The sequence below is a fragment of the Comamonas sp. BIGb0152 genome (genome assembly GCF_024809975.1).
Lineage (GTDB): Bacteria > Pseudomonadota > Gammaproteobacteria > Burkholderiales > Burkholderiaceae_C > Comamonas.
The window spans coordinates 167242-223689 of record NZ_JANUDY010000009.1 but is presented as its reverse complement, the minus strand read 5'-3'; the positions used below and the strand labels follow the sequence as shown (position 1 = coordinate 223689).

Genomic DNA, 56448 nt, shown 5'->3' with positions numbered 1-56448 from the left:
CGATGAGTGCTTACTGTACCTGGCGCCCAAGCTGGTCGGCCAAGGGCTGCCGGCGTTTGGCGGCATGGCACTGCAGCGGCTGGCCCAGGCAGCGGCCTTGGACATCCGCAGCATCCAATCCGTGGGCGCTGATCTGCGCGTTCTCGCACGCATCCAGGGCCACGGCTTGTTCTGAACGGCGCCCCTAGTTGGCATAGCCCAGGCAGGCCCCCGCATTGGGCAGGCCCTTGCATTCACGGCTCAAGCGCCGGTCACGCTGGGCAGGGGTTTCTGCGCTGCTGCTGCGCTGGCGTTTGACCTTGACTTTGGCCGGCTTGCTGGTCGCCTGTGCCGCCTCGGTCTTCTTTTTGCGCGCTGCCCAGGCGCTCTCGGGCGGCACCGCGATGGCCAGCAGCAGCAATAGCAGCGTGTAAAAGCCCAGTGATTTGCGCATGGGATCAGTTCCTTTCACTATCAATAAATCGCTACGGAATTGAATTTTCTATCGTAGCGAAGTACCCCCTGCCATGGCCCGCGCACAAACCCTGGTAGCCCGCGCCAGCAGCCTGGCCATGCGTTGCGGCGCCACGACGCATGCAGGGGTGCGGCTGTACGACAGCGCCGCCAATGCAGTGGCCCGCTCTGCGCAACCGTCCGCGCTCACGCACAATAGCGCCAGCCCACTGATAGAACCCGCCGCCATGCCGACTGCTCCGATGACCTCTGCCCCGTCTCTGTTGACCACACTTGAGACCCCCGTCATGCGCAAGCTGCAGCGCCGCCTGGCAGTGCTGTGCGCGGCCTTGCTGCTGGGCGGCTGCGCCAGCAAGCTCCCCACCCAGGTCGACCGGCCTGTCTCATTGGCCCAGCCGCCAGCGGCCAGCAGCGCCCTGGTGCAGATCAGCCAGCAGCGCCAAAAGGCGGAGAGCAAGGCGGGGTCGGGTGTATCGGGTTTTGAGATACTGGCCGGCGCGCAGGCGGCCTATGGTGCACGCCTGGCCCTGGTGCAAGGCGCTAAACATACGTTGGATGTGCAGTACTACGCCATCCATGCCGATGCCAGCACCGCGCGTTTGCTTGAAGGCGTCGTGAATGCGGCGCGCCGGGGGGTGCGGGTGCGGGTATTGCTCGATGACTTCCATGGCACGGGCCGCAATGCGCAGGTGATGCGCCTGGCCTTTGAGCCCAATATCGAGATGCGCATGTTCAACCCGCTGCCCGGCGACCGCGACTCGCCCATCAGCCGCATGTGGAATGCCGCGACCGATTTCCAGCGCGCCCAGCAGCGCATGCACAACAAGCTGTTCCTGGCCGATAACGTGATGGGCATCATGGGCGGGCGCAACCTGGGCGATGCCTACTTCGACAATGACGAGAGCTCCAACTTCCTGGACACCGATGTGCTCATCATGGGTCCGGCCGTGCAGGACCTGTCCGGCAGCTTTGACAGCTACTGGAACAACGAGCGCGCATATCCGGTGCAGTCGCTGATCAGCAAGCAGGCGCTGGAAGACATGCAAAAGAGCTACCAGGCCCGCGCCCAACAAAGCAATGGCGACGACACGGCAGAAACCTCCGCCGCGCCAGCCGCGCAGACTGCGCAGGCGGCAAGCGGCGGCGCGCGGCCCTCTCCGCCCGATGGGGAGCCGCGCCCAGATGGCGCCATCAGCCCCGAGCAGCGCGAGCGCGCCTGGGACATGCAGCCCGTTGACTTGCGCACCGTGCCGCTGGTCTGGGCCCATTCGGTGGTGCTGGCCGATGCGCCCAGCAAGATACCGGCGGTCGATTCGGATGGGCAAACCAACCCACTCAGCGCAGCGCCCGGCATGCTGGACAACAAGCGCCTGAACCAGCTGCGCGCACTGGCCGAAACCCGCCACCCCGGCCACAGTCCCAGCGCCGATTCGGTGGTGGATGGCCTGGTGCAGTTGCTCGCCTACGCCAAGAAGGATTTGCTCATCGTCTCGCCCTACTTTGTGCCCGGTGAATCGATGCGCCAGGCTTTCAAGGATGCGGTGCAAAGAGGCGTGCGCGTGCGCATTTTGACCAACTCGCTGTCGTCCAACGATGCGCCGATTGCCCACATTGGCTATGCGCGCTACCGCGAGGAATTGCTGCGCGACGGCGTGGAGCTGTATGAGCTGGTCAGTGATGAGAGCGACCTGCGCGCCGCCTTTGGCCTGGGCAGTGGGCAGAACAGTTTTCGCGAAGGCCGCCGCGTGATGCTGCACAGCAAGGTGCTGGTGCTCGATGGCCAGCTGCTGGTGGTCGGGTCCATGAACCTGGACCAGCGCTCCAAACTGCAGAACACCGAAATCGCGGTGCTGGTGCGCAGCCGCAAGCTCTCAGGCCAGGCGGCGGGCATGATTGAAAAAGGGCTGGAGAGTGCCGCCTGGCATGTGGTGCTGAAAGACGGCAAGCTGCTGTGGGAGGCACCGCAAAACACCCGGCTGCAAGACCAGCGCACCGAGCCCGATGCCAGCCTGCCGCTGCGGCTGATGCTCAAGATCATCAGCCCCTTCACCCCCGATTCACTGCTGTGATGCGGTGCTAGCGTTGGCGCCAGCCCTGGTTTGCTGCTGCAGCGCATCAAGCCACAGCGTGATCGCGCCCTGGTCCGTCATCACCCGCACATGCTGGTAGGCGGCCTCCGCCTCAGGGAAGGCCCGGCGCATCAGGTTCAGCCACTGCTTCAAACGCCCCGCGCGCTGGCGGGGCTCCAGGTCGTCGCAGACCAGCTGCCAAAAACGCAGCAGCGCAGGCACCAGGTCCGGCCATTGCACATCGTGCAGGCCATCTGGCATAGGCAGGCCATCGCGCTCGGCCACGGCCTTGCGTATGCGCCAGGCCAGGCCCGGGTCGGCGACAATGCCGCGCCCCAGCATCAGGTCCTGGCAGCCCGATTCGGCCTGGCAGCGCAAGGCATCCTCCACCGTCCAGATTTCGCCATTGGCCACGACGGGGATGGTGACGGCCTCGCGGATGCGCGCAATCTGGTCCCAGTAAGCGGGCGGGCGGTAGCCATCGAGCTTGGTGCGGCCATGCACCACCAGCTCGCAGGCACCGGCCTCCTGCATCGCCAACGCGCAGTCCAGCATCAGCGCCCGGTCGTTGAAGCCCAGGCGCATCTTGGCCGACACCGGCATGGCTGCAGGGACTGCAGCGCGCACAGCACTGACCACCGCATGGATGGCCGCTGGATCCTGCAGCAGCGCGGCGCCGCCGCCATGGCGGTTGACCACCTTGGCGGGGCAGCCAAAGTTCAGATCAATGCCCTCGGGCGACAAGGCCGCCAGCTGCGCGGCATTGGCCGCCATGCTGGCCGCATCGCTGCCCAGCAGCTGGGCGCGCACCGGGGTGCCGGCCGCAGTGCAGCTGCCGTTGCGCAACTCGGGCATGGTGCGCAAGTACACCTTGTCGGGCAGCAGGCTGCCGGTGATGCGGATGAACTCCGACACGCAGCGGTCCGCACCGCCCAGGCTGGTGAGCACATCCCGCAGCACAAAATCAAGCAGGCCCTCCATGGGCGCCAGCAGCAATCGCATCTGTCGCCCCGTTCAGCAGTCAATCATGGATGGCAGCGAAGCGGGCCGCACCGCCTGCTCGCTGACCATTACCAACCCACCTGCAGACGCCACAAAGTCGTCATCTCGGCCGCGCGGGCCTGGTGTAGCGGGTTAGCGGAGTCTTGCGCCTTGGCGTGGCGCGGGCGGATTTGGTTTTTGCCCACCACCTGCAAGCCAGCCTCGGCGATCCAGCTGAGCAGCTCTTCACGGCTGCGCAGCCCCAGGTGCTCGGCAAAGTCGGACAGGATCAACCAGGCTTCGCCACCCGGTGCCAGGTGGGCGGAGACGCCGGCCAGAAAACCGCGCAGCATGCGGCTGCCCTCGTCATACACGGCACGCTCGACCGGCGCACTGGGCTTGGCAGGCACCCAGGGTGGGTTGCAGACCACCAAGGCGGCCTTGCCTTCAGGGAACAGATCAGTCTGCGCCAGCTCCACCTTCTGGTCCACGCCCAAGCGCTCCAGGTTCTCACGCGCACAAATCAGTGCACGCGGATCGGTATCGGTCGCCACAATCTTTTGGATGCCCCGGCGTGCCAGCACGGCGGCGATGACGCCAGTACCGGTGCCAATGTCATAGGCCAGCGACTTCTTGGCCAGTGCGGTAGGCAGCGGCGCCTGTGCGATCAGGTCGACATATTCGCCCCGCACCGGCGAGAACACACCGTAATGCGGATGAATGCGGTCATAGCCCTTGGGCGCCAGCTTGGCCAGCGCAGGGATTTCCACGCCTTTCTTGCGCCACTCATGGGCGCCCACCAGGGCCTGCAGCTCACGCAGGGACACGACCTGCGCCCCATCGCCCTGGGGCGCGCCCCAGGCGTCGGTACAGGGAGCCTGCACCTCCGGTGCGCGGCGCAAGGCAATCTCGTACTGCGCATCCAACTCGATCAGCACCATCGACAGCACGCGGGCGCGCTGGGCTTGCAGGTGGCGCTGCTGGTGAAAGGGCAATGCCACCTGCGGCGTGGGCATGCCGGAAGCAGAAGGGGCGGCCGGCTTTTTCTTGGCCTTGCGCTCGCCCGTCTTGTCCAGGCGGCGGGCCAGCGACTGCAGCAGCATGCGGGCGTTCTGGAAATCTCCGCGCCAGAGCAGCGCCGTGCCTTCACAAGCCAGGCGGTAGGCCACATCTGCCGGCATGGTGTCATCGGCCAGCACGACGCGGGCGGAAGGCGCAGTGCCGCGCTCGCAGCGCCAGCGGGCGCTGCGGGGCTCGCCGCCTTCCTCCCAGTGGATGGTGGCGAAACGCTCTGGTTGGGCAGTGGTCATACAAATGCTTTCTGGGGCAGACCAGCACCGGGCCGCTGCCAAAGGGAAAAAAACAAAGAGGCCGTCCAAGACGGCCTCTTGAGAGCAAGACACTGCTCGCCCTGCCGCAGCAGGTGCCAAGCGCGTCCGGCCTGCAAGAATCAGCGGTTCATCAAGGAGCGCTGCATGCGCACTTCTTCGATCTTGATGGCACCGACGGTCGCCGTCTTAGCGGTCGACATTTCGCGCTTGAAACCGGCGGACTCATGGAAACGCAGTGCACGCTCATTGCGCAGCGGCACCCAGGCCGTCACCGAGGTGCAACCCTCTTCGGACAGGCCGTCGCGGGCGGCATCCCACAGCGCCACGCCCACGCCCTGGTCCCAGTGGGTAGGCGCAGCATAGATGGCCCAGATTTCGCCCGTGGTAGGACGGGTCTTGGCATCGCGCGAACGGTCAAAACCGATGAAACCGACAATCTTGTCGTTCTCGACGGCCACCTGGACTTGGGGCTCGCAGTACTCAATGGCTTCGCGCCAATAGGCCTGGCGCTTCTCGACGGAGGAGATAGATTTCAGCTGGTCATCGGGCAAAACGCCGCGATAGCTTTCAACAGAAGCGGCAGCGTGGATTTGGGCAATGGCTTTGGCATCACGAAGAGTTGCGGGACGAACCTGGATAGTTTCAGACATGGATAACCGAAAACAAAAATCAATGAATTAACCAAAAAGCACGTATATCTCGTCGTACACTGCGACCATCACGCCCGGCCGGGTGTCAAGTGTTTTGATGGAGCACCCTGAGGCTCAACATCCATCCACTTGCAACACACCATGGCTCACGCAGCATCAGCAAGCAACCGTGCATTGCTGATGGCTTTTTTAAGGGCATATGGAAGAGTCAGCGCGTGAACAGCGCGCTGCAGAGATATGGTGCGCGAAAGCCGGCCATTGTCTCACTCTTGACATCATTTGGGTAGCCCCACAATGGCCTTGTAGGTCAATTTGTGCAGGGGTTTGCAAATGCAGACATTTGCGCTAGGCGTTTACCCTAGCGCCTCCCCCCGATAGAAATCAAATAGTTAGCGCTTTATTCGGCGGTAAAGTAGCCGCATCAGCGCATCAAAGCGCCGGCCATAGGGCGGATACAGCCATGCCGCAGCAGACCAGGCACCCTGGCGCAGCACCGGCTTGGCATGCGAAAAGCGCATGAAACCGTGGTGGCCATGCATGGCGCCCCAGCCACTGTGCCCCCAACCGCCAAAGGGCAAATTCGCATGGGCAAACTGCAGCAGGCAGTCATTCATGCACATGCCGGCGGCCCGCACCCGCTGCGCCGTGTCCAGGCCCTGCCGGCGGTCCTGCCCAAACCAGTAAAAGGCCAGCGGCGTCTCGCCCTGGTTGATCGCCGCAATCGCCTCCTCGCGGTCGTCGTACTGCAGCACCGGCAGCACCGGGCCAAATATCTCTTCCTGCATCAGCTGCATCTGCGCCGTCACGCCCAGCACCAAGGCGGGCGCTAACTGGCGGCTGATGCCATCGCCGATACGGCTTTGCGACACCGCGTCCCCACCGCCTGCCAAGCGGATCACCTGCGCCCCCGCTTGCTCAGCCTGCGCCAGCATGCCCAGCACCCGGCTGGCATGGGCGGCGTGGATGAGTGAGGTGTAATCGGGGTTGCCTTGCTGCTGCGGGTACAGGGCCTGCACAGCCTGGGCATAGGCATCAACAAAGGCCGCAGTGCTGCTGCGGGGCAGCAAGACGTAGTCGGGGGCAATGCAGGTCTGGCCCGCATTCAAGAGCTTGGCATGGGCAATCTTGCGTGCGGCATCCTGGATGTCGCAGCTTTGTTCCAGCAGGCAAGGGGATTTGCCACCCAGCTCCAGCGTCGTCGGCACCAGCTGGTTGGCCGCCGCCAGCGCCACCTTGCGGCCCGTCGCCGTGGAGCCGGTGAACAGCAGGTGATCGAGCGGCAACGAGGCCAGCTCGGCAGAGGCGCTGGCATCGCCGGCAAGTACCGCCAGCTCATCATCGCCAAAGTAACTGGGTACCAGCGCGGCCAGCAGGGCCATGGTCTCGGGCGTGTACTCACTGGGTTTGATGAGCACGCGGTTGCCCGCAGCCAGCGCACTGATGGCAGGACCCAAGGCCAGCAGCAAGGGGTAGTTCCAAGGGGCAATCACGCCCACCACGCCCAAAGGCATTGGCTGCAGCCAGGCCCGGGCAGGCCACAGCTGCAAAGGCGTGGCCACCCGCTGGGCGGCCGCCCAGCGCCGCATTTGCCCCAGCGCCTGGCGCAACTGGCTGTGCAGCGGCATCAACTCGGTGAGCGTGGTGACCCGCGCCGAGCGCTGACCAAAATCCGCCTGCACGCTGGCGCACAGGCGCTCTTCGTTGTCCAGCAGCAGCTTTTGCAGGCGCAGCAAACGCTCGCGCCGCAGCAGCAGCGGCGTATCGGCCTGCGCGCGGCTGGCGGCGCGCATGGCCGCAAACCGGCTGTGCAACTCGCTCACATCCATAACTCAAGGCCCCATAAAAAAACCCGGTCTGCATCAGGCACAACCGGGCTTTGCACAACCGCAGGCCGCAGCCTGTGTCAGGTCAGTCAGTGTTGTGAGCGGATTTCACGCGGCTCCACATCCGTCACATCGATTACGGCCGAGCGCATGCCAGAAGGATTGCTCGCCGCCTCAGCGCTGCGAGCGCCCTTGTTGGCCGACCAGCGCGCGGTGCTGCGGTAAACGGTGGTCCAGCCGGTGGCCGGGTTCATCTTGAAGGCGAACGGAACGATAGGTTTGCCGGTCATCTTGGCCCAGAGCAGGCGCAGCGTCCATAGCAAGGCAGCAATGGCAGCCACCACCATGAGACTGACGAAAAACACCAGACCTGCCAAGACCATGACAATTCGCAAAGTCCAGCTCACCACGGTTGCCAACAACTCGTTCAACGCACTTCCTTTCATCGCTGTATTACAGCGCTTGCTACCCATGTTATGCCGATGCCTGAGTTTTTCAAGCCCTGGCAGTGTCAACAAGCATATCGCAGCGTAAAGAGAGCTGGCCATGCATGGTTACTGCATGGCCACTCCCGCCTTACTGGGCTGCTGCGGCACCCCGTCCGAAATGGAACTCGCCGGGCGCCTGCACCGGGTCCACCGTCACCGGAATAAGGCTCTTGGGGGGGTAGTAGCCCTCCAACAGCAGCCGGGACAGCGGGTTTTCGATGCGCTGCTGAATCGCCCGCTTGAGCGGACGGGCACCAAACACCGGATCGAAGCCCACCTTGGCCAGCTCGGCCATGGCCGCATCGGAGACCTGCAGGTGCAGGTCCATCTTGGCCAGACGGGCTTCGAGCTGGTGCAGCTGAATGCGCGCGATCGACTCGATGTGCTTGGCATCCAGCCCGTGGAAGACCACCGTCTCATCGATGCGGTTGAGGAACTCGGGACGGAAATAGTTCTTGAGCTCCCCCCATACCGCGTCTTTGACATCCTCATACGATTCGCCCACCATGGCTTGAATCAGCTGCGAGCCAATGTTGCTGGTCATCACGATCACCGTGTTCTTGAAGTCCACCGTGCGGCCCTGGCCATCGGTCAGGCGACCGTCGTCGAGCACCTGCAGCAGGATGTTGAACACATCGGGGTGGGCCTTTTCCACCTCGTCCAGCAAGATCACACTGTAAGGCTTGCGGCGCACGGCCTCGGTCAGGTAACCACCTTCGTCATAGCCCACATAGCCCGGAGGCGCACCGATGAGGCGCGAGACCGAGTGCTTCTCCATGAACTCGCTCATGTCGATGCGGATCAGGTGGTCTTCGCTGTCAAACAAGAAGCCCGCCAGTGCCTTGCACAGCTCGGTCTTGCCCACGCCCGTGGGGCCCAGGAACAGGAAGGAGCCCGTTGGCCGGTTCGGGTCCGACAGGCCCGAGCGTGAGCGGCGGATGGCATTGGAGACGGCAGAAATCGCCTCGTCCTGGCCCACCACGCGCTCATGGAGTTTGTCCTCCATGCGCAAGAGCTTGTCGCGCTCGCCCTGCATCATCTTGGACACAGGAATACCCGTGGCGCGGCTGACCACCTCGGCAATCTCTTCGGCGCCCACATGGGTGCGCAGCAGCTTGTGGCCCTTGGTCTTGGCGCCTTCGCTGTTCTCATCGGCCTGCACTTCGGCCAGTTGCTTCTCCAGCGCGGGCAGCTTGCCGTACTGCAGCTCGGCCACCTTGTTGAAGTCACCGCTGCGCGTGGCCTCCTGGATCTGGAAGCGCACCTGCTCCAGCTCTTTGCGCAGCTGCTCGGAGCCCATCGCATCGGCCTTTTCGGCCTTCCAGATCTCTTCCATGTCAGCGTATTCGCGCTCGATCTTGGACAGGTCCTCTTCGATCAGCGACAAACGCTTTTGCGAAGCCTCGTCCTTTTCCTTCTTCATCGCCTCGCGCTCAATCTTCAGCTGGATCATGCGGCGCTCCAGCTTGTCCATGACCTCGGGCTTGGAGTCGATCTCGATCTTGATCTTGGCCGCTGCCTCGTCGATCAGGTCGATGGCTTTGTCGGGCAGAAAACGGTCGGTGATGTAGCGCGCCGACAGCTCGGCCGCCGCCACAATGGCCGGGTCGGTGATGTCCACGCCATGGTGGGCCTCGTACTTTTCTTGCAGACCGCGCAGGATGGCGATGGTGTCTTCCACCGAAGGCTCGTTGACCAGCACTTTCTGGAAGCGCCGCTCCAGCGCCGCATCCTTTTCGATGTACTTGCGGTACTCGTCCAAGGTGGTGGCGCCGATGCAGTGCAGCTCGCCGCGCGACAGCGCAGGCTTGAGCATATTGCCCGCATCCATCGCGCCCTCGGCCTTGCCGGCACCCACCATGGTATGGATCTCGTCGATGAAGAGAATCACGCGGCCCTCTTCCTGCGCCACTTCCTTGAGCACGGATTTGAGGCGCTCTTCAAAATCGCCACGGTACTTGGCACCGGCCAGCAGGCCGGCCATGTCCAGCACCAGCACCTTTTTGTCGCGCAGGGTGTCAGGCACCTCGCCAGCCACAATGCGCTGGGCCAGGCCTTCAACGATGGCCGTCTTGCCCACGCCGGGCTCGCCGATCAACACCGGGTTGTTCTTGCTGCGGCGCTGCAGCACCTGGATGGTGCGGCGGATCTCGTCATCGCGGCCGATGACCGGGTCGAGCTTGCCCAGCTTGGCGCGCTCAGTCAGGTCCAAGGTGTATTTCTTCAACGCCTCGCGCTGGCTCTCGCCATCGGCGCTGTCCATCGATTGGCCGCCGCGCACCGCATCGATGGCGGACTCCAGCGCCTTGCGGCTCAAACCACCTTCTTTGACGATGCGTCCTGCTTCACCTTTGTCGTCGGTCAGCGCCAGCAAAAACAGCTCAGCGGCATAGAACTGGTCGCCGCGCTTGATGGCCTCCTTCTCGGTGGCTTGCAGCATGCGCTGCAGATCCGGGCCGACCGTCACCTGGTCCTGGCCTTGCACCTGCGGCAGGCGCTTGATCGCGTTTTCTGCCGCCGTGCTCATCGCCGTGGCATTGGCACCCGCCCGCGCCAGCAGCGATTTAGGGCCCTCGGGTTGGCGCAGCATGGCGGCCAGCACATGGACCGGTTCGATGTAGGCGTTGTCATTGCCCAGGGCCAGCGATTGCGCGTCGGCCAGGGCTTCTTGAAATTTGGTTGTCAGTTTGTCGATTCGCATGAATGTTCCCCACTCAACAATTGTTACTGGGGAATATTTTGCGCTGACTGGCGTATTTTCAAGAACCTCGCTGCACATATAGGCTCTGTCGGCCCGCATCGCCAAATGCTGTGCGCCGTCTCCTACGCCATGCGGACATCGCACAAACGCAGCCACGCTCCCCGCATCCATTGCAGCAGCAACGGGGCTAAAAAAGCTTGCGCCTGGTCAAGACCGCTGCAATGAGGCCCCTAGTTAGCTTTGACGCTTGGGCAGGCCCCAACGCGCCATCGCCGCCTCGTCGCTGACGCGTGCATCGACCCAGCGCGCGCCTTGGGGCGTGTCTTCCTTCTTCCAGAACGGCGCTTCGGTCTTGAGGTAGTCCATCAAAAACTCGCAGGCCTGGAAGCTCTCGCCCCGGTGGGCCGAGGACACGGCAACCAGCACAATCTGGTCACCCGGCGCAAGCAGCCCCACGCGGTGGATGATGCGGGCGCCAAAGATGTCAAAGCGCTGGCTGGCGGCCTCCACCATCTGGGCGATCGATTTTTCCGTCATGCCCGGGTAGTGCTCCAGCTCCATGGTCGCCACCTGGCTGCCTTCATTGCGGTCGCGCACGGTACCCACAAAGCTGCAGACCGCGCCAATGCGACCGTCCGCCGCCCGCAGCAGCCCCAACTCCTGGCTCACATCAAAGTCAGCAGTCTGTACGGCAATATGGGTGTGCATCATGGACGGGCTCTCAGCGAAAAAGCGGAAAAACCCAAGCCTAGCATGCCCACCCGGCCATGCCGACAAACCATGGCAGCCTACGCCCAGGCCGCGATTGCGGCACACTAGAGCCTTTGCAGCATGGCTGCCTCTGGCTCAGCACAAGCCCAGCCACAGACCCGCCGTTTTGCAAGACCCGTTTTCTCTTTGAATGGTTTCCATGCCCAGCCAGACCCTGCAAGCCCACGGCTTCCTGCTCTACCCCAATCCCCGCAACCTGCACCGCATTGTGTTCGAGCACCATGTATTCGTGCCCTACCCTTATGCGATCATCGACATCCCCGCGATGGACCTGGTGGGCAAGACCAGCGTGTATGCCGCCTGCCGTGAAACCGACCGCAAAATGGGCCAGGTGGTGACCTTTGAGCTGCTGGAAGATGTGGCCCGCTTTGAAAAGCGCTTTACGCCCTGAAACGCCGCCAAGCCACAAGCCACACCACACGGAACGCCATGCAAGACGGCAGCCAGATATTCATCCCTGACTCGTTCATCGCCCTGTTCCAGGGCCGCCAGCAGCGCTTGCGCCAGCCGCTGACCGAGATCGCCCAGCGCTACGAACTCTGCGAGGATTTGGCGCAGATGCTGGTGGAGCAGGCGCAAATTCTCTACCACCAAAGTGCGCCCTCCGAGAGCGCCATTTTGCAGACCATGTATGCCGGCCTGCAGGCCGAAGGTGCAGGGGTCAGCCCGGAAGAAGCACGCTGGGTGGTGCTGCGCCTGGCGGAGCTGCTGGAGTGGCGGGCGCCCGAGCTGCTGCTGCCCAGCCCGCCCGAAGACGACGCGGTTTAACCGCCCGTCACCGGCGGGAAAAAGGCCACCTCGCAGCCCGCCTCCAGCGGTGCGCTCTCTTCACTGAGCACCTGGTTGACGGCGGTGCGCACGGCCCGGCCCCGCGCCAGGCAGCTGGCATAGGGCTCGCCCCGCGCCAGCAAGGCATCGCGCAGCTCGGCCACCGTGGCCGCATCGGTGGCAAAGGCCTCGCTGCCACGGCCAATGGCCTCACGGATGCCCGCGAAATAGCGCAGTTGTACGGTTTTCAAAGTCATCGCATCCCCCCGCTCAACCCAGCAGCTGGGCAAAAGGCACAAAGCGCACGGTGTCGCCCTGCGCAATGGTCTGGCCGGCCGGGTTGTCGACCAGGCCATCGGCCCAGACGGCCGAGGTCAGCACGCCCGAGCCCTGGTTGGCAAAGCGGTCCAGCCCGCCTTGCGCATTGACGCGCACCCGCAAAAATTCGCGGCGCTTGTCGGCACGCGGCCAGTCAAAATCGGCGCGCATGTCCACCGCCTGCGGCGCATGCGCCTGCACGCCTTGCAGACACAGCAAGAAGGGCCGCACCAGCAGCGCAAAGGTCACAAAGCTGGAGACCGGGTTGCCTGGCAGGCCGATGAAATGCGCCTGGCCCACGCGCCCATAGGCGAAGGGCTTGCCCGGCTTGATGGCAATGGCCCACAGATCCAGGCTGCCCAAGGCTTGCACTGCAGGCTTGACATGGTCTTCCTCCCCCACCGATACGCCGCCACTCGTCAGCACCAGATCGCTGTTCTCTGCCGCCGCCTGCAACGCGGCCACGGTGGCCTCATAGCTGTCGGGCACGATGCCCAGGTCCTGCACCTCGCAACCCAGGCGCTGCAGCATGGCGCGCAAAAAGAAACGGTTGCTGTTGTAGATGCTGCCCGCCGGCAGATCTTGGGGCGCCACATCGCCGGGAATGACCAGCTCATCGCCGGTGGAGAACAAGGCCACGCGCGGGCGACGGGCCACCGCCAGGCGGGCGCAGCCCATGCTGGCCGCCAGGCCCAGCTCGGCCGGGCCCAGGCGTTTGCCTGCCGTCAGCACGGTGCTGCCCCGTTGCATGTCTTCCCCGCTTTTGCGGATGTTTTGCCCAGGTTTGACGGCGGCGTTGATCTGCACCCGGCCATCTTCCAGCAGCGTGCATTCCTCTTGCATCACCACGGCGTCAGCACCCAGGGGCACTGCAGCGCCGGTAAAGATGCGCGCTGCGGTGCCGGCGGCCAGCGGCTCGCCGATGCTGCCCGCTGCAATGCGCTGGCTCACCGGCAAGGCCAGCTCCGGCCCGCTCAGGTCAGCGGCGCGCAGCGCATAGCCGTCCATCGCGCTGTTGTCAAAAGGCGGCACCTGCAGCGCGGCGACCAAATCCTCGGCCAGCACGCGGCCATCGGCATCAAAGGTATCCAGCAGCTCGCTGCCCGGCAGTGGCTGGCCTTGGGCCAGCAGCTCAGCCAGGGCGGCATCGAGTGATTTCAGAGGGGGACGGGGCGGGGTATTCATCGCAATCATTTCTTCAGTTGTCGGCCGCATCCGTGCTGGCCGAGCATCGGTGCGCCAGCCTCAGCCGGCGCTGTCGATGGCAAACACACAGGGCGGCGTATAGGCAAAGCGGGCGCTGTGGGCCAGCAGCCACTGGGCGACCACCACCGGTTCATCACGCGGCAACAGGGGCAAGCCAGGGGGAGGGTTCAGTACCCTGGCCGCAGAATGCACGACGGCCTGTACGGCCGCATCCTGCGGGTACAGCAGCGGCTTGCCCGCTGGCTCTGGCGTATTGGCCAGCACCTCCAGCTTGGGCAGATCACAGTTCTTGAAGCCCTCCACCAGCACCCAGTCCACCCGGCTGTCGAGCTGGGCAATCAGCGCATGCACATCGGGCTCCTGCGCTTGTGGCAGCTCGCGCATCAGCACCACGCGCTGGTCGGAGGCGGCCAGCACCTCATAGGCCCCGGCCTGGCGGTGGCGCCAGGTGTCCTTGCCAGGCGTGTCGATATCAAAGCGGTGGTGGGCATGCTTGATGACCGACACCCGCTGGCCGTGCGCGATCAGCACGGGGATGAGCTGCTCGATCAGGGTCGTCTTGCCACTGCCGGAATAGCCCGCAAAACACAGCACCTGCATACCCGCCTCCTTGATGATCCACCGGCCCGCACCTGCAACCCAACCAAGGGCTGCAAGCGCAGATGACGCTGCTCAGTGGCAGTGGTCCTTGATGTAGGTCTTGACCTGGTCCACATCGGCGGGCATCACCACCACGCGCTTGGGCAGGTCTTCGATGCCGTCAAACTTGGCAGGGCGCTCGGGCAAGCGGCCCAGGGCCTCTTCGATGGTGGCGGCAAACTTGATTGGCAAGGCCGTCTCCAGCACGATCATCGGTTCGGCCCCCAGGTGCTCACGCGCCACCTTCACGCCATCGGCGGTGTGGGTGTCGATCATCTGGCCAAAGCGCTGGTAGGTGTCCTGGATGGTGGCCAGGCGGTCGGCATGTGTGCTCTTGCCGCTGACAAAGCCGTAGCGGCCGGCAGCATCCTTGAAGGCCGGGTCGGCCTGCAGGTCAAAGCGGCCTTCTTGGGCCACGCCTTGCGCGAACAGCTGCTGCAGGCGGGCGCCGTCGCGGCCGACCAGGTCGAACACAAAGCGCTCGAAGTTGCTGGCCTTGGAGATGTCCATCGAGGGGCTGGAGGTCTCGAAAGTGTGGGCGGCGCCGCGCACTTGGTAGACACCGGTGCGGAAGAATTCATCCAGCACATCGTTCTCGTTGGTGGCCACCACCAGCTTGGCAATCGGCAGGCCCATCTGGCGGGCCACATGGCCGGCGCAGACATTGCCGAAGTTGCCGCTGGGCACCGTGAAGCTCACTTTTTCGCTGTTGCGCGTGGTGGCCTGCAGATAGCCGGCAAAGTAGTACACCACCTGGGCCAGCAAGCGGGCCCAGTTGATGGAGTTGACCGTACCAATCTTGTACTGCGCCTTGAAGGCATGGTCATTACTGACCGCCTTGACGATGTCCTGGCAGTCGTCAAACACGCCTTCGATGGCGATGTTGTGGATGTTCTCATCCTGCAGGCTGAACATCTGCGCTTGCTGGAAGGGGCTCATGCGGCCGTGCGGGCTGGTCATGAACACGCGCACGCCCTTTTTGCCACGCATGGCGTATTCCGCCGCGCTGCCGGTGTCACCGCTGGTGGCACCCAGAATATTGAGCTCTTCGCCACGGCGGGCCAGCTCGTACTCGAACAGGTTGCCCAGCAGCTGCATGGCCATGTCCTTGAAGGCCAGGGTCGGGCCATTGGAGAGGGCCTCGATCATCAGCGAGCCATCGAGCGGGCGCACTGGAACAATGGCCGCCGAGCCGAACACCTCTGCGGTATAGGTCTTGGCGCACAGCGCACGCAGGTCGTCGGCCGGGATGTCATCGATATACAGCGACAGGATCTCGAAGGCCAGGGCCGCATAGCCTTGGCTGTTGAGCGTTTCGCGCAGGTGGCTCAGTTGGGCATCGTCGATCTGCGGGTAGTGCACGGGCATGTACAGGCCGCCATCAGGGGCCAGGCCCTCGAGCAAAATGTCGCAAAAACGTTTTTGTTCGGCATGGCCGCGCGTAGAAAGATACAGCATGGAGGGTGCGAAATAAGTGGACAACGCCCGCGCACGGGCAAGGGGCAACTACCTATTATCCAGCAGCCGCCAGTACCGGCACAGCTTGCGCAGGAATGCCAGGGGTCCCAGCGCCACCCGGCGTAAAAAAACCCCGGACACCGTCCGGGGCTCAGCGATGGAAAGCGAGGATCAGACCTGCTCGCCCATGCGCTGCAGCTCCTGGCGGGCGTGGTAGGCGCGCCAGTGGTCCACCAGCAGCTCGACAAAGGCCTGGTTCTTCATCTTCTTGACGCCCTTGAGCATGACGGCCAGGCGCTGCTTTTTCTTGCGGAACTGGGCCCGCCGCTTGCCCACGCCCATCGCCGGGGGCTGCACACCGTCCTCCAGCACCATGGTCACGGTCAACATATGGTTGCCCTGGCTGAACTGAAAATCATCAATCGCCGACCAGGCCAGCGCCGCTGGCGCCTTGAACAACTGCACACCGCCCGGCTGCAGCCGCATCGCCGGGCTTTGGCTGTCCTGCCAGAACACTTTGGCGAACCAGGCACAGCCCAAGGCAGCCGCCAGCAGGCCTGCGGCCACCGCCATGTGCAGCTGGGCCTGGAATACAAAAAATGCCCCAACCGCGCAGGCCAAGGCCAAGAACACAAACAGCCCCACCATGAAAGCTGAGCGCTCGTAGATCACCACCTCGTCCTTCGCCAGGCCCGCAATGCGGCGCAGCTCCAGCAGCTTGGCACTGCGATTGGCCGCTGCTGCGCTGCTCAGCTCGTTTTGCAAGGCGGCATTCATATCCAGCGCCGCAGCCGGCTGGGCTTGGTGGCTGCTGCTGTGGCCGGCAGAAACGGGCGCGCCCTGCTCCAGCCCAAACTCCTGCAGCAGCTGGCTGCCCTGCGCGTCCATCGCGCGGGCCAACAGCTCGGGGCTGATCGCCACGCCCAGCGCCGCCAGCCGCTCGGCCAGTTCGGGGTGGGTGTCGGTGGGGTGGGCCTGGCGCTGGTCCAGGTGCTCACTGGGGTCGGCCATGCCTTGGGCGGCGACCAGTTGCCGCACATGGCCCAGCACCCCGCCCTCCACCGTCTCGCCCCGGTCCCAATTGGCCTGCAAGGCCTCGTCCACATGCGGCGCCAGCGCACTGATGCGCAGCAGCGATGCAGCGACGGCCTGCGGGCTCACCACCTGCGCGCCCACCGCATCGGCGGCCAGTTCACGCTTGCGGCTCCAGTAGCGCACCGCTTCGTGGAAGCTGTCGAGAAACATCTCGCCAAACAAGGTGGCCGGACGGCGCAGGATGTCCATCCACGACTCCTCATGCCGCTCACCGCCGCTGATGGCCACCAGGTGGTGGATGGCCGCGCTGTAGATGGGCGAGAAGCGCTGGCTGTAGAGCGTGTCTTCGCCAATGAAATGGCCCAGCTCGTGGCCGATGACGGCCGCTACCTCGCCCGCATTCAGAAAGGCCATATAGGGCAAGGGCAGGTAGAGCACCCGGCCTTGCGGCAGCAAGCTGCCATTGGCCAGTTGCACCGGGTGCTCGGTGACAAAAAAGCCTTCGTTCAGGCCGACCACCAAGGTGTCGGGCATGCCGGCACCCGTCTTGGCGGCCACGCTGTCGACAAAAGCCCACAGCCCAGGCGCTTGTGGGCGGCTGACGGTCTGGCCCATGACCTCGATGGGTTCGTTCTCCAGCGGTTTGCGCGAGGCCTTCCAGACATCGATCAGCACCTTGCCGCCCGAGTACAGCAAAAACAGCGCCAGGCCGCCGAGGATGAACATGAGCTTCATGTCCCCCTTGCTGTAGTTGCGGTGGCGCAGGATGGGCATCATCTCGTAGACCAGCAGCGGTATCGCCGCACCAAACAGCAGCAGCACCATGACTACCATGTACATGGGCAGCAGCTTGCGGCCTTTTTGGAAGGTGGCCAGCAGTTGCTCGCGCGACTGCATCGCCTTGGCACCCATGCCCCGCTGGTAGACCAGGCCCAGCGCCGACCACAGCAGCGCCAGCACGCTGAAGGCGATGGTGCTGCCCGCCAGCAGGGGCTGCAGGTTGCGGGTGGTGACGTTCAGGCCCTGGTTCTGCAGGTCCTGGATGGCCAGCAGGTATTCTTTTTTCACCAGCCTGACGGGGTATTCCTTGCCCTCGCTGTCCTTGACAGTCGCGCGCCCCGGCGTTTGCGCCTCAATGGCATCGAGCTCGCGCACCACCTGCTGGTACTCGGCAATCTTGGCGCCCACATCGCTGATCGGCGTATCGGCCCGCGTCCACTGCCAGATGCCGATGGCCAGCATCAGCAGTGGAATACCAAACAACACCCCCCAGCGCTTGGCAAGCGCCAGCCATTTCTTGTCGGTTTCCGACATAGTGCAACTCCCTGACTTTGTTATGGATAGGCTGCGCTCCGAGAACGGAGGTTCGCGGGCGGCCTTTGTCAGCGGCCATTATTGGTAAAAATAATGGGCTAAGCCATTGTGAAAAAGTAACAGAGTGGTGCACCAATGAAAAACCGCCAGGGCCGGGTGGGCCACTGGCGGTAGACGCTAGCGCGGAGTATCAGCAGGTGCTCAGTTCAGCTCTTCCTTGCGGATGCGGGTGATGGGGGCCAGCACGGTGGGCAGGCCCTGGATTTCAGCCAGCGCCTTGTTCATATTGCCTTCGCGCGTGTCGTGCGTGAGGATGATCAAGTCGGTCTGGGTCGAGCCTTCGCCACCGACTTCGTCGGCTTCGCGCTGCAGCACCGCATCAATGCTGATGCTGGCACCTGCCAGAATGCCGGTCACCTTGGCCAGCACGCCGGCCTCATCGGCCACGCGCATGCGCAGGTAGTAGCTGGTGGTGATATCGGCCATCGGCAGCACGGGCAGTTCCTGACCGGCTTCGCGCAAGGTGCTGCTCTGGAAGGCCAGCGGCGGCACGCGGTGGGCTACATCGGCGCCCTCCAGGCGGGCAATGTCCACCAGGTCGGCAATCACAGCCGAGGCCGTGGGCTCCGAGCCGGCGCCCTTGCCGTAGTACAAGGTGGTGCCGACGGCATCACCGTGCACCACCACGGCATTCATCGCGCCTTCCACATTGGCGATCAGGCGCTTGGAGGGCACCAGCGAAGGGTGTACCCGCAGCTCGATACCCTTGTCGGTGCGCTTGGTGATGCCCAGCAGCTTGATGCGGTAGCCCAGTTGCTCGGCGTAGCGGATATCAACCGACGACAGCTTGGTGATGCCCTCGACATAGGCCTTGTCGAACTGCACCGGCACGCCAAAGGCGATGGCGCTCATCAAGGTGGCCTTGTGGGCAGCATCCACACCTTCGATGTCAAAGGTGGGGTCGGCCTCGGCGTAGCCCAGGCGCTGCGCCTCTTTGAGCACCACGTCAAAGTCCAGGCCCTTGTCGCGCATCTCCGAGAGGATGAAATTGGTTGTACCGTTGATGATGCCGGCAATCCACTGAATCTGGTTGGCGGTCAGGCCTTCGCGCAGCGCCTTGATGATGGGGATGCCACCGGCCACAGCCGCTTCGTAGGCCACCATCACGCCCTTGTCGGCGGCGGCCTTGAAAATCTCCGAGCCATGCACGGCCAGCAAGGCCTTGTTGGCCGTTACCACATGCTTGCCGGCGGCAATCGCTTCCAGCACCAGGGCCTTGGCAATGCCGTAGCCACCGATGAGCTCGATGACCACATCGATCTCGGGATTGGCGATCACCTCGCGGGCATCCTTGACCACCTTGACCTGGTCACCCACCACCGCGCGTGCACGGGCTTCGTCCAGATCGGCCACCATGGTCACCGCAATATCGCGGCCAGCGCGGCGGCGAATTTCGTCATGGTTACGTTGCAACACGTTGAAGACACCGCTACCGACGGTGCCGATGCCCAACAAGCCTACTTGGATCGGTTTCATAAATTCTCTTGTGTACGTTTAATAACTAACAAGGCGTCCAGCCGGACGCCTGTCGTTGTCAGATCGGAAAAGTGCCGACTCAGGCAGCAGATTTTTCTGCCTTGCCCTTGACCAGCTTGATATCGACCTTGTGGGCCTGTGCAAGCTGGTCAGTGCCGTGGCGAAGGCGGTACCTGGCCAGGAAAGCGGCCAGGCGGTTGATCGCTTCGCGCAGGTCCGCCTCATGGGGCAGGAACACGATGCGGAAGTGGTCAGGCCGGGGCCAGTTGAAGCCGGTGCCCTGGACCAGCATGACGCGGGTCTCCTTGAGCACCTGCAGGAAGAACTCCTGGTCGTCCGCGATCGGGTAGACCGCAGGATCGAGTTTGGGGAACATGTACAGCGCGCCTTGAGGCTTGACGCAGCTGACGCCGGGAATGGCATTGATCAGCTCCCAGGCCAGGTCGCGCTGTCTGCGCAGACGGCCACCCTCTTGCACCAGCTCGTCGATGCTCTGATGCCCGCCCAAGGCGGTTTGCACGGCCCACTGGCCAGGCACATTGGCGCACAAGCGCATGTTCGAGAGCATGTTCAAGCCCTCGATATAGTCGCTCGCACCGCTCTTGTCACCAGAGATCACCATCCAGCCCGCACGGTAACCGCAGCTGCGGTAGGCCTTGGACAGGGAGTTGAAGGTGATGGTCAACACATCCTGCGACAGCGCCGCCAGGGGCGTGTGCTTGGCATCGTCATACAGCACCTTGTCATAGACTTCATCGGCAAAGATGACCAGGCCATGCTCGCGGGCGATCTGCACCATCTCGCGCAGCAGCGCATCCGAGTACAAGGCGCCCGTGGGGTTGTTGGGGTTGATCACCACGATGCCCTTGGTGCGGGGCGTGATCTTGGCGCGGATGTCAGCCAGGTTGGGCATCCAGCCGTTTTCCTCGTCACAGAGGTAGTGCACCGGCGTGCCGCCCGACAGGCTGGTCGCCGCCGTCCACAGCGGGTAATCGGGTGCGGGCAGCAGCATTTCGTCGCCGGTGTCCAGCAGCGCATTGGTGGCCAAGCTGATCAGCTCAGATGCGCCATTGCCCAGGTAGATGTCATCGAGGCCCACGCCCTTGACGCCCAGGCGCTGGGTTTCATGCATCACCGCCTTGCGCGCCGCAAAAATACCCTTGCTGTCGGAGTAGCCTGCCGAGTTGGGCAGATTGCGGATCATGTCCAGCTGCACCTCTTCAGGGGCATCAAAGCCGAACACCGCCAGGTTGCCGATGTTGAGCTTGGTGATCTTCTGTCCTTCGTCCTCCATCCGCTTCGCCGCATCCATGATCGGCCCTCGAATGTCGTAACACACATTGGCCAGCTTGGCGGATTTTTGAATCGTCTTCATGACAGAACCCACTACCTCTGAAAACAAGGGATTGCAGCCGGCAGGCACCCATGCCAACACCTCGAACCCACAATCCAACTAGGTGAAAACTATAATTTGACCACAGATCCTTGCGTTGATCGCCCTGTAGTGGCTCCCTGCGTCTACCGCACCGGGCCATCCTGTGTCCTTGTCCCGTTTGCCGAAAGCTCCCCGTCATGAAGTTCCAGCCCGATAAATCCGACACCCTGACCATCACAGGCTATGGCCCCGGTTGGTTGGCGGTAGACCAGCAGCGCTACACCCACAGCCTGGTGGTGCGCTCCAATGGCAGCCTCCAGGCTTGGGACTGTGCCCGTTTCGAAGACCTGGGCCCTGCCCATTTTGCCCAATTAGCGGAGGCTGAGGTGGAAACGATAATTTTCGGCAGTGGCAATCGGTTACGTTTTCCTTCGCCCGCCTGGCTGGCCCCCTTGATCGCCAAGCGCATTGGTTTCGAGACCATGGACACGCCTGCTGCATGCCGTACCTACAACGTCTTGGCGGGGGAAGGACGCAAAGTGTTACTTGCTGCGTTAGTGGAACCTGAGGGGCTATAACCACATTCGATAGCCTGTGTTTATCGAAGGGGCTCGATAAATATTTCGATTCGGGTTAAAATAGTCGCTTGCGGCCGCGGGCCTGAATAACAACTAGATGAATACTTTGATTCCTGCGGCCTTTTTGCGATTACTCCGGAGAAAATAGAGAGCTATGGCTGTTGTTGTCAACAAACCCTTGCCAGAATTTGATGCACAAGCGACGGGAGGCCTCAAGGTTTCCAACACGTCGCATCAGGGGCAAATTCTGGTGCTGTACTTCTACCCCAAGGATAACACCCCCGGTTGTACCACCGAAGCCATGCAATTCCGCGATAAATACGCGGATTTCGTCAAGGCCGGTGCAGCCGTCTTCGGCGTGTCGCGCGACAACATGAAGTCGCACGATGACTTCAAGGAAAAGCTGGAACTCCCGTTCGAGCTGATCGCTGACACCGAAGAAAAACTCTGCCACATGTTCGGCGTGGTCAAGAACAAGATCATGTACGGCAAGAAGGTCAAGGGCATCGAGCGCTCGACCTTCCTGGTCGGCCCCGATGGCATGCTGGTCCAGGAATGGCGCGGCCTGAAGGTGCTGGGCCATGTGGAAGAAGTGCTCAAGGCTGTCAAGTCGATGAAGGCAGCTCAGAAGAAGGCTGCCTGATCTCGAACTGGCGGTAGCTTGGTGGCGGCGCGCTGTCTGCGGATGCGCGCCGTTGCCGTTTGCGCCTTGGCGCACCGTCACTGCGCTCTGTGACGGCGATTGCCGGTTTCGCGCCGCTGAGAGTGTGCATAATGGGCCCATGCATTTGAGTCTGGATTGTTCCGCCATCCCCCACCCAAAAAGGCTGTCTTGCTTGCGAGATAGCCTTTTTTGCATGGTGCTGGCGCACATCCAGAGTGAGTTCGCCCACTTGGCGAGTGTTTAGATAAAGGCCCCGAGCTCCATGCCCTTGCCTCCCGCACCTACCCGCCGTGGCAGCCAGCTTTCGACTGGCGACTTTTCCGCCAAGACCAGCGCCAAATCCCGTGCATCTGCGGGCACTGCGCGCGATGAACCGCTTGATAACGACCTCCTGGACATCGACATGGCATCGCCGGTAGCCGCCCCTGCGGTGCAACGCCGTGCGCAAGCAGCGGCGCCAGCACCCAAGGCCGCTCGCAGCAAAAGGGCCGCTGCCCCCGTTGCTGCTGTCGCCCCAGTCGCCGCCAGCGCCAAACCACAGACGGCTCCGGTACAGCCCGCCCCGCCTGCGCGCAGCCCTGCTGTAGCCGATGTCATCTCCATCACCGACAGCAAGCCTGCCAAGGCCACCAAGCCACGCAGCGGCAAAGCCAAGCTGTTTGTGCTGGATACCAATGTGCTGCTGCATGACCCCAGCAGCCTGTTCCGCTTTGAAGAGCACGACATCTACCTGCCGATGATCGTGCTCGAAGAGCTCGATGGCCACAAGAAGGGCATGACCGAAGTGGCCCGCAATGGCCGCCAGGCCAGCCGCACGCTTGATGCGCTGGTCGCCAGCCAAGAGGCCCATCTGGCCCAGGGCATTCGCCTGGATGCCACCGGCCAAAAAGGCGCCAGCGGCTGCCTGTTCTTCCAGACCGAGCCGCTGAACTACCAGCTGCCCGCGAGCCTGCCCCAGGGCAAGGCCGACAACCAGATTCTGGGGGTGGTCGAGGCCCTGCGCCAGCGCCATCCCGATCGCCCCGTGGTGCTGGTGTCCAAGGACATCAACATGCGCGTCAAGGCGCGTGCGCTGGGCCTGGAAGCCGAGGACTACCAGAACGACAAGACCTTGGAAGACGGCGACCTGCTCTACACCGGCATGCTGCAGCTGCCGCTGGATTTCTGGGCCAAGGTCGGCAAGAAGGTCGAGAGCTGGCAGTCGGGCGCCTCCACCTGCTACCGCATCAGTGGTGCCATCACCCAGCAACTGCACATCAACCAGTTCGTCTACTACGAGGCACCGGGCGAGAACAGCCTGTTTGCCCGCGTGATCGAGATCCGCGACAAGACGGCGGTGCTGGAGACCCTCAAGGACTACGGCCACCAGAAGAACAATGTGTGGGGCGTGACCACGCGCAACCGCGAGCAGAACTTCGCGATGAACCTGCTGATGGACCCGGATGTGGACTTTGTCACCTTGGCCGGCACCGCAGGTACCGGCAAGACCTTGATGGCCCTGGCCGCTGGCCTGAACCAGGTGCTCGACGAGCGCCGCTACACCGAGATCATCATGACCCGCGCGACGGTCAGCGTGGGCGAGGACATCGGCTTTCTGCCCGGCACCGAAGAAGAGAAGATGGGCCCCTGGATGGGCGCGCTGGACGACAACCTGGAATTCCTGGCCAAGGGCGACGGCGGCAACCCGGGTGAATGGGGGCGCTCTGCCACCAATGACCTGATCCGCAGCCGCATCAAGATCAAGAGCATGAACTTCATGCGTGGCCGCACCTTCTTGAACAAGTACGTGATCATCGACGAGGCGCAAAACCTGACGCCCAAGCAGATGAAGACCTTGATCACCCGCGCCGGCCCGGGCACCAAGATCATCTGCATGGGTAACCTGGCCCAGATCGATACGCCCTACTTGACCGAAGGCTCCTCGGGCCTGACCTATGTGGTGGACCGCTTCAAGGGCTGGCCACACAGCGGCCACATCACCTTGGCACGCGGCGAGCGCTCGCGCCTGGCCGACTTTGCCAGCGATGTACTGTAAACCGCGCTAGGCCGCAGCGGGGGCTTCACAGCCTCCGCCAGCGCACAAGCACAAAAGGCACCGGGTTTTGCTCGGTGCCTTTTTTTTGCGCTGCCGCTATCGGACCGCTGAGGGCTTAAACGCCGGTGCCTCGGATCTGGTCCAGGCTGCGCGCCGGGGTAATCGCCTGCTGATCCAGCTTGCAGTGCAGGATCACCGGCAGCTGGTGCTGCTCAGCCCAGCTGCGCATGGCTGCCAGCGCGGGGGCAAAATCTTCGGTCTTCTCGACGAGCGCAGCATTGCCGCCAAAGGCTTTGGCGTAGGCGACAAAGTCGGGGTTGCGCAGCTCGGTGGCGCTGACCCGGTTGGGGTAGTCGCGCTCTTGGTGCATGCGGATGGTGCCGTACATGCCGTTGTCGATCAGCAGCACGATGAGGGGCAGCTGGTACTGCACGGCAGTCGCAAACTCCTGGCCATGCATCAGAAAGTCCCCATCGCCCGCAATACAAACCACCGTGCGCTGCTTGTCCCAGCGTTTGGCGCCCACTGCTGCCGGCAGGCCATAGCCCATGCTGCCGCTGGTGGGGGCCAGCTGGCTGCCGTAGTGGGTAAAAGGCCAGAAGCGGTGCACCCAGGTGGCAAAGTTGCCCGCGCCATTGCACCAGACCGTGTCTGCCGGCAGCACCTCGCGCACATGCGCCATCAGCTGGCCCATCTGCAGCGCGCCGGGCACTTGGATGGGTGCGGGGTCGCTCCAGGCCAGGTAGTCGGCATGGGCCTGCTGCACCAGCGCCTGGCGCTCGGGGCGGGGCGCTGCGGCGGGTAGGCGTGCCAGCGCGGCGCAGAAGGAATCGGGTGCAGCCACCATCGCCAGGTCCGCCTGGTAGACCCGGCCCAGCTCATCGGGGTCGGGATGGACATGGATGAGCCGCTGGCCGCTGCTGGCCGGAATGCCCAGCAGGCTGTAGCCCTGCGATGGCACCTCGGACATGCGGCCGCCCAGCAGCACCACCAGATCAGCCTGCTTGATGCGGGCGATCAGCTTGGGATTCACCCCCAGACCCACATCGCCCGCGTAGTTGGCATGGTGGGCGGGGAACACCATCTGGCGGCGGAAGGAGCAGGCCACCGGCACCGCATGGGCGGCGGCAAAGGCGGCGATATCCGCATGGGCCTGCGCATTCCAGCGCGAGCCACCGGCAATGATGATGGGGTTCTGCGCGGCGGCCAGCTGAGCCACGACGGCGGCCACATCGGCATCGGCCGCGTGGGCGGGCGCAGGCTGGTAGCGGCGGGCATCGGGCACGGTCACAGCATCGCGGAGCATGTCTTCTGGCAGCGCAATCACCACCGGGCCGGGACGGCCGCTGGTGGCCACCGCAAAGGCGCGGGCAATGGTCTCGGGAATGCGCGCCGCATCATCAATCTCGGTCGCCCACTTCACCATGCTGCCAAACACGGCCCGGTAGTCCAGCTCCTGGAAAGCCTCGCGGCCGCGTGCCGAGCGCTCGATCTGGCCGACAAACAAAATCATCGGCGTCGAGTCCTGCATGGCGATGTGCAGGCCGGCTGAGGCATTGGTGGCACCGGGGCCGCGCGTGACCATGCAGATGCCGGGCTGGCCGCTGAGCTTGCCCTGGGCTTCGGCCATCATGGCCGCACCGCCCTCCTGGCGGCAAATGGTCGTTTCGATGGGCGCGTCATACAGCGCATCGAGCACCGCCAAAAAGCTCTCGCCGGGCACGGTAAAAATCTGCTGCACGCCGTGGATCAGCAGCTGGTCCACCACCAGCTGGCCTCCGGTACGTGCTTGTTGCTTATCTGCCATGTCTTGTCTCCTTTGTATTTGTCATCAATGCGCCAAAAGTGGGGGATTGGGCCCCATCTGACCTGGCTGCGCATTGCGCCAGCACAGCAAACGGCTGCGCAGCGCAGAAAAAATCTGCAGCATCACATGCACCAAGGGCTGGCCTGCAGCGATCGCAGGCCAGCCCTTGGTGGATGCTGGTGAGGTTGCAGACAGGAGCGCAGAGCCCCTGTCTGGGTAGGCGGCCGCGCAGAGCACAGGCATATCAGTGGCTTGCGCTGGCAGCACACACCAGGCGGCGCAGCGGCCGCCCCGGTTGGGGGCACTGCAAGGCTGGGCAGCGGGCGACAGGCCCACGGCACCCAGCTGCGGGTGCCCGGTCATCACACGTCAAAGCGCACGCCTTGCGCCAGTGGCAGCGCGCCACTGTAGTTGATGGTGTTGGTGGCACGGCGCATATAGCCCTTCCAGGCGTCCGAGCCGGATTCGCGGCCACCGCCGGTTTCCTTCTCGCCACCAAAAGCACCACCGATTTCGGCACCCGAGGTACCGATGTTGACGTTGGCAATCCCACAGTCGCTGCCGGCGGGCGACATAAAGCGCTCGGCGTCACGCAGGTCGCTGGTGAAGATAGCGGACGACAGGCCCTGGGGCACGGCGTTCTGCACCGCGATCGCGTCTTCAGCACTGCCTTCGTAGGTGACGATGTACAAGATAGGAGCAAAGGTTTCGTGCTCCATCACCTTGGTCTGGGCAGGCATCTTCACCAAAGCTGGGCGCACATAGTAAGCGTCCTGGCCCAGGTCTTCGCGTTCGCGCTGGCCGCCGATGACGGTGCCGCCCTCTTGCTTGGCCTGGGCCAGTGCGGCCTGCATGCCGTCGAACGAGGCCTTGTCGATCAGCGGGCCCACCAAGGTGCCATCGGTCAGCGGGTCACCCACGGTGACACTGCCGTAGATCTTTTCCAGGCGCGCCACCAGCTGCTCGGCCACCGATTTGTGCACGATCAAGCGGCGCAGAGTGGTGCAGCGCTGGCCGGCGGTACCCACGGCGGCAAAGGTGATGGCGCGGGCGGCCAGTTCCAGGTCCGCCGATGGCGTAACGATCATCGCGTTGTTGCCACCCAGCTCCAAGATGGAGCGGCCAAAACGCTCGGCCACCTTCACCCCCACCTGGCGGCCCATGCGGGTCGAACCGGTGGCGCTCACCACCGGAACCAGGGGGCTGTCCACCAGCACTTCGCCCACTTCGCGGGCACCAATCAGCAGCTGCGCCAGGCCTTCGGGCACGGCACCAGGCTGCTCTTGGTTGAAGGCGGCAATGGTTTGCTCCAGCAGGTGCTGGCAGGCCACGGCCGTCAGCGGCGTTTTCTCGGAGGGCTTCCACACCACGGCATCGCCGCAGACCAGGGCCAGCGCACTGTTCCAGCACCACACCGCTACCGGGAAGTTGAAGGCCGAGATGATGCCCACGACACCCATCGGGTGCCAGGTTTCCATCATGCGGTGGCCGGGGCGCTCGCTGGCAATCGTCAGACCATGGAGCTGGCGCGACAGACCGACGGCAAAGTCGCAGATGTCGATCATCTCCTGGACTTCGCCCAGGCCTTCCGACGTAATCTTGCCAGCCTCCAGCGAGACCAGCGCGCCCAGTGCGGCCTTGTGCTGGCGCAAGGTTTGCCCCAGGCGGCGCACCAGCTCACCACGCACTGGCGCGGGCACGGTGCGCCACTGCAGGTAAGCCTGGTGGGCGGCGGCAATGGCGTCTTGCGCCTGCTGCGCGCTGTGGGCCTTGAGTACGGCCAAGGTGGCACCGTCGGCAGGCGAGCGGCTGGTGATGTCCTGGCCTGCGAGAGGCTTCAGGTCGAGCGCAAGCGCCTTCAAAATATCGTTCAAACGGTTGGTGGATTGCGTCATCGCTCGTCTTTCCTAGTCACTAGCACAACAGAAACTGTCCAGCCCGTCGCCCGGGCCCGGACCATGAGGGGGCGGCTCCAGCGGAGCCCCAAACTCTCTGCGCATCAAGGGGCATGTACAGGCATTTGTACACCCCCTTCATGACACGGCAGCACCGCGCCAAAGCGGCAAACTTAAAAATACTATGTGAACTATCAGGAACAACAAAATGCGAAAATGGTGAGACATATTGCGTTTTTTGAACAAAGTCCCCACCCATGCGCAACGCGATTCCCAATATCGGCCTCTTGATGGCTTTTGAAGCCTCTGCCCGGCATGGCAATTTCTCCCGTGCTGCCAACGAGTTAGCACTGACGGCCAGTGCCGTCAGCCGCCATGTGGCAGCACTGGAAGACCGTTTGGGGGTGCCGCTCTTCGTGCGCCACAAACGCCGGGTCATGCTGACGGATGCGGGTAAACGATATGCGCAGCGGGTGCGCGTACACCTCAATGGCCTGGAGCGCGACACGCAAGAGATCGCCAACAGCCGCGCCCAGGGCTATGCCATCCACCTTGCGGTGGTATCCAGCTTTGCCACGCAATGGCTGGTGCCCCGGCTGCCGGCCTTTGCCCAGCAGCACCCGGACATCCATGTCCATCTGTCGGTGCGTTCCGAGCCCTTTGCCTTCGAGGAAAGCGGCTTTGACGGCGCCATCTATTCCGGTGACGGCCTCTGGTCCAAAACCCAGGGAGAGCGCATTGCCCGCGACGGCGCCTGCATCCCCGTCTGCAGCCCCGCCTTTGCCGCGCAGCATGCACTGACGACGCAGGAGGACTGGCAGCAGCTGGTACACATCGGTCTGGAGAGCCGGCCCGCTGCCTGGCGCGACTGGTACAACGGCCTGGGCTGGGATTACTCGGTGCAGGCCTCGCGCGGCCCACGCTATGAGCTGTTCTCCATGGTGATCATGGCGGCGGCCGCAGGCCTGGGCGTGGGCCTGGTGCCCGAGGTGCTGGTACAGCCCGCGCTGGATGCCGGCCAGGTGGTGCCCGCACACAGCCAGACCTTGCCGGGCACGCAAAGCTACTGGTTCAGCTACCCCACCTACCGCGAGCCCTCGCAGGCATTGCAGGCCTTTGGGCAGTGGGTGATCCAGCAAAGCCAGGGGCAGCAGGACTGAGCGCCTGCGTTCAGCGCCCCAGCCTCAATAGTCGTCACCGCCCACGGCCAGGTTTTCAAAACGGGTCTGGTTCTTCTGGAAGAACAGCTTGACCGTGCCGGTCGGGCCGTTACGCTGCTTGCCGATGATGACCTCGGCCACATTGGGCTCGTTGCTCTCTTTGTTGTAGTAGTCGTCGCGGTAGATGAACATGATGATGTCCGCATCCTGCTCGATGGCGCCCGACTCCCGCAAGTCGGACATCATCGGGCGCTTGTCGGTGCGCTGTTCGACCGAGCGGTTGAGCTGCGACAGCGCAATCACCGGGCATTGCAGCTCCTTGGCCAGCATCTTCAGACCCCGCGAGATTTCGCCCAGCTCGGTGGCCCGGTTGTCCGAACTGGCCGCAGACCCGGAGCCGCTCATCAGCTGCAAGTAGTCGACCACGATCAAACCCATTTTTCCGCACTGGCGCGCCAGACGACGCGAGTTGGCACGCAGCTCGGAAGGCGTCAGCCCCGGGGTCTCATCAATATGCAGCGATACCGTGCGCAGGCGCTCAATGGCCTCGGACAAACGCGGCCACTCCTCATCGGTCAGCTTGCCGGTGCGCAGATTGCCCTGGTTCACCCGGCCGATCGAGCCCACGATACGCACCGCCAATTGGGCGGCGCCCATTTCCATCGAGAAGATGGCGACCGGCAGGCCTTCATTGAGCGCCACGTGCTCGGCAATATTCACCGCAAACGAGGTCTTGCCCATCGAGGGGCGCGCGGCCAGCACCACCAGGTCACCCGCCTGCAGGCCGCTGGTCATGCGGTCCAGGTCGGCAAAGCCGGTGGGCACGCCGGTCACATCAACCGGGTTGTCCGCCATCTCCTGCACCCGGTCGAGCAAATCCACCACCAGCTTGTCCAGCGACTGGAAGCCCTGCTTCATGCGCGAGCCTTCCTCGCCAATCGCGAAGATCTTCTGCTCGGCCTCATCCAGGATGCGGTCCACCGTCTTGCCTTGCTGGTTGAAGGCATTGGTGGCGATCTCGTCGCTGGCGGTGACCAGCTTGCGCAGAATCGAACGCTCACGCACGATCTCGCCATAGCGGCGGATATTGGTGGCGCTGGGCACGTACTGGGCCAGCTGGTTCAGGTAGGCCAGGCCCCCCACTTCCTCGGCCTTGCCGATGCTTTGCAGGTGCTCGTAGACGGTGATCACATCGGCGGGCTTGCCCGCATTGATCATGCTCGCCATCGCCGCAAAAATCAGCTTGTGCTCGTGGCGGTAGAAATTGTCCTCCGCCAGCACGTCGCCCACCCGGTCCCAGGCATTGTTGTCCAGCAGCAAACCACCCAGAACGCTGGACTCCGATTCGATCGAATGCGGCGGTATGCGCAGCTGCGCCACCTGCTTGTCGGGCGTGATGAAAGCAGTGTCATCCAAAGGGGGGAAGGTCTCTGACATGGGGAATCCAAATTAGCAAACGCTGGCCTGGCTGGCAGCAATCCGCAAGAATAGCGCAGTTGCCGCGCAAGGCTGACAGGCGGGCCAAAAACCTGCAAGCCTGCAGCCCTGGGCGAAGCGGAAAACGAAAAAGCCGCCCGAAGGCGGCTTGTCAACGCAGAGCGTGAGAAATTAAACGTGTTCGCCGTAGACGGACACATTCACTTCCACCACCACGTCGGTGTGCAGCGCCACTTCCACAGCGGTCTCGCTCACGGTCTTGATAGGACCGTTAGGCAGACGCACTTGCGACTTGACCACTTGGAAACCCATCTTGGTCAGTTCATCAGCGATGTCCTGGTTGGTGACGGAGCCGAACAGACGGCCATCGACACCTGCCTTTTGGGTCAGCTTCACGGTCTGGCCGGACAGCTTCTCGCCTTGTGCCTGGGCAGCGGCCAGCTTTTCAGCAGCAGCCTTTTCCAGCTCAGCGCGCTTGGCTTCGAACTCAGCCTTGGCTGCTTCGGTAGCGCGGCGTGCACGGCCCGAAGGGATCAGGAAGTTACGTGCGTAACCGTCCTTGACCTTCACGATTTCACCCAGGTTGCCCAGATTGACGACCTTGTCGAGCAGAATAATTTGCATGTTCGTGCTCCTTAGATCTTGTGCTGGTCAGAGTACGGAACCATGGCCAGGAAGCGCGCGCGCTTGATGGCAGTGTTCAGCTGACGCTGGTAAATGGCGCGCGTGCCGGTCAGGCGTGCGGGGATGATCTTGCCGTTTTCAGCAACGAAGTCACGCAGGGTGTCGACATCCTTGTAGTCGATTTCTTCGACGCCAGCCACGGTGAAGCGGCAGAAACGCTTGCGCTTGAACAGCAGCGACTGGGTGTTGCGCTTAGGGCGCTTGTCTTTGTTGAATTTCTTGAACGTGGCCATTTTCGGACCTCTCAATAAGTATCTTGTTGAATATCCTGGATGTGCAGAACCAGCGATTTGCTGTTGCGCGGTGTGGCCAAAAAGCCCTGGAATGTCCAGGTGCTTCCTACAGCCTGCCGAGCGATTCGCTCTGCCAGTGCACCAAAGGCAATCGCCTTGAGCACGGCATTGACTTGTCGGGGTTGGTCTGCTTCGGTCTGGGTGGAGCGGTGCTCCAACACGACATCTACAGCAGGCAGCCCAGCCGGTGTGTATCGCAAAATCTTGATTTCAGCGATGACGGCGGTGACAAGTACGCGGTTCTCCACCTCCTGTGTGATTAACGCTCTGCAGCGGCGTGCTCAGCCTGGTTGGCCTTGCGCGCTTCTTCGCGTTCCACGGTCTTCATCATGGCGGAAGGAGCGGTGTCAGCCTTCTTCTTCTGCACAGTCAGTTGGCGCAGCACAGCGTCGTTGAACTTGAACGCGTGTTCCAGTTCAGCCATCACAGCCTGGTCGGCTTCGATATTCAGGCACAGATAGTGGGCCTTGGCCAGCTTGTTGATCATGTAGGCCAGTTGACGGCGGCCCCAGTCTTCAACGCGGTGGATCTTACCGCCGCCGGCGGTAATCATGCCCTTGTAACGCTCCAGCATAGCTGGAACTTGTTCGCTCTGATCGGGGTGGATCAGCAGCACGATCTCGTAATGACGCATGCAAACTCCTTGTGGATTTCGCCACCCGCTGATGCCTTTCAATGAAAAGACAGACACGGTGTGGCAAGGGAAACCCGAGATTATACGAATGAATGGGAAAACCGTCAAATGGCATTGCCGAGCAAGCCTGTCGGCATGCCGTTTTGGCTGCAAAAACCGCCACACCCATAAGCCCCTTGAAATGCAAGGAAATGCCCCAACGTGCGGCGACAAGAGCCATTTTTGTTAACGAAATACGAACCGCACAATGTCAGACAACCTCCACCCCGAAGGCCAAAACCCCATGTCCGCCGAAGAGCTGGAAGCCGCTGCCGCTGCCAACCAGTCGCAACTGGAAGCAGAGCTGGCGGAGTTGAAGGCCAAGAACGCCGATTTGGCCGACCAGTACCTGCGCGCCAAGGCAGAAGTTGAAAACGCCCGCCGCCGCGCCGATGACGAAGTCGCCAAGGCCCGCAAGTTCGGCGTCGAAAGCTTTGCCGAAAGCTTGCTGCCCGTGGTCGACAGCCTGGACGCCGCACTGGCGATCCAGAATGCCAGCCCCGAGCAGTTACGCGAAGGCTCGGACGCCACCTTGCGCCAGCTGGTCTCCGCACTGGAGCGCAACAAGGTGCTGGCCATCAACCCGGCAGCCGGCGACAAGTTCGATCCCCACCACCACCAGGCGATCTCTGCCGTGCCAGCGGCGCAGGAGCCCAACACCGTGGTAGCGGTGCTGCAAAAGGGCTATGCCATTGCCGATCGCGTACTGCGTCCGGCCCTGGTGACCGTGGCCGCAGCGTCATAAACACAGCTCCCGGCTTTTTTGTGCTACGCACTTGAACAACGGCAAAAAAGCCACAGATAACAGTCAACGAGGGCGCTCAGCCGCCTCAACAAATACAGGAGTAGAGAAATGGGAAAGATTATCGGTATTGATTTGGGCACGACCAACAGCTGCGTGGCCGTGATGGAAGGCAACACCACCCGCGTGATCGAAAACAGCGAAGGTGCGCGCACCACGCCATCGATCGTCGCTTACCAGGAAGACGGTGAGATTCTGGTCGGTGCCTCGGCCAAGCGCCAGGCGGTGACCAACCCCCGCAACACGATTTACGCTGCCAAGCGTCTGATCGGCCGCAAGTTCGACGAGAAGGAAGTGCAAAAGGACATCGACCTGATGCCTTTCCAGATCGTCAAGGCCGACAACGGCGACGCCTGGGTGCAAGTGCGTGACCAAAAGCTGGCCGCGCCACAGATCTCCGCAGAAGTGCTGCGCAAGATGAAGAAGACCGCCGAGGACTTCCTGGGCGAGCCCGTGACCGAGGCCGTGATCACCGTGCCTGCGTACTTCAATGATGCGCAGCGCCAAGCCACCAAGGATGCCGGCCGTATCGCCGGTCTGGAAGTCAAGCGCATCATCAACGAGCCTACCGCTGCAGCCCTGGCCTTTGGCCTGGACAAGGGTGGCAAGGGTGACCGCAAGATCGCCGTGTACGACCTGGGCGGCGGTACCTTCGACGTGTCCATCATCGAAATCGCTGATGTGGACGGCGAAAAGCAGTTCGAAGTGCTGTCGACCAATGGCGACACCTTCCTGGGCGGTGAAGACTTTGACCAGCGCGTGATCGAGTACATCATCACCGAGTTCAAGAAGGAACAAGGCGTTGACCTGTCCAAGGACGTGCTGGCACTGCAGCGCCTGAAGGAAGCCGCTGAAAAGGCCAAGATCGAGCTGTCCAGCTCGGCGGCCACTGACATCAACCTGCCCTACATCACGGCAGACGCTTCGGGCCCCAAGCACCTGAACATCCGCCTCACCCGCGCCAAGCTCGAAAGCCTGGTGGACGAGTTGATCGAGCGCACCATTGCCCCTTGCCGCACCGCGATCAAGGATGCAGGCATCGCTGTGGCCGACATCGACGACGTGATCCTGGTCGGCGGCATGAGCCGTATGCCCAAGGTGCAAGAGAAGGTCAAGGAATTCTTCGGCAAGGAGCCACGCAAGGACGTGAACCCCGACGAAGCCGTGGCCGTGGGCGCTGCCATCCAAGGCCAGGTGCTGGGCGGTGACCGCTCTGATGTGCTGCTGCTGGACGTGACGCCTCTGTCTCTGGGTATCGAAACCCTGGGCGGCGTGATGACCAAGATGATCACGAAGAACACCACGATCCCGACCAAGTTCGCGCAGACCTACTCGACCGCCGAGGACAACCAGCCTGCCGTGACCATCAAGGTGTTCCAGGGCGAGCGTGAAATCGCCAGCGCCAACAAGCTGCTGGGCGAGTTCAACCTGGAAGGCATTCCAGCCGCACCCCGTGGCACGCCCCAGATCGAGGTGGCCTTCGACATCGATGCCAACGGTATCTTGAACGTCTCTGCCAAGGACAAGGGCACCGGCAAGGAAAACAAGATCACCATCAAGGCCAGCTCGGGTCTGTCGGAAGACGAGATCCAGAAGATGGTCAAGGATGCTGAGCTGAACGCTGCTGACGACAAGAAGAAGCTGGAGCTGGTGCAGGCCCGCAACCAAGGTGAAGCGGCAGTGCACAGCGTCAAGAAGAGCTTGGGCGAGCATGGTGACAAGCTCGATGCCACCGAGAAGTCGGCCATTGACAGCGCTGTCCAAGAACTGGAAGAAGCGCTGAAGACCGAGGACAAGGACGCCATCGAAGCCAAGACCACGGCCTTGATGACTGCTAGCCAGAAGCTGGGCGAAAAGGTGTATGCCGACGCCCAGGCCGCACAGGCGGGTGCTGCTGGTGCAGCAGCTGGCGCGGGCGGCGCTGCAGCGGCCGACGACAATGTCGTCGATGCCGAAGTCAAGGAAGTCAAGAAGGACTAAGCCCTTCCTGACAGGCCAGTAGCCGACTGTCACACCCCATGCCGGAGTCCGCATCGCCGCACTCCGGCATGGCTTTTCTACAGAATCGCTATTGCGCTGTCGCTGGTAGCGGTGGTTGGCCAAGTGCTGACACCCTGCCCCGTTTTATGCAAGCATCCAAAGGGACACGATGACCTTCACCACAGCACCTGCGACCGACGCACTGCATGTTGCAGAGCTCAGCCGTGTCAACCAGAAGATCACCGATGGCGCGGCCGCCCTGCCCGCTGTCACGCTCAAGGACGGCAGCCGGGTACAGACCGGCACCGTCGCCACCATGCTCTACAACATCGCGCTCTACAATGCCGGCGAGCGCGGCGCCGTTGAAGAAGAGCTGAAGATGGCGATCCCCACCTTGTTCAAGGTGGGCTTGTTTGAGCTCTTTGCGCCGCAGCAATGGATTGACGGCGACAATCCGGGCCGCAGCTTTGTGGGCCTCCATGCCCGGGCGTATCTCAACGCCGCTGGTTAATCACCCACAGAATTCAAGAACACCATGTCCAAACGCGATTACTACGAAGTCCTTGGCCTGAGCAAATCTGCCACGGAAGTCGAAATCAAGACGGCCTACCGCAAGATGGCCATGAAGTACCACCCTGACCGCAACCAGGGCGATGCATCCAAAGAAGCGGAAGAGAAGTTCAAGGAGTGCAAAGAAGCCTACGAAATGCTCTCCGACAGCCAAAAGCGGGGCGCTTACGACCAGTACGGCCACGCCGGCGTCGATCCCAACATGCGCTCAGGCATGGGCGGCGAGGGCTTCGGTGGTTTTGCCGAATCGTTTGGCGACATCTTTGGTGAGATGTTTGGCGGCGCCCGCCGTGGCGGCGGTGGCCCCCAGGTCTACCGGGGCAACGACCTGTCCTACGCGATGGACATCAGCCTGGAAGAAGCCGCCGCAGGCAAGAACGCACAGATCAAGATCCCCTCTTGGGACGAGTGCGACACCTGCCACGGCAACGGCGCCAAGCCCGGCACCCAGGTCAAGACCTGCAGCACCTGCCACGGCAGCGGCCAGGTGCAGATGCGCCAAGGTTTTTTTGCCGTGCAGCAAACCTGTCCGCACTGCCGAGGCACCGGCAAGATCATCCCCGAGCCCTGCACCGCCTGCCATGGCCAGGGCCGCACCAAGTCGCAAAAGACACTGGAAGTGAGCATTCCTGCCGGCATCGACGACGGCATGCGTATCCGCTCCACCGGCGATGGCGAGCCCGGCCAGAATGGCGGACCGCCCGGCGATCTGTACATCGAGATCCGCGTGCGCAAGCACGAGGTGTTCGAGCGCGACGGCGACGACCTGCACTGCGAAGTGCCGGTCAGCATGGTGACCGCCGCCCTGGGCGGCGAGATCGAGGTGCCCACCCTCAGCGGCAAGGCGGCCATCGATATCCCCGAGGGCACCCAGACCGGCAAGCAGTTCCGCCTGCGCGGCAAGGGCATCAAGGGCGTGCGCGCCAGCTATCCGGGCGATCTGTATGTGCACATCGTTGTGGAGACGCCCGTCAAGCTCACCGAGCACCAGCGCAAGCTGCTCAAGGAGCTCGATGAATCGCTGAAAAAAGGTGGCGCCAAGCACACGCCCAACAACCAGTCCTGGACAGACCGCCTGAAGAACCTGTTCACCTGATAACGAGGGCCGCCGCATCGCCCCGATGCGGTCGGCCTCCTCGTAAGCCAAGCACCCGCATCGCTGGTGCTTTTTTCATGGCGGCTTGCGGTCTCAGCCTTGGCTGTCCTGCGATGCGGGCTTTGGCTCGATGGGTGCCCGGGCCGTGCTGCGGCGCAGCCAACGCTTGATCAGCATTCTCAGTGGCAACAACACCACCAAGGCGAGCGCCAGCAACCAAGGCAGCCACTGCGCTGTCGTCAAAATCAGCGCCTGCACACTGCGGGTCAAGCCATCCCAGCTGCGCTGCCAGGTTTGTTGCCAGGGGCTGTAGGAGCCGCTGCTGACCATGGCCCGGGTAGGCTGGAAACGCATCTGCACCAGCTGCTTGGCAGTATCGCGCTCCAGCAGCGCACGGTGGCTGCTGGCCGCATCGATCTCGGCTTGCACCTGCGACAGCATGTCCCGGATGGCCATCAGGTCCTGCAATGTGCGTTTGACATTCTTCTCCAGCAGCAGCGCGCGCAGGCTGTCGCGGTATTCGCTGCGGTTCTTGATCTGCGCCTCCACATCGACCACCTCAAAGCTCTTGTCCTCGGTCGTGGTCTGGTGGTTCAGCACCCGGGCCCCTGCGCCCAGCGCATCGGTGAGCGGGCCAAAGTCACGCGGGGCCACGCGCATCGTCAAAAACGCCTCTGCCGAGGACTGCGGGGTTTCGCGCCGCAGGTCTGAGGTTTCCACATAGCAATCCAGCGCCTCGCAGCGGCTTTTGACGGCGGCCCACAAATCTGCCAAATCAGCCGCCGGTGCCTCCACCTGCATGCGGTGGCTGATGGCTAAAAAGCGCTGGTCGGCGGCAGCAGCGCGGCCCTGTCCACCCCCTGCAGCAGCCACGTCAAAGGCAGCAGGTGCCGTTTCCATGCTGGCCATCTTGGCCATCGCACGTGCGGGGGGCGGCGCTGCGGCGGGTGCCGGCGCTGCATGCACCATGCGGGCCTCTGCCTGAGGCGCGCTCTGCCCGGCGTCTGGAGAGCAAGCGGACAGCAAAGCCGCGACCGCGATGGCGACGGCAGCCAAACCACAACGGGGCGCGTTGAACAGGCCGAAGGAAGAAGTGCGAGGTGACATGGTGATTCCGTTTTTTGAACATCGCAGCGTGCGACAGCTGCTCAATCGTAGTGAGCCGCTCCAACGGGGTCAAAGCCTTACAAAAACCTACATATTGACCAGGCCCATGGCGTCCCTAGCCCTACCCCCGCAGCGGCTCGCAAAGCCAGACTTTTCATGCAAATGACATATCAGCCATCGCAATCCACGATACCAAACCTGCCATTTGCCGCTAAAATCGCATTTGATTTCTAAAAATACGATACCTCCCCCGCCATGAAAAGCTCAGAGCGCAGTTTTGCGCGCCGCATTGACCTGACCTCGCTCCAGCTGTTTGTAGCCGTTTGCGAGCTGGGCAGCATTGGCCGGGCGGCGGAGCGGGAGTTCATCGCAGCATCGGCGGTCAGCAAGCGCCTGTCGGACCTGGAAACGGCGGTCGATACCCAGCTGCTCTACCGCCACAGCCGAGGCGTCACCCTGACCCCCGCCGGCGAGAGCCTGCTGCACCATGCGCGCAATGTGCTGTTTGGCCTGGAGCGCATGCAAGGTGAGCTGAGCGAGTACGCCGACGGCGTGCGCGGCCATGTACGCATCCATGCCAATATCTCCGCGATCGTGCAGTTTCTGCCTGAGGACCTGGGCAGCTTTGCGCGTGCGCACAGCCAGATCAAGATTGACCTGCAGGAGCATTTGAGCGCCGAGGTGATCCAAGCCGTGCACGAAGGCACGGCCGACCTGGGCATCTGCAACCCGGACACGGTCCCCAACACCGCCGAGATGGATCTGCAGTCGCGCCCCTACCGCAGCGACCACCTGATGCTGGTAGTGCCCCTGGGCCACGCGCTTGCCCAACGCAACACCATCAGCTTTGAAGAAGCGCTGGAATGGGACATCGTCGGCCTGCAATCGGGCAGCAGCATCAGCCAGGCGATGCGCTCGGCATCGGCCCAGCTGCGCCGCCCGCTGCGCCAGCGCATCCAGGTCACCAGCCTTGATGCTATGTGCCGCATGATCGACAACGGGCTGGGCATTGGCCTGCTGCCCGACCGCGCCTTTGCACTGATGCACGGCGTGGGCAACCTGCGCGGCATCCGCCTGGCCGATGCCTGGGCCCACCGCGAGCTGCGGTTGATGGCCCGCGATTTTGATGCGCTGCCGGTGACCGCGCGCCTGCTGGTGGAGCACCTCAGCCCCCGGCCCGCCGAGGGAGCACTGGCCCCCGGCGGCCAGGAGACCGCGCTGGCAGCCCATCTGCAGACCCAGACCTTTGCCCATCTTTGATATTTAGCCCCTTGATGAGACCCTTGACCCAAAGAGAACCACGATGACCGGACGCACCCTCTACGACAAGATTTTTGACGAGCACACCATCCACACCGAGGAGGATGGCACCGCTGTGCTGTATATCGACCGCCACCTGGTGCACGAAGTCACCAGCCCCCAGGCATTCGAAGGTCTGCGCATGGCCGGCCGCAAGCTCTGGCGCGTCAGCTCGGTGGTGGCGACGGCCGACCACAACACCCCCACCACCGGCTGGGAGCGCGGCTATGACGGCATCGAAGACCCGATCAGCAAAGAGCAGATCGTCACCCTGAACCACAACATTGGCGAATTCGGCGCGGCCGCCTTCTTCCCCTTCATGGACAAGGGCCAGGGCATCGTCCACGTGATGGGCCCCGAGCAAGGTGCCACCCTGCCGGGCATGACAGTGGTTTGCGGCGACAGCCACACCAGCACCCATGGCGCCTTTGGCGCGCTGGCGCACGGCATCGGCACCTCGGAAGTCGAGCACGTGATGGCCACCCAGACCCTGCTGGCCAAGAAGGCCAAGAACATGCTGATCAAGGTGGACGGCAAGGTGGCCCCGGGCGTGACCGCCAAGGACATCGTGCTGGCCATCATCGGCCGCATCGGCACGGCAGGCGGCACCGGCTACACCATCGAGTTTGCCGGCTCGGCCATCCGGGACCTGTCCGTGGAAGGCCGCATGACGGTCTGCAACATGGCGATTGAAGCCGGCGCCCGCGCAGGCCTCGTCGCCGTGGACAGCAAGACCATCGACTACGTCAAGGGCCGCCCGCTGGCACCCACCGGCGTGGAATGGGAACAGGCCGTCAGCTACTGGAAGACCTTGCACTCCGATGTGGATGCCAAGTTCGACACCGTGGTCACCTTGCGCGCTGAAGACATCGTGCCCCAGGTCACCTGGGGTACCAGCCCCGAGATGGTGCTGGGTGTGGATGCGACCGTGCCCGATCCGGACAAGGAAAAAGACCCGAACAAGCGCGGCGCCATCGAACGCGCGCTGACCTACATGAACCTGGAGCCCGGCAAGCCGATCAATGACATCTTCATCGACAAGGTGTTCATCGGCAGCTGCACCAACAGCCGCATCGAGGACATGCGCGAGGCCGCTGCCGTCGTCAAGAAGCTGGGCCAGAAAGTGGCCAAGAATGTGAAGCTGGCGATGGTGGTTCCCGGCTCCGGCCTGGTCAAGGCCCAGGCCGAGGCCGAAGGCCTGGACCAGATCTTTACCGCCGCCGGCTTTGAGTGGCGCGAACCGGGCTGCTCCATGTGCCTGGCGATGAACGCTGACCGCCTGGAGCCCGGTGAGCGCTGCGCATCGACCAGCAACCGCAACTTTGAAGGGCGCCAGGGCGCTGGTGGCCGCACCCACCTGGTCAGCCCCGCCATGGCCGCAGCCGCTGCCGTGCACGGCCATTTTGTCGACATTCGCCGCTTCTCCTGATCGCGGCCCTCAGCAGGAATACACGTGATGAAAACCCGTTTTGCACTGATCACCGTGGCCTTGGCCGCACTGCTCTCGGGCTGCAACACCATCCATGGCATTGGCCAGGATGTGCAAGGTGCCGGCAACGCCATTTCACGCGCCTCGCGGTAATCCGTCCCATCGATGTCGGGGCCTGGCAGCCCCAAGCCTAGCCGCCCGCTGCCAGCCCCACCTCTCCACAATGGAGGCTTCTCACATGCAAAAATTCACCATTCACCAGGGCCTGGTCGCTCCCATGGACCGCGAGAACGTCGACACCGACGCCATCATCCCCAAGCAGTTTCTGAAGTCGATCAAGAAGACCGGCTTTGGCGTCAACGCCTTCGACGAATGGCGCTACCTGGACCAACCCGGCCAGCCGGGCGTGCCCGAATCGGCCCGCAAGCCCAACCCGGATTTTGTGCTCAACCACAGCCGCTACCAGGGCGCCAGCATCCTGATCGCGCGCAAGAACTTTGGCTGCGGCTCCAGCCGTGAGCACGCCCCTTGGGCACTCGACCAGTTTGGCTTCCGTGCCATCCTGGCGCCCAGCTTTGCCGATATCTTCTTCAACAACTGCTTCAAGAATGGCCTGCTGCCCATCGTGCTGCCCGAGGCCACGGTGGACCTGCTGTTCAACGAAGTCGCGGTGAACCCGGGCTACAGCCTCACCATCGACCTGGACCAGCAGGTCATCCTGCGCCCCGGTGGCGAGGCCATTCCCTTTGATGTCATCGCCTTTCGCAAGTACTGCCTGCTCAATGGCTTTGACGACATCGGCCTGACCCTGCACCACAAGGACAAGATCCAGGCCTACGAAGCCAACCGCCTGGCCACCAAGCCCTGGCTGGCCCACAGCCTGGTGCAGGCCAAGGCCTGAGCCTGGACACGCCCCTTTCCCTCCTGCGCGCCTAGCCTGGGCGCAGGCCGCTATCCCTCAGTGAGAAAAACCATGAAAATCGCAGTGTTGCCCGGAGACGGCATTGGCCCAGAAATCGTTGCAGAAGCTGTCAAGGTGCTCGATGCCCTCAAGCTGAACCTGGAGCTGCAAAGCGCCCCCGTGGGCGGCGCCGCCTACGAGGCCTCCGGCCACCCGCTGCCACCGGCCACCCTGGCGCTGGCACAAGCCTCGGACGCCATCCTGTTCGGCGCCGTGGGCGACTGGAAGTACGACACCTTGGAGCGCGCGCTGCGCCCCGAGCAAGCCATTCTGGGCCTGCGCAAGGCGCTGGGCCTGTTCGCCAACTTCCGTCCCGCCATCTGCTACAAGGAGCTGACCCATGCCTCCAGCCTCAAGCCCGAGCTGGTATCCGGTCTCGATATCCTCATCATCCGCGAGCTGACCGGCGACATCTACTTTGGCCAGCCACGCGGCCGCCGCAGCGCCCCGGACGGCCACTTCCCCGGCGCCGAAGAAGCCTTCGACACCATGCGCTACAGCCGCCCCGAGATCGAGCGCATCGGCCATGTGGCCTTCCAGGCCGCCCAAAAGCGCAGCAAGCGCGTGACCAGCGTGGACAAGGCCAATGTGCTGGAGACTTTCCAGCTGTGGAAGGACGTGATGACCGAAGTGGGCAAGCAGTACCCTGATGTGCAGCTGGACCACATGTATGTCGACAACGCCGCGATGCAGCTGGTCAAGGAACCCAAGCGTTTTGACGTGGTCGTCACCGGCAATATGTTTGGCGACATCCTGAGCGACGAAGCCTCGATGCTGACCGGCTCGATCGGCATGCTGCCTTCGGCCAGCCTGAACGACAAAAAGCAAGGCCTGTACGAGCCCAGCCACGGCTCGGCCCCCGACATCGCCGGCAAGGGCGTGGCCAACCCGTTGGCAACCATCCTATCGGCCGCGATGATGCTGCGCTTCAGCCTGGGCCAGGAAGCCGCTGCCCTGAAGATTGAAGCTGCCGTGCAGAAGGTGCTGGCCCAAGGCCTGCGCACGCCAGACATCTACAGCGAAGGCACGACCAAGGTGGGCACCCAGCAAATGGGCGATGCCGTGGTGGCCGCGCTGTAAACAGCCCCATCCCCCCACCCTCGACGAGCGGCCTGCGGGCCGCTTTTTTGCGCCTGCCGATACCCTGCCAGCACGCACACACAGCCACCCCAGCGGGCATGGAACGGCAAAACGACGACGGAACTGCGCCAAGGCTTCACCAATAGTCATTTCGACGAATCAAAACTTATAAAATTGACGAAAAATAGTTTTCAATGACATATATACATACGCTTCGATGCGCCAGCACTTGAAATTTATAAAATATTCTTGCCCATTTTCTTTTTTTGACGCTAGAATAGCTCCCTATGTTTGCGCACTGCCCTGTTTCTTGGCTGAAGACCACCACCCCCATTGAGGCGGGTATGGTTGCGCACGCATACACATTCACAACCACCACGAAGATTACCGGCTGATCCAGCCTGGTTCGTCGTGCGCCTCCCCCCTGGCCGACGAGCCAGGCCCTCAGCCCCCGTGGTATTTCCTTTAGGTACACAAGGGCGTTTTATGAGCAAGCAATTGGTAGGTTTGGTGGGCTGGCGCGGCATGGTCGGCTCGGTGTTGATGGACCGTATGCAGGCCGAGGGTGACTTCGCGCTGATCGAGCCGGTGTTTTTCTCCACCTCCAACGCAGGCGGCAAGGCCCCAGCCATGGCGACCGTGCACACCCAGCTCAAGGATGCCAACGACATTGCCGAGCTGTCCAAGTGCGACATCATCATCACCTGCCAAGGCGGCGACTACACCAAGGACGTCTTCCCCAAGATCCGGGCTGCCGGCTGGAATGGACACTGGATTGATGCAGCCTCGTCCTTGCGCATGCAAGACGATGCCGTCATCGTGCTCGACCCCGTCAATGACGCCCTGATCCAGCGCAAGCTGGCCGCTGGCGGCAAGAACTGGATTGGCGGCAACTGCACTAACTCCATCTTGCTGATGGGCCTGTCGGGCCTGTTCAACGCAGGTCTGGTCGACTGGGTCTCGTCGATGACCTACCAGGCCGCCTCCGGTGGCGGTGCCAACCACATGCGTGAGCTGCTCAAGGGCATGGGCGTGGTGCATGCTGCCGTGGCCGATGAACTGGCCACGCCTGCCTCCGCCATTTTGGAAATCGACCGCAAGGTGGCCCAAACCATCCGCAGCGATGTGCCCACCGAGTTCTTTGGCGCGCCACTGGCCGGCGGCCTGATCCCCTGGATCGACGCCCAGCTGGACAACGGCCAGTCCAAGGAAGAGTGGAAAGGCCAGGCGGAGGTCAACAAGATCCTGGGCACCGATGCCACCATCCCCGTCGACGGCCTGTGCGTGCGCATTGGCGCCATGCGCTGCCACAGTCTGGCGCTGACCTTGAAGCTGAACAAGGACCTGCCGCTGGCCGAGATCGAGGCCTTGATCAAGGGCGGCAACGACTGGGTCAAGTGGGTGCCCAACGAGCGCGCCGTGACCGTCAAGGAGCTGACCCCCGCTGCCGTCACCGGTGGTCTGGAAGTGGCCGTGGGCCGGGTGCGCAAGCTGAACATGGGCCCGGAATACGTCTCCGCCTTCGTGATCGGCGACCAGCTGCTGTGGGGCGCTGCCGAGCCGCTGCGCCGCATGCTGCGCATCTTGCTGGCCGCCTGATCAAGCGACTGAAATACCACACCTTCCGGCCCTGCACACAGCAGCCGGAAGGTGTTTTTCATGGCGTTTTGGCAGTACGGCCGATGCGGCTCTGCCCTGTGCCCAGCCGCTAAAAAGTTGCTCCAGAGCAACAATCCGGCGAGCCAGCCCGGCCCCGAGCGTCCGATCAAAAAAGAAGCCCATTCCTTAACTTGTCACCCCAAGACATTACTGTTAAGGTGCTTTTTACTGATAATTACCAATTTCGCGTCTTAGGGGGAGGGCTTTCTCATGGGTACAAAAACAACCCCGCACGCTTCTACAATTATTCAATCAAATAGCACTATGCATCGCTGGAAAATCACTGCGCTTGCCGCCGCCATGGCAGCCTTTGGACTGTACACAGGGGAGGCAGCGGCACTCGCGCTGGGCAAGATCAATGTGAAGTCCGCGCTGGGCGAGCCCCTGCGCGCGGAAATTGAAGTTCCGCAGATCAACGACGCCGAGGCCGACACCTTGCAGGTCAAGACGGCATCGTCCGCTGTTTTCCGCACCCAAGGCATGGACTACTCCGGCACGGCCAGCTCCGTGCGCGCCCAATTGCAGCGCCGCGCCAACGGCACGGCGGTGATCGTGTTGACCACCCAGCGCCCGGTCAACGACCCCTTTGTCGACTATGTGATTGATGCCAACTGGAACTCGGGCCAGGTCGTGCGCAGCTACACCATGCTGTTTGACCCGCCCAACCTGCGCAAGGCCGAAGCCGCCGTCACCATCGCCCCACAAATCAGCGCTGCGGCCAGCCCCGCAGCCCGCCCACCCGCACCCCCTGTGCGCGTGATCGAAGAGCCCCTGGCATCGGCCACGCCAGCACCGGCCCCAGCCGCCCGCAGCGCGGCTGCCGCGCCCCGCCCTGCGCCGCGCGCCAATGTGCCAGCCAGCGCCTCCAACAACGCCGGCGGCGACACCGTGCGTACCCAACGTGGTGACACGCTGGGCCGCATCGCTGCACAGAACAAGCCGGCCGATATCTCGCTGGACCAGATGCTGGTCGCCGTGGTGCAAAGCAACCCGCACGCTTTTGTTGGCGGCAACGTCAACCGCATGAAGGCCGGCGTCAACCTGACCATGCCGTCCGCTGAACAAGCGCGCGCCGTCTCGCCACGCCAGGCCCGCCAGATGGTGGCCGCGCAAAGCCGCGACTTCAACAGCTACCGCAGCCAGCTCGCCGCCAAGGCAGCGCCGGCCCAGGTCGCCACCGACACGCGCGCAGCCAGCGGCAAGGTCGAGGCATCGGTTGACGACAAGAAACCCCAAAGCGTAGCCCCCGACCAGCTCAAGCTGAGCAAGGAAGCCGCCAAGGGCAGCAAGTCTGCAGAAGCCAGCGTCGCCAGTGCCCAGCAGGCCAATGCCGCTCAGGAGCGCACCTCCGAGCTGAACAAGAACATCGAAGAGCTGAACAAGCTCAAGCAAGCCGCTGCAGGCAGCGCCGCTGCTGCAGCCTCGTCTACCAGCCCAGCCGACAGCAAGCCTGCCGCGACGGCCACCGTGCCTGCCTCGGGCAATACACCAGCACCTGCCGCCGCAGCACCCGCAGCCACCCCTGCGCCCGCTGCAGCCCCCGCTACACCGGCCGTGACTGCTGCCACGCCTGCACCTGTTGCAGCGCCTGCTGCAGCTGCGGCCAGTTCCGGCGACGCCGCTGCGCCTGTTGCAGCGCCGGCTGTGGCACCCAAGCCCGTCCCCAAACCCGCACCTGCGCCTGTCGAAGAGCCCAGCTTTGTCGACGACCTGCTGGCCAACCCCTTGCTGCCAGCCGCTGGCGGTCTGGCCATCCTGGCCCTGCTGGGCGGTCTGTGGTACCGCAGCAAAAAGCGCAAAGAAGGCGTGGACGCAGCCACCGACTCGGTGCTGGAGAGCAGCCTAGCGCAAGACTCCTTCTTTGGCGCCAGCGGCGGCCAGCACATCGACACCTCGGTCAGCGCCATGACCACCGGCAACTCCTCGCTGGCCTACACCCCCAGCCAGCTCGATGCCGGCGATGTGGACCCCGTGGCCGAGGCCGACGTCTACCTGGCCTATGGCCGCGATCTGCAGGCCGAAGAAATCCTCAAGGAAGCGCTGCGCACCAGCCCTACCCGCAGCGCCCTGCATGCCAAGCTGGCCGAGATCTACGCCAAGCGCAAGGACCGCCTGGCGCTGGAGAGCATTGCCAAGGATGCGCGCCAACTGACCGGCGGCACCGGCCCCGATTGGTTGCGCATCGCAGCCCTGGGCCAAGAGCTGGATGCGGCCAACCCGATCTACCAGAACAACACGGCTACCGTGCCATCGGCCGAGATCGTCACGCCTGCAGCACTGGCCGCCGCAGCCGCCGCCGCACGTGCCGAGCCGATCCCGTTCGAGAACACCCTGCCGCCCACCACGATGGCAGCGGCCGACCCTGCCAGCGCATTCAGCCCCTCCACGGGTCTGGATTTTGCGATGAGCAGCCAGTTGACCGAGACCCCGGATGCAGCGGCACGCTACCAGGCTCCGGCCCCAGCGGCACCCGTTGCAGCGCCACCCGCCCCGGTGGCCGATGCGGGCCTGGCCTTTGAGGCCCTGGCACCGGCTGCGGCCAAGCCTTCGATGTCGATGGAAGATTTCGACCGCCAGCTGGCAGAAGCACTGAGCATTCCGTCGGAGCTGTCCCCCGGCCCTGCGCCCGAAGCTGCCCAGAGCCTGGAGACCCAGCCTGGCTCCTTGGATTTCCAGCTCAGCGATTTCGACAACCAGAGCACGGCCCAGATGCCCATCGGTGACAAGCGTGCGCCGACCATGGACTTCGACATGACCTCGCTGGCACTGGACCTGCCTGGCTCCGGCGAGCCCGACCATACCCACCCGGTGACCTTGGCCGACGACATGGCCGGCCTGGAGATCGATGACAGCGATCCGCTGGCCACCAAGCTGACCTTGGCCCAGGAATTCCTGGCCATCGGCGACAAGGAAGGCGCCCGTTCGCTGGCTGAAGAAGTCATGGCCGAATCGTCCAGCGCCACGGTCAAGGCCCAAGCCCAGCGTCTGCTGGACCAAAGCCGCTGAGCGCAACAATCGCCTCCGCTCCAAGCCCCGCACTGCGGGGCTTTTTCATGGCCGGGCCCGCTGGCACCAGCAGTTATGATGGGCGCCATGCGAATCGCCCTGGGCATCACCTATAACGGACAGGCCTACCAGGGCTGGCAAAGCCAGCCCAGTGGAAACACTGTCCAAGACCATCTTGAAGCGGCCCTGGGCCGTTTTGCCGCCTCTCCCATCTCCACCATCTGCGCTGGCCGCACCGATGCCGGTGTCCACGGCCTCATGCAGGTCGTGCATTTCGACGCACCGGTCGAGCGTGCCGAGCCCTCCTGGGTGCGCGGCACCAATACCTTTTTGCCCAAGGACATTGCCGTCCAATGGGCCCGGACCGTGCCCGATGCCTTCCACAGCCGCGCCTGCGCCACCTCGCGACGCTATGGCTACGCGCTGCTGCAGTCGCCGGTGCGCCCCAGCGTGGAGCACGGCCGGGTCGGCTGGGTGTTCCAGCCGCTGGATCTGGAAGCGATGGAGCGCGCCGCGCAGTACCTGCTGGGCGAGCATGATTTCTCCTCCTTTCGCGCAGCGGGCTGCCAGGCCAAGTCGCCCGTCAAGACCTTGTACGCCATCCAGATCGGCCGCAGTGCGCAGCGCCCCAGCGCCTCACGCGACGGGGTGCCGTCCTGCTACTGGCGTTTTGATTTCCAGGGCAGCGCCTTCTTGCACCACATGATTCGCAACATCATGGGCTGCCTGGTGGTGATCGGCCAGGGCGTCAAACCGCCTGAATGGATGCACGAGGTGCTCGAAGCGCGCAGCCGCGAGATCGCTGCACCCACCTTCTCGCCCGATGGCCTGTACTTTTTGGGCCCCCAGTACGACGCGCACTGGGGTCTGCCCAACGAGGCCATCTCTTTCGACTGGTTTGCCTGAACAAGGACCCCCATGACTGCCATCCACGCCACAGCGGGCCGCACCCGCATCAAGATCTGCGGGCTGACCCGCGAGCAAGATGTGGACGCGGCCGTGGCCGCCGGGGCCGATGCCATCGGCTTTGTGCTCTACCCCGCCAGCCCCCGGGCCGTGAGCGTCAAGCGCGCCGCCGAGCTGGCACGCCGCCTGCCCGCTTTTGTGACGCCGGTGCTGCTGTTTGTCAATGAATCCCCTGTCCAGGTGATGGCGGCCTGCGCCCAGGTGCCCGGCGCGATGGCGCAGTTCCACGGAGACGAGAGCCCAGAACAGTGCCTGGCATCCACCGGCGGCGGCGAGCGCAGCTTTTTGCGCGCTGCGCGCATACCCCTAGGCGACGCTGCACTGCAGTTTGACCTCGTAGAATATGCCCATCGTTATTCACACGCCAAGGCCATCTTGCTCGACGCCCATGTCGAGGGATTCGGCGGCGGCGGCAAAGCATTCAATTGGTCACTGCTTCCAACAAACGTAGCCTCTCATCTCGTTTTGTCTGGTGGACTCACGCCTGCAAACGTGACCGATGGCATTGTGCAAGTCAGACCGCGCTGCATCTCGCTCGCGGTGGATGTCAGCTCCGGCGTTGAGATGACCGGTGCCGATGGCAAGGCCATCAAGGGCACCAAGGACGCCGAAAAAATCCAACAGTTTGTCGCTGCCGTACGCGCCGCCGACACACTACTTGCCAAGAATCCCTTCCATGTTTGAATACCAACAACCCGATCTCGCGGGCCATTTCGGCCCCTACGGTGGCAGTTTTGCCAGCGAAACCCTGACCCACGCCTTGGTGGAGCTGCGCGAGGCCTATGCCAAGTACCAGCACGACCCGGAATTCATGCGCGAATTCCACTACGAGCTGGCCCACTATGTCGGCCGCCCGTCGCCGGTCTACCACGCAGCGCGCATGTCGCGCGAGATGGGGGGCGCGCAGATCTACCTCAAGCGCGAGGACCTCAACCACACCGGCGCCCACAAGATCAACAATGTGATCGGCCAGGCCATGCTCGCCAAGCGCATGGGCAAGCCGCGCATCATTGCCGAGACCGGTGCCGGCCAGCACGGTGTGGCCACCGCCACCATCTGCGCCCGCTATGGCCTCGAATGCGTGGTCTACATGGGCAGCGAAGACGTGCGGCGCCAAAGCCCCAATGTCTACCGCATGAAGCTGCTGGGCGCCACCGTGGTGCCCGTCGATTCGGGCAGCAAAACGCTCAAGGACGCGCTCAACGAAGCCATGCGCGACTGGGTGGCCAACGTGGACAACACCTTCTACATCATCGGCACCGTGGCGGGCCCCCACCCCTATCCGATGATGGTGCGCGATTTCCAAAGCGTGATCGGCAATGAGTGCCTGACCCAGATGCCTGCGCTGTTCAAGGAGCAGAACATGGCTGCCGAGCAGCCCGATGCCGTGATCGCCTGCGTAGGCGGCGGCAGCAATGCCATGGGGATTTTCTACCCCTATATCCCCTTCGAGAACACGCGCCTGATCGGCGTCGAAGCCGCCGGCGAGGGCCTGGACAGCGGCAAGCACTCGGCGTCGCTGCAGCGCGGCTCGTCTGGCGTGCTGCATGGCAACCGCACCTACATCCTGCAGGACGACAACGGCCAGATCACCGAAACCCATTCGATCAGCGCTGGCCTGGACTACCCCGGCGTGGGCCCCGAGCACGCCTGGTTGCAGGAAATCGGCCGCGCCCAGTACGTGGGCATCACCGACCAAGAAGCGCTCGACGCCTTCCACTACCTGTGCCACACCGAGGGCATCATCCCCGCGCTGGAATCCAGCCATGCCGTGGCCTATGCGATGAAGCTGGCCAAAACCATGCGCGCCGACCAGTCGATTCTCGTCAGCCTCTCGGGCCGTGGCGACAAGGACATTGGCACCGTGGCCGATCTCTCCGGTGTGGACTTCTACGCCCAACCTTCCAGCCGCGGTGTGGCCGTCAAGGGAAGCTATACAAAATGAGCCGTATTGCCGCAACTTTCGACCAGCTGACGCTGGCCGGCCGCAAGGCCTTGATTCCCTATGTCACCGCCGGCTTCCCGTTTGCCGACATCACCCCCGCGCTGATGCACGGCATGGTGGATGCCGGTGCCGATGTGATCGAGCTGGGCGTGCCCTTTTCCGACCCCATGGCCGACGGCATCGTCATCCAGAAGGCGGGCGAGAAAGCGCTGGCGCTGGGCATTGGCATGAAGCAGGTGCTGGCCATGGTGGCCGAGTTCCGCCTGAAGGACAACATCACGCCGGTGGTGCTGATGGGTTACGCCAACCCGGTTGAGCGCTATGAGCAGATCAACGGCAGCGGCGCCTTTGTGCGCGATGCGGCCGCTGCCGGTGTGGATGGCCTGCTGGTGGTAGACTACCCGCCCGAAGAATGCGAAGCCTTTGCGGCCGATCTGCGTGCGCATGGCATGGACCTCATCTTCCTGCTGGCGCCCACCTCGACCCCCGAGCGCATGCAGCAAGTGGCGCGCGTGGCCAGTGGCTATGTGTACTATGTCTCGCTCAAGGGCGTGACCGGTGCCGGCACGCTCGACACCGCAGCGGTCGAGGCCATGCTGCCGCTGATCCGCCAGCATGTGCACATCCCTGTGGGCGTGGGCTTTGGCATTCGCGATGCGCAGACGGCACAGGCCATCGGCAAAGTGGCCGATGCTGTCGTGATCGGCACCCGCATCATCCAGCTGATCGAAAACCAGCCCCACGAAAAGGTCGTGGCGCTGGTCGCCGATTTTTTGCGTGGCATCCGCAAGGCGCTTGACGCATAATGCGCCTCCTGGGCTGCGCAGAGCGCAGCCCCACGCGTGCGAGAGCAAAGGAAAACAACCATGTCCTGGCTAGAGAAACTGTTACCCGCCAAGATCCAGCACACTGACCCGGCCGATCGCCGCCAGATGCCCGAAGGCCTGTGGATCAAGTGCCCTGCCTGCGAAGCCGTGCTGTATAAGGCCGACCTGGAGCACAACTTCAATGTCTGCCCCAAGTGCAGCCACCACCACCGCATGTCGGCGCGTGCACGCCTGAACCAGTTCCTCGACGCCGAAGGCCGCTACGAGATTGGCCAGGAAGTGCTGCCCGTCGATGCGCTCAAGTTCAAGGACAGCCGCAAGTACCCCGAGCGCCTCAAAGAAGCGCTGGAGAACACCGGTGAGACCGATGCGCTGGTGGTGATGGGTGGCTCGGTCAAGAGCATCAACCTGGTCGTTGCCTGCTTCGAGTTCGAATTCATGGGCGGATCCATGGGCTCGGTCGTTGGCGAGCGCTTTGTGCGCGGCGTCGAAACCGCCATCGAGCAAAAAGTGCCTTTTGTGTGCTTCACCGCTACCGGCGGCGCCCGCATGCAAGAAGGCCTGCTCAGCCTGATGCAAATGGCCAAGACCAATGCCGCCTTGACCCGCTTTGCCAAAAAGGGCCTGCCCTACGTCAGCGTGCTGACCGACCCCACCATGGGTGGCGTGTCTGCCGGTTTTGCCTTTATGGGCGATATCGTCATGGCCGAACCCAAGGCGCTGATCGGCTTTGCCGGCCCACGCGTGATCGAGAATACCGTGCGTGTGAAGCTGCCTGAAGGCTTCCAGCGCGCCGAGTTCCTGCAGCAAAAGGGTGGCGTAGACATGATCGTGGACCGCCGCGAGCTGCGCGACCGCATTGCCAGCAGCCTGGCGATGCTGCAGCGCCTGCCGGCTGACGCTGTCTCCTGATGCGCCTTGCGGCCTGCCCGGGCCGCTAACCCCAAGAAAACCGCCTATGGCGGTTTTTCTGCGTCTGGGCCCTGGCTGGCGCCCACTACGGCATCACACGGCCATCAGCAAGCTCGACTGCAAGTGCGCCAGCATGATGGAGATGATCTGCAAGCCCACCAACAGCGCGATGGGCGAGAGATCGACCCCGCCGACCAGCGGAATGATCTTGCGCAAGGGGCGCAGCAGCGGGGCGGTGAGCTGGTAGAACAGCGCGTTCATCACCGCATTGCCCGAGGCCAGCCAGGACAGCACCGCATGCACCAGGGTGATGACCACCATCGTGGAAATGGCGATATTGACCACGCCAATAGTGGCCACCACCAGCACCGACACCAGCGATGCCAGGCCGCCCGAGAGCAGCCACAGCAGCACAAACTGCAGCAGCTGCACCAGCCAAGCGCCCAAGATGCTGGCCCAGTCACCACCCGGCAGGCCCTTGGTGATCCTGCGCAAGGGCAGCACCATCCAGCTGGTCAGCGCCAGCACCAGCTGCCCCAGGGGGTTGTTGAAGGACACGCGCTGGTACTGCATGTACCAGCGCAGCAGGCAGGCGCCAGTCAGCAGGCCACCGGCGATATTGAGCAGCAGGGACAGGATTTGAAAAAGCATGGGTGTTTCCAGTCGGGGGCCATCCCGTTTGCGATGTGATCTGCTATGTAAAAGGAAGCTGGCAAGCCAATGGCAAAGGGCTTGGTGCGGATATTTTATGGCCCCGGGCAGCGCCTGGACCGGCAAATCCCCCAGGCCGCCAGGGACGAAAAGCGGCGCAGCAGTCGGACACTACGGCTTTTGCGGGCACAGGGCCTGCGAAAAATCTTAAAATGGCAGGTTTTGGCCGTTCACCAGCGCAATGCTGGCCTCTTCATGTCTGAAAACCACACCACTCCCGAGACCGCGCCGGTTGCGCAGGACGAAAACCAACTGATTGCCGAGCGCCGCGAAAAACTCAAAGCCCTGCGCGAAGCACAGCGCCAAGGCAAAGGTGTGGCTTTCCCCAATGACTTCAAGCCCGCCGACCGCGCAGCCGAGCTGATTGCCGCCCATGCGGACAAGGATGCCACCGACCTGGAAGCCGCCGCCATCACGGTGAGCGTGGGCGGGCGCATGATGCTCAAGCGCGTCATGGGCAAGGCCAGCTTTGCCACCGTGCAAGATGCCACCGGCCGCATCCAGCTCTACGTCACCCGCGATACCGTCGGTGAAGAGATCTATGCCGACTTCAAGAAGTGGGATCTGGGCGACATCATCGGCGCCGAAGGCCTGCTGATGAAGACCAAGACCGGCGAATTGTCGATCAAGGTCAGCAAGATCCGCATGCTCACCAAGAGCCTGCGCCCCATGCCCGACAAGTTCCACGGCATGGCCGATCTGGAGCAGAAGGTGCGCCAGCGCTACGTCGACCTGATGACCGATGAAGAAGCGCGCAAGCGCTTTGTGGCCCGCTCCAAGGCGGTCTCCGGCATCCGTGAGTTCATGGTCGAGCACGGCTTCCTGGAAGTGGAAACCCCGATGCTGCACCCCATCCCCGGTGGTGCCAATGCCAAGCCCTTCATCACCCACCACAATGCGCTGGACCAGGAGATGTACCTGCGCATTGCGCCTGAGCTCTACCTCAAGCGCCTGATCGTGGGCGGCTTCGAGCGCGTGTTCGAGATCAACCGCAACTTCCGCAACGAAGGGGTGTCGGTGCGCCACAACCCCGAGTTCACGATGATGGAGTTCTACGCGGCCTACTGGAACTACCGCGACCTGATGGACTACACCGAAGCGCTGATCCGCGATGCGGCGATGAAGGCCGTGGGCACCCTGGAGCTGACCTACGGCGGCAAGCCGGTGGACCTGACCCAGCCCTTCGAGCGCCTGACCATCACCGAAGCCATCGTCAAGTACACCGATGCCGGCGAGAACGTGGGCAACCGCGAATGGCTCACCAATGCCTTGAAGAAGCTGGGCATGAAGGAAGACAAGGACAAGCTGGCGGGCCGCACCCTGGCCAGCCTGCAGGTGCTGTACTTCGAAGAAACGGTCGAAGACAAGCTCTGGAACCCCACCTTCATCATGGAGCACCCGACCGAGATCAGCCCCCTGGCCCGCGCCAACGATGACCGCCCCGAAGTGACCGAGCGCTTTGAGCTCTACATCACCGGACGCGAATTCGGCAATGGCTTCTCGGAGCTGAACGACGCCGAAGACCAGGCCGCCCGCTTCAATGCCCAGGTCGCTGCCAAGGATAGCGGCGATGACGAAGCCATGTACTACGACCACGACTTTGTGCGTGCGCTGGAGTACGGCATGCCCCCCACCGGCGGCTGCGGCATCGGTATCGACCGCTTCATGATGCTGCTGACTGACAGCGCCAGCATCCGCGACATCATCTTGTTCCCGGCGCTGCGCCGCGAGCAATAACGCGCCCCGCAGGCCCTCGGCCTGCCAGCAGCGCCAAGCGGCATAGGCTGTCCCAAGCGCCTATGCCGCTTTTTCATGCCCGCCTGCCGCCGATATACTGGCCTGCATGCAAATACCCCGCTACTGGGCGCAAACGCGCCTGCGCCATGAAACCGGCCGCCGCCATGGTGCCACCGTACAACGCTGGGGCTGGTCCGACCAGAGCGCACAGGCCGCGCAAGCCCATGCCCAGGAGCGCGCCCAGGCCGCGCTCGACCAGGTGTTCAACGCTCCGCAGCGGCGCAACCTGGATGCCCGCTTTCAGCGCATGGAGCGGCTGGGCGAATACGGCCTGAACGACCAGACCCCCATCCGAGAAGAGATTCTTGCGCAGCGTGGCCAGACGGTGATGACCCGCAACAGCTACGGTGCGCACTGCCTCAACACCCCCCACGTCGCCATCGCTGACATGGACTTCCCTCCAGCGCCCACGCCGCCCAGCCCCGCGCTGCTGCTCATTACGGCAGCCATGGCACTGGCCGTGTGCTTCGTGCTGTTTGCCTTGGGCGCGGCCCTGGTGGCTGCCGTGGTTCTGGCAGGCGCTGCCCTGGTGCTCGCCCGCTGGCTCAAACGCTGGCTGGCAGCAAGGCAAAAGCTGGCCGGGCGCGCCGATCCGCGCCAAGCAGCGCTGGAGCGCGTGACCGCCTTCAGCCAGCAGCACCCGGACTGGGGCCTGCGCATCTACAGCACACCCAAGGGATTGCGCATCATCGTGACCCACCAGACCATGCTGCCCAGCGACAGTGCAGTGCAGGCCTTGTTCTCCGCCCTGCAGGTAGACCCGATCTACCAGCGCTTGTGCCTGCAGCAGCAGTGCTTTCGCGCCCGTGTCACTGGCAAGCCCTGGCGCATGGACATGTCCGGCCCCAGCCCCCAGGTGCGCCGCTGGCCGGTGGCCGGCAACCAGCTGGCCGCCCGGGCCGACTGGACGCACACCTATGACAAGCAGGCGGCGCAGTACAGCGCCTGCCAGTTCATTGCGCAGCTGGGGCAGACCGGCATGGTGGCGGCCGACATCCAGGCCCTGGTCGATTGGCACGATGAGGCCTGCCGCGCCCATGAAAGCCAGCGGCCATTGGCCTGAACCCAGCGCCTCCCCTCGCCGATAATCAAAAGATCACCAAGCACGGGCCCCTCTGGCGCCCGCTGCGCTCCCCGCTCCCGCCATGAACCGACTCAAACTCCTGATCCCCGAATGGGCCACCGAATGGGTGGACATCATCGTGCCCGCCATGCAGATCACCCTGGTCCTGCTGCTGGCCATCACGCTCAACTATGTCACCCGCAAGCTCATCACCCGCATCGCCCAGCACTACCACTGGCCGCTGGAGCTGGCCGTGCCCATCAAGGGCCTCGTGCGCTGGCTCATCATTGGCGGCACCTGCCTGCTGATTCTGGAGCGCATGGGGGTCAGCGCCACCGTGCTGTGGACGGCCTTCTCGGGCTTTGCAGCCGTAGGCGCGGTGGCCTTTTTTGCCGCCTGGAGCGTGCTGTCCAACTTCTTCTGCGCGGTGCTGATCTTCACCGTGCGCCCCTACCGCCTGGGCGACTACATCGAGGTGCTCGACGGGCTGGACAAGCCCGGCGCCAAGGGCCGGGTGGTGGACATCAACATGCTCTACACCACCCTCGAAGACTTTGTGGCCGACAGCAGCCAAAGCGTGGTACTGCAGATCCCCAACACCCATATCTTCCAAAAGGTGGTGCGCCGCTGGACCGATGACCCACCGCCCCAGCAGCCGCCTGCGGCCAGCCCCGCCGCACCCGCAGATACGCCCGCCGTCCCTTGATGGGAGCACGCGGCACCCGGCCAGCGGCTGTCAGCGCCAGCCTACCTCTACTTACATCTTCGGCCCACGGCGGCGCCCAGAGCCGCTGTTTAAGATCAAGCATCACATGACAACAGGAGGTGTTCGATGCTGAAGTGGGCCATTATTTTTGCGGTGATCTCGCTGCTGGCGGGTGTGTTCGGCTTTACCGGCGTTGCCTCGGGCGCGGCGGGCATTGCCAAGATCCTTTTCTTCATCTTCATTGCCATCACGGTGATTTTCCTGGTGATTGCCCTGCTGGGCGTCGGCGCCGTCGCCTAAACTGCACCGCAACCCCAGACTCGAATGCCTGCCTTGTGCAGGCATTTTTCTGGGCCGATCACGGTGAGACAGTGCCTGGCAGCACCGCAC

54 protein-coding genes (2 of these 54 cut by a window edge) are annotated in these 56448 nt (G+C 63.3%); 28 read left to right on the top strand and 26 right to left on the bottom strand.

The window, feature by feature from the left end:
- On the top strand, positions 1 to 175 hold the 3' portion of the coding sequence (gene ribD, locus M2375_RS17800; protein WP_259169238.1) for a bifunctional diaminohydroxyphosphoribosylaminopyrimidine deaminase/5-amino-6-(5-phosphoribosylamino)uracil reductase RibD. 956 nt of this gene lie to the left of the window's left edge; only the last 175 of its 1131 coding nucleotides appear in the window; the start codon falls outside the window, past its left edge; the stop codon is at positions 173 to 175.
- 9 nt (positions 176 to 184) lie between these two features.
- On the opposite strand, the gene M2375_RS17795 is transcribed toward ribD, so the two are convergent.
- The gene (locus tag M2375_RS17795; protein WP_259169237.1) at positions 185 to 433 is read right to left on the bottom strand and encodes a hypothetical protein; all 249 of its coding nucleotides are present in this window, start codon (positions 431 to 433) and stop codon (positions 185 to 187) included.
- Positions 434 to 695: 262 nt separating this feature from the next.
- Between M2375_RS17795 and M2375_RS17790 the strand changes: the two genes are divergently transcribed.
- A complete protein-coding gene (locus M2375_RS17790; protein WP_259169275.1) occupies positions 696 to 2522 on the top strand; it encodes a phosphatidylserine/phosphatidylglycerophosphate/cardiolipin synthase family protein in 1827 nt (608 codons plus the stop codon).
- Here the strand turns inward: M2375_RS17790 and M2375_RS17785 are convergent.
- From M2375_RS17785 to moaE, 7 genes are all read right to left on the bottom strand, one after another.
- Positions 2511 to 3524, bottom strand: coding sequence for a tRNA-dihydrouridine synthase (locus tag M2375_RS17785; RefSeq protein ID WP_259169236.1), 1014 nt, complete (start codon positions 3522 to 3524; stop codon positions 2511 to 2513). The genes M2375_RS17790 and M2375_RS17785 overlap by 12 nt on opposite strands.
- A 68-nt stretch (positions 3525 to 3592) precedes the next feature.
- Positions 3593 to 4813, bottom strand: a complete 1221-nt coding sequence (locus tag M2375_RS17780; protein WP_259169233.1) for a class I SAM-dependent methyltransferase — start codon at positions 4811 to 4813, stop codon at positions 3593 to 3595.
- Between the two features lie 140 nt (positions 4814 to 4953).
- Positions 4954 to 5484, bottom strand: coding sequence for a GNAT family N-acetyltransferase (locus M2375_RS17775; RefSeq protein ID WP_021025922.1), 531 nt, complete (start codon positions 5482 to 5484; stop codon positions 4954 to 4956).
- Between the two features lie 389 nt (positions 5485 to 5873).
- Positions 5874 to 7310 (bottom strand): aldehyde dehydrogenase family protein, encoded by a 1437-nt coding sequence (locus M2375_RS17770; protein ID WP_259169229.1) that lies wholly within the window; start codon positions 7308 to 7310, stop codon positions 5874 to 5876.
- A gap of 86 nt (positions 7311 to 7396) precedes the next feature.
- A complete protein-coding gene (locus M2375_RS17765; protein ID WP_259169225.1) occupies positions 7397 to 7855 on the bottom strand; it encodes a hypothetical protein in 459 nt (152 codons plus the stop codon).
- Positions 7856 to 7883: 28 nt separating this feature from the next.
- A complete protein-coding gene (gene clpB / locus M2375_RS17760) occupies positions 7884 to 10496 on the bottom strand; it encodes an ATP-dependent chaperone ClpB (protein ID WP_259169224.1) in 2613 nt (870 codons plus the stop codon).
- 234 nt (positions 10497 to 10730) lie between these two features.
- Positions 10731 to 11207: a molybdopterin synthase catalytic subunit MoaE gene (moaE, locus tag M2375_RS17755; RefSeq protein ID WP_404979345.1), complete on the bottom strand. Its 477-nt coding sequence runs from the start codon at positions 11205 to 11207 to the stop codon at positions 10731 to 10733.
- 199 nt (positions 11208 to 11406) lie between these two features.
- On the opposite strand from moaE, the gene M2375_RS17750 reads away from it, so the two are divergent.
- The gene (locus tag M2375_RS17750; RefSeq protein ID WP_259169223.1) at positions 11407 to 11658 is read left to right on the top strand and encodes a hypothetical protein; all 252 of its coding nucleotides are present in this window, start codon (positions 11407 to 11409) and stop codon (positions 11656 to 11658) included.
- 38 nt (positions 11659 to 11696) lie between these two features.
- Positions 11697 to 12035, top strand: a complete 339-nt coding sequence (locus tag M2375_RS17745) for a hypothetical protein (protein WP_259169222.1) — start codon at positions 11697 to 11699, stop codon at positions 12033 to 12035.
- Here M2375_RS17745 and M2375_RS17740 read toward each other — a convergent pair.
- The 7 genes from M2375_RS17740 to M2375_RS17710 all read right to left on the bottom strand — a co-directional run bounded on the left by M2375_RS17740 (position 12032) and on the right by M2375_RS17710 (position 20916).
- The gene (locus tag M2375_RS17740) at positions 12032 to 12292 is read right to left on the bottom strand and encodes a MoaD/ThiS family protein (protein WP_259169221.1); all 261 of its coding nucleotides are present in this window, start codon (positions 12290 to 12292) and stop codon (positions 12032 to 12034) included. The two genes, M2375_RS17745 and M2375_RS17740, sit on opposite strands and share 4 nt — an antisense overlap.
- Positions 12293 to 12305: 13 nt before the next feature.
- A complete protein-coding gene (gene glp, locus M2375_RS17735) occupies positions 12306 to 13538 on the bottom strand; it encodes a gephyrin-like molybdotransferase Glp (RefSeq protein ID WP_259169220.1) in 1233 nt (410 codons plus the stop codon).
- Between the two features lie 60 nt (positions 13539 to 13598).
- The gene (gene mobB, locus M2375_RS17730; RefSeq protein ID WP_259169219.1) at positions 13599 to 14159 is read right to left on the bottom strand and encodes a molybdopterin-guanine dinucleotide biosynthesis protein B; all 561 of its coding nucleotides are present in this window, start codon (positions 14157 to 14159) and stop codon (positions 13599 to 13601) included.
- Between the two features lie 72 nt (positions 14160 to 14231).
- Positions 14232 to 15656 carry a threonine synthase gene (gene thrC / locus M2375_RS17725; RefSeq protein WP_259169218.1) on the bottom strand — a complete coding sequence of 475 codons (1425 nt, stop codon included), beginning with the start codon at positions 15654 to 15656 and terminating at the stop codon, positions 14232 to 14234.
- 171 nt (positions 15657 to 15827) lie between these two features.
- Positions 15828 to 18005 (bottom strand): M48 family metallopeptidase, encoded by a 2178-nt coding sequence (locus tag M2375_RS17720; RefSeq protein WP_259169217.1) that lies wholly within the window; start codon positions 18003 to 18005, stop codon positions 15828 to 15830.
- A 201-nt stretch (positions 18006 to 18206) separates the two neighbouring features.
- The gene (locus M2375_RS17715; protein ID WP_259169214.1) at positions 18207 to 19541 is read right to left on the bottom strand and encodes a homoserine dehydrogenase; all 1335 of its coding nucleotides are present in this window, start codon (positions 19539 to 19541) and stop codon (positions 18207 to 18209) included.
- 79 nt (positions 19542 to 19620) lie between these two features.
- Positions 19621 to 20916 (bottom strand): pyridoxal phosphate-dependent aminotransferase, encoded by a 1296-nt coding sequence (locus tag M2375_RS17710; protein ID WP_259169212.1) that lies wholly within the window; start codon positions 20914 to 20916, stop codon positions 19621 to 19623.
- 197 nt (positions 20917 to 21113) lie between these two features.
- Between M2375_RS17710 and M2375_RS17705 the strand changes: the two genes are divergently transcribed.
- From M2375_RS17705 to M2375_RS17695, 3 genes are all read left to right on the top strand, one after another.
- Positions 21114 to 21494, top strand: coding sequence for an Mth938-like domain-containing protein (locus M2375_RS17705; RefSeq protein ID WP_259169210.1), 381 nt, complete (start codon positions 21114 to 21116; stop codon positions 21492 to 21494).
- A gap of 154 nt (positions 21495 to 21648) precedes the next feature.
- Positions 21649 to 22137: a peroxiredoxin gene (locus M2375_RS17700; protein WP_182327179.1), complete on the top strand. Its 489-nt coding sequence runs from the start codon at positions 21649 to 21651 to the stop codon at positions 22135 to 22137.
- 283 nt (positions 22138 to 22420) lie between these two features.
- On the top strand, positions 22421 to 24193 hold the full coding sequence (locus tag M2375_RS17695; protein ID WP_259169209.1) for a PhoH family protein: 1773 nt from the start codon (positions 22421 to 22423) through the stop codon (positions 24191 to 24193).
- A 115-nt stretch (positions 24194 to 24308) separates the two neighbouring features.
- On the opposite strand, the gene M2375_RS17690 is transcribed toward M2375_RS17695, so the two are convergent.
- The 3 genes from M2375_RS17690 to M2375_RS17680 are packed head-to-tail and all read right to left on the bottom strand — an operon-like array spanning position 24309 to position 27895.
- Positions 24309 to 26000, bottom strand: a complete 1692-nt coding sequence (locus M2375_RS17690) for a thiamine pyrophosphate-binding protein (RefSeq protein WP_259169208.1) — start codon at positions 25998 to 26000, stop codon at positions 24309 to 24311.
- 24 nt (positions 26001 to 26024) lie between these two features.
- On the bottom strand, positions 26025 to 26363 hold the full coding sequence (locus tag M2375_RS17685; protein WP_259169207.1) for a hypothetical protein: 339 nt from the start codon (positions 26361 to 26363) through the stop codon (positions 26025 to 26027).
- On the bottom strand, positions 26363 to 27895 hold the full coding sequence (locus tag M2375_RS17680) for an aldehyde dehydrogenase family protein (protein WP_259169206.1): 1533 nt from the start codon (positions 27893 to 27895) through the stop codon (positions 26363 to 26365). Before M2375_RS17680 ends, M2375_RS17685 begins: the two co-directional genes overlap by 1 nt.
- 257 nt (positions 27896 to 28152) lie before the next feature.
- Between M2375_RS17680 and M2375_RS17675 the strand changes: the two genes are divergently transcribed.
- On the top strand, positions 28153 to 29055 hold the full coding sequence (locus M2375_RS17675) for a LysR substrate-binding domain-containing protein (RefSeq protein ID WP_259169205.1): 903 nt from the start codon (positions 28153 to 28155) through the stop codon (positions 29053 to 29055).
- A 24-nt stretch (positions 29056 to 29079) separates the two neighbouring features.
- Here M2375_RS17675 and dnaB read toward each other — a convergent pair whose 3' ends face one another.
- The 5 genes from dnaB to rpsF all read right to left on the bottom strand — a co-directional run bounded on the left by dnaB (position 29080) and on the right by rpsF (position 32103).
- A complete protein-coding gene (gene dnaB / locus M2375_RS17670; protein ID WP_259169204.1) occupies positions 29080 to 30492 on the bottom strand; it encodes a replicative DNA helicase in 1413 nt (470 codons plus the stop codon).
- Positions 30493 to 30663: 171 nt separating this feature from the next.
- Positions 30664 to 31116, bottom strand: a complete 453-nt coding sequence (rplI, locus tag M2375_RS17665; RefSeq protein ID WP_259169203.1) for a 50S ribosomal protein L9 — start codon at positions 31114 to 31116, stop codon at positions 30664 to 30666.
- A gap of 11 nt (positions 31117 to 31127) precedes the next feature.
- Positions 31128 to 31409 (bottom strand): 30S ribosomal protein S18, encoded by a 282-nt coding sequence (gene rpsR, locus M2375_RS17660; protein WP_021028346.1) that lies wholly within the window; start codon positions 31407 to 31409, stop codon positions 31128 to 31130.
- Between the two features lie 11 nt (positions 31410 to 31420).
- The gene (gene priB, locus M2375_RS17655) at positions 31421 to 31717 is read right to left on the bottom strand and encodes a primosomal replication protein N (RefSeq protein ID WP_116924776.1); all 297 of its coding nucleotides are present in this window, start codon (positions 31715 to 31717) and stop codon (positions 31421 to 31423) included.
- Positions 31718 to 31728: 11 nt separating this feature from the next.
- Complete coding sequence (gene rpsF / locus M2375_RS17650) at positions 31729 to 32103, bottom strand: 30S ribosomal protein S6 (protein ID WP_021028344.1); 375 nt, start codon at positions 32101 to 32103, stop codon at positions 31729 to 31731.
- A 247-nt stretch (positions 32104 to 32350) separates the two neighbouring features.
- Between rpsF and grpE the strand changes: the two genes are divergently transcribed.
- The 4 genes from grpE (at position 32351) to dnaJ (ending at position 36590) form a co-directional block, all read left to right on the top strand.
- Positions 32351 to 32887: a nucleotide exchange factor GrpE gene (gene grpE / locus M2375_RS17645; RefSeq protein WP_259169200.1), complete on the top strand. Its 537-nt coding sequence runs from the start codon at positions 32351 to 32353 to the stop codon at positions 32885 to 32887.
- A 108-nt stretch (positions 32888 to 32995) separates the two neighbouring features.
- On the top strand, positions 32996 to 34924 hold the full coding sequence (dnaK, locus tag M2375_RS17640) for a molecular chaperone DnaK (protein ID WP_259169199.1): 1929 nt from the start codon (positions 32996 to 32998) through the stop codon (positions 34922 to 34924).
- 169 nt (positions 34925 to 35093) lie between these two features.
- On the top strand, positions 35094 to 35435 hold the full coding sequence (locus M2375_RS17635; protein ID WP_259169198.1) for a hypothetical protein: 342 nt from the start codon (positions 35094 to 35096) through the stop codon (positions 35433 to 35435).
- 24 nt (positions 35436 to 35459) lie between these two features.
- Positions 35460 to 36590, top strand: a complete 1131-nt coding sequence (gene dnaJ / locus M2375_RS17630) for a molecular chaperone DnaJ (RefSeq protein WP_259169197.1) — start codon at positions 35460 to 35462, stop codon at positions 36588 to 36590.
- 93 nt (positions 36591 to 36683) lie between these two features.
- Here dnaJ and M2375_RS17625 read toward each other — a convergent pair whose 3' ends face one another.
- Complete coding sequence (locus M2375_RS17625) at positions 36684 to 37697, bottom strand: DUF4349 domain-containing protein (RefSeq protein WP_259169195.1); 1014 nt, start codon at positions 37695 to 37697, stop codon at positions 36684 to 36686.
- 255 nt (positions 37698 to 37952) lie between these two features.
- Here M2375_RS17625 and M2375_RS17620 point away from each other — a divergent pair, with 255 nt between their 5' ends.
- The 12 genes from M2375_RS17620 to accD all read left to right on the top strand — a co-directional run bounded on the left by M2375_RS17620 (position 37953) and on the right by accD (position 51781).
- A complete protein-coding gene (locus M2375_RS17620) occupies positions 37953 to 38957 on the top strand; it encodes a LysR family transcriptional regulator (RefSeq protein WP_259169194.1) in 1005 nt (334 codons plus the stop codon).
- Between the two features lie 43 nt (positions 38958 to 39000).
- Positions 39001 to 40425, top strand: a complete 1425-nt coding sequence (leuC, locus tag M2375_RS17615; RefSeq protein ID WP_259169192.1) for a 3-isopropylmalate dehydratase large subunit — start codon at positions 39001 to 39003, stop codon at positions 40423 to 40425.
- A gap of 27 nt (positions 40426 to 40452) precedes the next feature.
- On the top strand, positions 40453 to 40578 hold the full coding sequence (locus M2375_RS17610) for an entericidin A/B family lipoprotein (RefSeq protein WP_259169190.1): 126 nt from the start codon (positions 40453 to 40455) through the stop codon (positions 40576 to 40578).
- An 85-nt stretch (positions 40579 to 40663) separates the two neighbouring features.
- Positions 40664 to 41326 (top strand): 3-isopropylmalate dehydratase small subunit, encoded by a 663-nt coding sequence (gene leuD, locus M2375_RS17605; protein WP_259169189.1) that lies wholly within the window; start codon positions 40664 to 40666, stop codon positions 41324 to 41326.
- Between the two features lie 72 nt (positions 41327 to 41398).
- Positions 41399 to 42466, top strand: a complete 1068-nt coding sequence (gene leuB / locus M2375_RS17600) for a 3-isopropylmalate dehydrogenase (protein WP_259169187.1) — start codon at positions 41399 to 41401, stop codon at positions 42464 to 42466.
- 486 nt (positions 42467 to 42952) lie between these two features.
- Complete coding sequence (gene asd / locus M2375_RS17595; RefSeq protein WP_259169186.1) at positions 42953 to 44065, top strand: aspartate-semialdehyde dehydrogenase; 1113 nt, start codon at positions 42953 to 42955, stop codon at positions 44063 to 44065.
- A gap of 324 nt (positions 44066 to 44389) precedes the next feature.
- Entirely contained in the window at positions 44390 to 47131 is a 2742-nt protein-coding gene (locus tag M2375_RS17590; RefSeq protein WP_259169185.1) for a FimV/HubP family polar landmark protein, read from the top strand.
- An 87-nt stretch (positions 47132 to 47218) separates the two neighbouring features.
- Positions 47219 to 48037, top strand: a complete 819-nt coding sequence (gene truA, locus M2375_RS17585; protein ID WP_259169184.1) for a tRNA pseudouridine(38-40) synthase TruA — start codon at positions 47219 to 47221, stop codon at positions 48035 to 48037.
- A 12-nt stretch (positions 48038 to 48049) separates the two neighbouring features.
- Complete coding sequence (locus M2375_RS17580) at positions 48050 to 48781, top strand: phosphoribosylanthranilate isomerase (RefSeq protein WP_259169183.1); 732 nt, start codon at positions 48050 to 48052, stop codon at positions 48779 to 48781.
- The gene (trpB, locus tag M2375_RS17575; RefSeq protein ID WP_259169182.1) at positions 48774 to 50042 is read left to right on the top strand and encodes a tryptophan synthase subunit beta; all 1269 of its coding nucleotides are present in this window, start codon (positions 48774 to 48776) and stop codon (positions 50040 to 50042) included. Before M2375_RS17580 ends, trpB begins: the two co-directional genes overlap by 8 nt.
- The gene (gene trpA, locus M2375_RS17570; RefSeq protein ID WP_259169180.1) at positions 50039 to 50848 is read left to right on the top strand and encodes a tryptophan synthase subunit alpha; all 810 of its coding nucleotides are present in this window, start codon (positions 50039 to 50041) and stop codon (positions 50846 to 50848) included. Before trpB ends, trpA begins: the two co-directional genes overlap by 4 nt.
- Positions 50849 to 50908: 60 nt before the next feature.
- Positions 50909 to 51781 carry an acetyl-CoA carboxylase, carboxyltransferase subunit beta gene (gene accD / locus M2375_RS17565; RefSeq protein WP_259169179.1) on the top strand — a complete coding sequence of 291 codons (873 nt, stop codon included), beginning with the start codon at positions 50909 to 50911 and terminating at the stop codon, positions 51779 to 51781.
- A 93-nt stretch (positions 51782 to 51874) separates the two neighbouring features.
- Here the strand turns inward: accD and M2375_RS17560 are convergent, their stop codons facing one another.
- Complete coding sequence (locus M2375_RS17560) at positions 51875 to 52432, bottom strand: YggT family protein (RefSeq protein WP_259169177.1); 558 nt, start codon at positions 52430 to 52432, stop codon at positions 51875 to 51877.
- Between the two features lie 255 nt (positions 52433 to 52687).
- On the opposite strand from M2375_RS17560, the gene lysS reads away from it, so the two are divergent.
- From lysS to M2375_RS17540, 4 genes are all read left to right on the top strand, one after another.
- Positions 52688 to 54229 carry a lysine--tRNA ligase gene (gene lysS / locus M2375_RS17555; RefSeq protein WP_259169176.1) on the top strand — a complete coding sequence of 514 codons (1542 nt, stop codon included), beginning with the start codon at positions 52688 to 52690 and terminating at the stop codon, positions 54227 to 54229.
- A gap of 106 nt (positions 54230 to 54335) precedes the next feature.
- Positions 54336 to 55352, top strand: coding sequence for a hypothetical protein (locus M2375_RS17550; protein ID WP_259169175.1), 1017 nt, complete (start codon positions 54336 to 54338; stop codon positions 55350 to 55352).
- 82 nt (positions 55353 to 55434) lie between these two features.
- Positions 55435 to 56058, top strand: coding sequence for a mechanosensitive ion channel family protein (locus tag M2375_RS17545; RefSeq protein ID WP_259169174.1), 624 nt, complete (start codon positions 55435 to 55437; stop codon positions 56056 to 56058).
- A 126-nt stretch (positions 56059 to 56184) separates the two neighbouring features.
- A complete protein-coding gene (locus M2375_RS17540; RefSeq protein ID WP_021026435.1) occupies positions 56185 to 56358 on the top strand; it encodes a DUF1328 domain-containing protein in 174 nt (57 codons plus the stop codon).
- A gap of 58 nt (positions 56359 to 56416) precedes the next feature.
- On the opposite strand, the gene M2375_RS17535 is transcribed toward M2375_RS17540, so the two are convergent.
- Positions 56417 to 56448 carry the 3' portion of an ABC transporter ATP-binding protein/permease gene (locus M2375_RS17535; protein WP_259169173.1) on the bottom strand. It continues 1726 nt past the right edge of the window, so only the last 32 of its 1758 coding nucleotides appear in the window; its start codon lies beyond the right edge, outside the window; the stop codon is at positions 56417 to 56419.

Bases quoted from the DNA above. Each gene is read 5' to 3' on its own strand.
- M2375_RS17795 (WP_259169237.1), bottom strand. From the start codon at position 433: ATGCGCAAATCACTGGGCTTTTACACGCTGCTATTGCTGCTGCTGGCC.
- M2375_RS17790 (WP_259169275.1), top strand. From the start codon at position 696: ATGACCTCTGCCCCGTCTCTGTTGACCACACTTGAGACCCCCGTCATG.
- M2375_RS17785 (WP_259169236.1), bottom strand. From the start codon at position 3,524: ATGCGATTGCTGCTGGCGCCCATGGAGGGCCTGCTTGATTTTGTGCTG.
- M2375_RS17780 (WP_259169233.1), bottom strand. From the start codon at position 4,813: ATGACCACTGCCCAACCAGAGCGTTTCGCCACCATCCACTGGGAGGAA.
- M2375_RS17775 (WP_021025922.1), bottom strand. From the start codon at position 5,484: ATGTCTGAAACTATCCAGGTTCGTCCCGCAACTCTTCGTGATGCCAAA.
- M2375_RS17770 (WP_259169229.1), bottom strand. From the start codon at position 7,310: ATGGATGTGAGCGAGTTGCACAGCCGGTTTGCGGCCATGCGCGCCGCC.
- M2375_RS17765 (WP_259169225.1), bottom strand. From the start codon at position 7,855: ATGGCCAGCTCTCTTTACGCTGCGATATGCTTGTTGACACTGCCAGGG.
- clpB (WP_259169224.1), bottom strand. From the start codon at position 10,496: ATGCGAATCGACAAACTGACAACCAAATTTCAAGAAGCCCTGGCCGAC.
- moaE (WP_404979345.1), bottom strand. From the start codon at position 11,207: ATGATGCACACCCATATTGCCGTACAGACTGCTGACTTTGATGTGAGC.
- M2375_RS17750 (WP_259169223.1), top strand. From the start codon at position 11,407: ATGCCCAGCCAGACCCTGCAAGCCCACGGCTTCCTGCTCTACCCCAAT.
- M2375_RS17745 (WP_259169222.1), top strand. From the start codon at position 11,697: ATGCAAGACGGCAGCCAGATATTCATCCCTGACTCGTTCATCGCCCTG.
- M2375_RS17740 (WP_259169221.1), bottom strand. From the start codon at position 12,292: ATGACTTTGAAAACCGTACAACTGCGCTATTTCGCGGGCATCCGTGAG.
- glp (WP_259169220.1), bottom strand. From the start codon at position 13,538: ATGAATACCCCGCCCCGTCCCCCTCTGAAATCACTCGATGCCGCCCTG.
- mobB (WP_259169219.1), bottom strand. From the start codon at position 14,159: ATGCAGGTGCTGTGTTTTGCGGGCTATTCCGGCAGTGGCAAGACGACC.
- thrC (WP_259169218.1), bottom strand. From the start codon at position 15,656: ATGCTGTATCTTTCTACGCGCGGCCATGCCGAACAAAAACGTTTTTGC.
- M2375_RS17720 (WP_259169217.1), bottom strand. From the start codon at position 18,005: ATGTCGGAAACCGACAAGAAATGGCTGGCGCTTGCCAAGCGCTGGGGG.
- M2375_RS17715 (WP_259169214.1), bottom strand. From the start codon at position 19,541: ATGAAACCGATCCAAGTAGGCTTGTTGGGCATCGGCACCGTCGGTAGC.
- M2375_RS17710 (WP_259169212.1), bottom strand. From the start codon at position 20,916: ATGAAGACGATTCAAAAATCCGCCAAGCTGGCCAATGTGTGTTACGAC.
- M2375_RS17705 (WP_259169210.1), top strand. From the start codon at position 21,114: ATGAAGTTCCAGCCCGATAAATCCGACACCCTGACCATCACAGGCTAT.
- M2375_RS17700 (WP_182327179.1), top strand. From the start codon at position 21,649: ATGGCTGTTGTTGTCAACAAACCCTTGCCAGAATTTGATGCACAAGCG.
- M2375_RS17695 (WP_259169209.1), top strand. From the start codon at position 22,421: ATGCCCTTGCCTCCCGCACCTACCCGCCGTGGCAGCCAGCTTTCGACT.
- M2375_RS17690 (WP_259169208.1), bottom strand. From the start codon at position 26,000: ATGGCAGATAAGCAACAAGCACGTACCGGAGGCCAGCTGGTGGTGGAC.
- M2375_RS17685 (WP_259169207.1), bottom strand. From the start codon at position 26,363: ATGACCGGGCACCCGCAGCTGGGTGCCGTGGGCCTGTCGCCCGCTGCC.
- M2375_RS17680 (WP_259169206.1), bottom strand. From the start codon at position 27,895: ATGACGCAATCCACCAACCGTTTGAACGATATTTTGAAGGCGCTTGCG.
- M2375_RS17675 (WP_259169205.1), top strand. From the start codon at position 28,153: ATGCGCAACGCGATTCCCAATATCGGCCTCTTGATGGCTTTTGAAGCC.
- dnaB (WP_259169204.1), bottom strand. From the start codon at position 30,492: ATGTCAGAGACCTTCCCCCCTTTGGATGACACTGCTTTCATCACGCCC.
- rplI (WP_259169203.1), bottom strand. From the start codon at position 31,116: ATGCAAATTATTCTGCTCGACAAGGTCGTCAATCTGGGCAACCTGGGT.
- rpsR (WP_021028346.1), bottom strand. From the start codon at position 31,409: ATGGCCACGTTCAAGAAATTCAACAAAGACAAGCGCCCTAAGCGCAAC.
- rpsF (WP_021028344.1), bottom strand. From the start codon at position 32,103: ATGCGTCATTACGAGATCGTGCTGCTGATCCACCCCGATCAGAGCGAA.
- grpE (WP_259169200.1), top strand. From the start codon at position 32,351: ATGTCAGACAACCTCCACCCCGAAGGCCAAAACCCCATGTCCGCCGAA.
- dnaK (WP_259169199.1), top strand. From the start codon at position 32,996: ATGGGAAAGATTATCGGTATTGATTTGGGCACGACCAACAGCTGCGTG.
- M2375_RS17635 (WP_259169198.1), top strand. From the start codon at position 35,094: ATGACCTTCACCACAGCACCTGCGACCGACGCACTGCATGTTGCAGAG.
- dnaJ (WP_259169197.1), top strand. From the start codon at position 35,460: ATGTCCAAACGCGATTACTACGAAGTCCTTGGCCTGAGCAAATCTGCC.
- M2375_RS17625 (WP_259169195.1), bottom strand. From the start codon at position 37,697: ATGTCACCTCGCACTTCTTCCTTCGGCCTGTTCAACGCGCCCCGTTGT.
- M2375_RS17620 (WP_259169194.1), top strand. From the start codon at position 37,953: ATGAAAAGCTCAGAGCGCAGTTTTGCGCGCCGCATTGACCTGACCTCG.
- leuC (WP_259169192.1), top strand. From the start codon at position 39,001: ATGACCGGACGCACCCTCTACGACAAGATTTTTGACGAGCACACCATC.
- M2375_RS17610 (WP_259169190.1), top strand. From the start codon at position 40,453: ATGAAAACCCGTTTTGCACTGATCACCGTGGCCTTGGCCGCACTGCTC.
- leuD (WP_259169189.1), top strand. From the start codon at position 40,664: ATGCAAAAATTCACCATTCACCAGGGCCTGGTCGCTCCCATGGACCGC.
- leuB (WP_259169187.1), top strand. From the start codon at position 41,399: ATGAAAATCGCAGTGTTGCCCGGAGACGGCATTGGCCCAGAAATCGTT.
- asd (WP_259169186.1), top strand. From the start codon at position 42,953: ATGAGCAAGCAATTGGTAGGTTTGGTGGGCTGGCGCGGCATGGTCGGC.
- M2375_RS17590 (WP_259169185.1), top strand. From the start codon at position 44,390: ATGCATCGCTGGAAAATCACTGCGCTTGCCGCCGCCATGGCAGCCTTT.
- truA (WP_259169184.1), top strand. From the start codon at position 47,219: ATGCGAATCGCCCTGGGCATCACCTATAACGGACAGGCCTACCAGGGC.
- M2375_RS17580 (WP_259169183.1), top strand. From the start codon at position 48,050: ATGACTGCCATCCACGCCACAGCGGGCCGCACCCGCATCAAGATCTGC.
- trpB (WP_259169182.1), top strand. From the start codon at position 48,774: ATGTTTGAATACCAACAACCCGATCTCGCGGGCCATTTCGGCCCCTAC.
- trpA (WP_259169180.1), top strand. From the start codon at position 50,039: ATGAGCCGTATTGCCGCAACTTTCGACCAGCTGACGCTGGCCGGCCGC.
- accD (WP_259169179.1), top strand. From the start codon at position 50,909: ATGTCCTGGCTAGAGAAACTGTTACCCGCCAAGATCCAGCACACTGAC.
- M2375_RS17560 (WP_259169177.1), bottom strand. From the start codon at position 52,432: ATGCTTTTTCAAATCCTGTCCCTGCTGCTCAATATCGCCGGTGGCCTG.
- lysS (WP_259169176.1), top strand. From the start codon at position 52,688: ATGTCTGAAAACCACACCACTCCCGAGACCGCGCCGGTTGCGCAGGAC.
- M2375_RS17550 (WP_259169175.1), top strand. From the start codon at position 54,336: ATGCAAATACCCCGCTACTGGGCGCAAACGCGCCTGCGCCATGAAACC.
- M2375_RS17545 (WP_259169174.1), top strand. From the start codon at position 55,435: ATGAACCGACTCAAACTCCTGATCCCCGAATGGGCCACCGAATGGGTG.
- M2375_RS17540 (WP_021026435.1), top strand. From the start codon at position 56,185: ATGCTGAAGTGGGCCATTATTTTTGCGGTGATCTCGCTGCTGGCGGGT.